A 53,332-nucleotide genomic window follows, 5' to 3' on the forward strand; every position below is an offset into this window, starting at 1 on the left:
AATTGCAGCTGTTAAAGTTGTTTTACCATGGTCAACGTGACCGATTGTGCCCACGTTAACGTGTGGCTTATTACGTTCAAACTTAGCCTTAGCCATGAGATCTTCCTTTTTAAACTACTCATGCAGGATCACTGCATGAGCACTTGGTTTTTAACTATGAATTAGTTTGGGCTTATAGTAATCGAAAGATTACTCGTCGTCACCTTTTTTACCGCCAGACTGGAATTTAGAAATGATGCCTTCAGCCACGTTACGTGGAGTTTCAGCATATTTAGCAAATTCCATAGAGTATGTTGCACGGCCTTGAGACATAGAACGCATTTGAGTCGCGTAACCAAACATCTCAGCAAGTGGAACTTCAGCTTTAATTGCTTTAGTACCGCCAGGCAAGTCATCCATACCCTGAACCATACCACGACGACGGTTTAAGTCCCCCATGATATCGCCCATGTAGTCTTCTGGAGTTTCTACTTCAACTTTCATGATAGGTTCAAGAAGAACAGGATCTGCTTTCATGAAACCGTCACGGAAGGCATAAGAACCAGCCATCTTGAACGATAATTCGTCCGAATCGACATCGTGGTAAGAACCGTCAAACAATGTAGCTTTGATGCCTACAACTGGGTAACCAGCAAGGACACCATTCTTCATACGCTCTTGGATACCTTTATCCACAGCACCGAAGAATTCTTTAGGAACTACACCACCAACAACTTCTTCAGCGAACTCGTAGTCTTTACCAGCATCAGCATCCATTGGCTCTAAACGTACGTATACGTGACCAAATTTACCTTTACCACCAGTTTGACGAACGAATTTACCTTCTTGTTCAACTGACTTTCTGATCGTTTCACGGTAAGAAACCATTGGTTTACCAATGTTTGCTTCAACACCGAATTCACGCTTCATACGGTCAACAATAATGTCAAGGTGAAGTTCACCCATACCAGCGATGATTGTTTGACCTGACTCTTCATCAGTACGAACGCGGAATGATGGATCTTCCTTAGCCAAACGACCTAAAGCAATTGACATTTTTTCTTGGTCAGCTTTAGTTTTTGGTTCAACAGCCAATGCAATTACTGGCTCTGGGAATTCCATACGCTCAAGTGTGATGACATTTTTCTCATCACAAAGTGTATCACCTGTAGTTACGTCTTTAAGACCTACACACGCAGCGATATCACCCGCACGAATTTCTTCAACGTCTTGACGATCGTTCGCGTGCATTTGCACGATACGGCCGATACGTTCACGTTTAGATTTAACTGGGTTATAAACAGTATCACCTTGTTTAAGAACACCAGAGTAAACACGTACGAAAGTTAAGTTACCTACGAATTTGTCGTTCATGATTTTGAACGCAAGTGCAGAGAACGGAGCTTCGTCAGATGCTTCACGAATCGCTTTAGTTTCAGCCTTATCGTCAAGAACACCTTCAATCGCTTTAACTTCTGTAGGCGACGGTAAGAATTCAATTACTGCATCCAACATACGTTGAACACCTTTGTTTTTGAATGCTGTACCACAAAGCATTGGTTGAATTTGACAAGCCAAAGTTTGAACACGTAGACCAGCAACGATTTGTTCTTTAGTCAAATCGCCATTGTTCAGGTATTCATCCATTAACTCTTCAGAAGCTTCAGCAGCAGCTTCAACCATGTTTGTACGCCATTCTTCAGCAGTTTCTTGAAGTTCAGCCGGGATTTCACCGTATTCAAACTTCATACCTTGTGAAGCTTCGTCCCAAATGATCGCTTTCATTTCGATCAAGTCGATTACGCCTTGGAAGTTTTCTTCAGCGCCAACAGGGATTACTACAGGTACTGGAGATGCACCTAAACGTGTTTTCATTTGTTCAACAACACGGAAGAAGTTGGCACCAGTACGGTCCATCTTGTTCACGAATGCTAAACGAGGCACTTGGTATTTGTTCGCTTGACGCCATACAGTTTCAGACTGAGGTTGTACACCACCTACAGCACAGTAAACCATACACGCACCATCAAGAACACGCATAGAACGTTCAACTTCGATGGTGAAGTCAACGTGTCCCGGTGTATCAATTACGTTGATACGGTGTTCAGGGAACTGTTTAGACATACCTGACCAGAATGTAGTCGTAGCAGCAGAAGTAATGGTAATACCACGTTCTTGCTCTTGCTCCATCCAGTCCATTGTTGCTGCACCATCGTGTACTTCACCAATTTTGTGAGATACACCTGTGTAGAACAAAATACGTTCTGTAGTTGTGGTTTTACCCGCATCAATGTGCGCAGAAATACCAATGTTACGATAACGAGAAATTGGGGTTTGACGAGCCATGATTTCTTGCATTCCTAAATTTTGTTGTTTAAAACAGGCGCTTTAAGCTGACGAACAGCTTAAAGCGATTCGATGACAGTTTGGCGTAAACCAAGCTATCACCCTCCTGAATAGGGGCTGTTTTAGTCGCTTAGAAGCGGTAGTGAGAGAATGCTTTGTTAGCTTCAGCCATACGATGCACGTCATCACGTTTTTTAACCGCTGCGCCTTTACCTTCAGCTGCATCAAGCAACTCACCAGCAAGACGTAAAGCCATAGTTTTTTCAGAACGCTTAGCAGCAGCATCTACTAACCAACGCATAGCTAAAGCAGTACGACGGGATGGGCGCACTTCCATAGGTACTTGATAAGTAGCACCACCAACACGGCGTGCTTTTACTTCAACCATAGGACGAACTTTTTCAAGAGTAGTCTCGAAAAATTCAACTGGGTCTACTTTGTTTTTTTCTTGAACGCGGTCTAAAGCACCGTAAACGATACTTTCAGCAATAGATTTTTTACCATCTTGCATTACGTGGTTCATGAATTTAGCGATTGTTTGGCTGCTGAACTTAGGATCCGGAAGGATTTCACGAGCAGCAACTACGCGACGTCTTGGCATTTTAAACTACCTATATATATGACACTTCAGGTTAATCCAGCCGTAGCACAAAGTGTCATGTGCTTTCGCTGGCCTTACTACACGTCGCTTGAATTTCACAAAATTAATGCAGAAATCAGACAAGCGAGACGATAAAGGATTGCAGTTCTAGCGAACTAAGAAGTTAATCTCGAAAGATTATTTCTTAGGACGTTTAGTACCGTATTTAGAACGAGACTGGTTACGATCTTTCACACCAGCACAGTCTAAAGAACCACGAACGGTATGGTAACGTACACCTGGTAAGTCTTTAACACGACCACCACGGATAAGAACAACACTGTGCTCTTGTAGGTTGTGACCTTCACCACCGATGTAGCTAGAAACTTCAAAGCCAGAAGTTAAACGCACACGGCAAACTTTACGCATTGCTGAGTTAGGTTTTTTAGGTGTAGTTGTGTAAACACGTGTACAAACACCACGACGTTGTGGACAAGCCTTCAACGCAGGAACTTTAGATTTTTCAACTAAAGTCGTACGACCCTTACGGATCAACTGATTTGTTGTTGCCATTTGGCAATTCTCCCGTTAATAAAAAACCCAAAAAAAGACGACTTTTTGAGGGCATGCAATTGTATGCTAAGACGTAAAAATGGTCAACATTTCAAACTACATGTAATGTTGACCAAATCAGGGCTTTTACAAATTTCTATCTATTTTAAAGGGTTTATTTTTTACTTGAAGCATTTCGTCTTTTTGTAACCTTTTTTTCAGTCAGCTCTACAGCAGGTTGCGCTGCAACTTTTGAAGCTATGTCAGGTTCATTTTCCGTAAAAGACTCACGATTGTTGTGTGTGGTGTCTTCAACCTCATCCATTGCATATAAGTCTGCAAGATCTTCTTCTATTTGTAGGGCTGGTTGCTGCGGTGTGACAGCATCATGGGGTTCAACCATTTGATCTGCGAGCTGTTCTAGCCCTTGTTGAACACGCTCTTCGGTTGCGACAGGCGCTGTGACTTTGTCGGACTTTTTCTGGATTTTAACCTTAGCAATACTTTGATGACCATTTAACTCCACTTCAGCCCCAAGCTTCAAATCTGAGCTATCGGTATCTGATGTACTGCGCTGTGACAGCAGTCGTGGTGAGGCTTTCACCAAAAGCTCAAGTGAGCGTTCATATGCTGTTAAAGCACTCAGACTGGTATCTTTTTGTTGGATGATATACTGGCGGGCTTGTGAAAAAACCAGTTGTGCTTTTTGGTGTACATCATCAACAAGGCGCAAACTATAAACTGCACTTACCCCTGCACTGGCAATTGGTGTAAGTTTGGCTAACTTATTCAGTAGCGAGAGGTTAGCAATCGACTGTCCCCATTTCAGCTGACCATCGGCATTGGTCAACCATTTCTTTAAGTCTTCAATCTCATTACTTGAACCTAAAAGCTGTTGTAACTGAGAGACATCGTGCGTTTGCAAGGTACTTGAAATGGCTTTTATCGCCATCAACAAAGTTTGTTTTTCTGCAATCAGCCCAAGATCAATCTGTTTAAAAATAAACTGGACGATGTCTTGATCGGATTCTTTACTTAAGTCAAAACCATAAGAACGTCCCACTTGGTAAATCATACGTAACGACATCACCAAGGAAGCAGGGACATCTACGGTTGAGCCCACAAAGCCCGTTGCTCCAGTCAGTGCACCTTGCAAGATAGCAATAATTTTATTTTGTTCGGACAGTGCCTGACTAATCCGTTTTGAACGGTCGACATCTTGGGTCAACATTTCTAAATCACGCACGCCCGCTTCATCTAAAACGGCATCGACCGAGCTCATACTCGAGCTAAATTGATTAATCTGGCTAAAAAAATAATCTGCGGCTTTATCGGAAAGTTGTGGCGACACAAAATGCACGACTCGATTTGCGTTGACATAATGACGCCCTAATAAATGACGTGATACTGTCGGCAGATGGTCTCTTAAGACTTGCTGGGGCTGTTCATAACGCTTATTTTTCGATTTTGTTTTTGTACTCGCACTATCACCAGTTGTAGCTTTGGTCAGTGCTGAGACCGTATCTGGGCTTACTTGGTTTAATATGTTTAAACCTGTATGACTGAGCTTTTTAGCCACTCCGAAGGCATTTGAAAAGAAACCACTGCGCTGTTTATTGTTTGAATCGGCCATTCCGTACTCCGTATTTTATAATCTTTGATTTCTAGCTAAATACTAGGTGTAGTACGCATTTATCTCAATAACAATATGTATCTTTTAGTAAAGTTGAAATGCCCTCCCCCCGATTTTAAGACAAGTCAAATTGGCATAGGATTTGCCATAAGAATTAAAAATTCTTTCTGCTATTATGATCTGCATTGAAAACATAAGAGTTGCAATTGGCTTAGAAATAAATTGTTGATTCAGCTTTAAGCGTAACTCTGCAAAACCACCATATAAGGGATCTTTAAATGAAACGTGTAGTAATCACTGGCATGGGTATCAACTCATGTATCGGTAATACTTTGGAAGAAGTTACTCATGCATTACAAAACGGGATTTCTGGGACACGTTTTAACCCAACCTATGCTGAACTCAATTTTAAAAGCCATATCAGTGCTGCTGCTGAACAAGACTTTGATGGTATCGACCGTAAGCTAAAACGCTTTATGGGTGTTTGTGCCATGTATGCATACAATGCTGCGGTTGCTGCGGTTGAAAATGCAGGCTTAACAGCAGAGCAAATTGGTGGCAATCCACGCTATGGTATCGCGGGCGGTTCAGGTGGTGGTTCAACTGCATCTGTAGTTGAAATGAAAGAATTGTTAGATACCAAAGGCGCACGTAAAGTTGGTCCGTTCTTCGTACCACGTAATATGTCGAATACGATTACGGCAAACGTTGGTGTTGCTTTTAAAATGCAAGGTGTTGCACACACCATTACCAGCGCATGCGCAACGTCTGCTGATGCAATTGGTTATGCCTACAACCTGATTCAATTGGGCAAGCAAGACTTAATGCTTGCAGGTGGCGGTGAAGAAGATCACTGGTCTCAAAGCTTGTTATTTGATGCGATGGGTGCACTGTGCTCAAAATACAACGACACGCCAGAAACAGCATCTCGTCCATACTCTGCTGACCGTGACGGTTTCGTGATTGCTGGCGGTGGCGGTTTCGTAGTGCTTGAGTCTTTAGAGCATGCACAAGCACGTGGTGCCAACATTTTGGCTGAAGTGGTGGGCTATGCGGCAAACTCTGACGGTGCAGACATGGTTGCGCCATCGGGTGAAGGTGCGACACGTTGTGTACTGATGGCACTTGAAGAAGCAAAACAACACGGTGTAGACAAAATTGACTATGTGAATACGCATGGTACGTCGACGCCTGCTGGTGATATCACTGAATTGAAAGCAATGGAACGTGCATTTGGCGAAGGTCAAGTTCCTCCACTGAGCTCAACAAAATCAATGACAGGTCATAGCTTAGGTGCTGCTGGCGTACAAGAAGCAATCTACTCTATTCTAATGATGCAAAATGACTTTATTGCACCCAACATCAACGTGACTGAACTGGATGAAGGCGCAAAACCATTTGATATCGTGCTTGAAAAACGTGACGCAAAATTGAATACTGTGATGAGTAACAGTTTCGGTTTTGGCGGCGTAAATGCATGTCTCATTTTCAAAAAGTGGGAAGGCTAAGCCGCTCATTTTAGGGTGACTTGATGGATGCTCCTTCTGATGCTTTCTTGTGGGTAAAAGCATTACATATTATTGCCGTGGTGTGTTGGTTCGCTGCATTGTTCTACTTACCACGGCTCTATGTTTACCATGCCATGAGTGATGATACCGTCAGTCATCAACGTTTTGAGCTCATGGAACGTAAGTTGTACCGTGGCATTATGTGGCCGTCGATGATTGCAACACTGATCACGGCACATTTCTTGGTCGATTGGGGTGATGCAACGCGCCACTACCATGAAGCCCTGTGGTTCTACCTCAAAGTCGGTTTGGTTGGACTGTTGGTGATTTACCACTTTGTTTGCGGTTATTACCGTAAGAAATTGATTGGTCATGCGCATTACAAGTCACACAAGTTCTGGCGCTTCTTTAATGAAATGCCGACCCTCATTTTATTTGCTGTGGTGATTTTAGTCGTGGTTAAACCGACATTTTAAAATCCCACACTTAAAAAGCCCCGATTGATTCGGGGCTTTTTAATGTCTGTAAAAAATCAACAGTACAACTCAATATCCACGCTACGAGCGTATCCAAGATTGATGAATTTTTAAATTGAGTGGGGTTGAATAATATTTCTCAATCGCCCAACTCAAAATAAACACCGCAATAAAATAAACAGGCAATAACATCAACTTTTCAGCCGCTAAAGTTTCTTTTGGGAAATACACCACTTTCATTAAGCCGAGAACAATCAAATGAAACAGATACATTTCATAGCTACGCTCTCCAATCCAGACCAAACTCCGTGCAATGTATGAGATAGATTTAACTTTCAGGTCTTGGGTAAAACAAAATATGAGTAACGCTGTAAGTAAAGCAAATACGCTGATGCCCCAAGTACTCACCTCTTTGATGGGTGCATAAAAATATAAAGCGGTCATCAGAAACGCTGTTACTGCAACAATCATTTTTTGATTGTCAATTGCACCTTTAAAATGTTGCGCATATACTGCGGTGAGGCAGCCAATGGCAATTCCATCGAAACTAGAAAAATAATGATACAGATAAGCACCACTTTCCTCACCAAAATGGAGGGCGCGAAAATACGGTGCATAAGCGATGACAGCGAGCAGAAAAATAATAAAGCCTTTGCCTCGACCCAGTGCTAAACACAGGACAGGAAATGCTAAATAGAAGACCTCTTCAACCGATAAAGATCACAATACGCCAAGGGCATAGTTCACCCAACCGTATTCAATAATCAGTAGATTCATCCAGAAGCTCAAAGCTGAAAGAACAGTCACAGCATAGGACACCTCTACGCCATTGGGCGACTGATTGATAAAGGCTTGCAATCCTAAACTTCCGAGCACACTGACCATCGTGACCAATAAGACTAGACACGGCATGATTCGAGCAATACAACGGATATAAAATCTTTCAGCTTAATCTGCGCCAAAGACCCACTACGCTGTAAGGTATGTTGGGTAATCAAAAAACCTGAAATGACAAAAAACATGGTCACACCATAGTTGCTGTTTCGTGCAATCAAGGTACTTAAGCTCTCGCCTCCGATTAGGATGCCGAGAAAGGTATCATGTAATTTATACGGAATATTAAAATGGTGAATCAACACCAAAAGGATGGACACGCCACGCAGGATGTCAATTTTATAATTACGCATAAATCATCCAATGATCTAGCACTTAATTAGAACCCATTGATTCAGCTCAAGCAAAAAGAAAGCCCTACTTTTGCAGGGCTTTCTTTCAAATATCACGAGTACAGAATAAATGTTGCTTAGTTGTCCAGTTGCTGCCCTAACAGACGTTTTTTCATACGCGGCTTGTACAGCAGTTGATACGTCACGGCTAAAATAATCACCCAGAGTGGACTGATCATCAATGCGCGAAGCGTATCCGCCTCTAAACTCAAAATAATCAACGTAAAGAACAAGAAGATTAAGACCACATAAGACATCCAAACACCGCCTGGCATTTTAAAGGTCGATTTTGCATGGAGCTCAGGACGCAATTTACGGTAGCGGATATAGCACACCATAATAATGCTCCAGATACTAATGAACAGAATCACACACAATGAGCTGGCTAATGTAAAGGCTTCAACCGTGTTTGGTACAAAGTACTGTAGCGCCGCACCTGCCATGATAAAAGCACATGAGAAGAATAAGCCTTTCGCTGGTACCGAACGTTTTGATAGACGCGCTAGGCTCTGTGGTGCTTGTCCTTCTCTTGCCAAACCAAACAGCATACGTGATGTAGAGAACACACCACTATTCATTGAAGACATCACTGAAGAAAGCACCACCAAGTTCATAATGATGGCTGAAGTTGGAATACCCGCATGTAAAAATAGTGAAACGAACGGGCTTTGATCCGCAGGGATTTGATTCCACGGCGTCACCGACATCACCACAAATAATGACAAGACATAGAACAAAATGATACGGGTTGGAATCGCATTCACTGCTTTCGGTAAGTTCTTTTCAGGATCTTTGGTTTCAGCAGCCATGGTTCCAATTAGCTCTACACCGACAAAGGCAAACAGCGCAATTTGAAAACCGGCCAAGAAGCCATCGGCACCTTTAGGAAACATGCCGCCATGCGACCATACATTGGTAAAGCTGGAAGCCGTGCCATCCGGTGAGTGAAAATGGCTGAATACCATAAAGCCACCTATCACGATCAGCCCTAAAATGGCTAAAATTTTGATTAATGCAAACCAAAATTCAATTTCACCAAAGAGTTTTACTGTCAGCAAATTTAGCCCAAGGACAAACAGCACACAGCCGACACTGATTAAAGCCTGCCCCATCGGAGTAAAGGCCATGTCTGGCGGGAGCCAAAAACCGAGATAGTTAATAATGGCTGCCAAGTCCGCAATACCGACCAAGACCCAACCGAGCCAATAGGACCAACCGATATAGTAACCCGCACCCGGCCCAATCAGATCATGAGCCATGTCGATAAACGACTTATAGTGCAAATTTGACAATAAAATTTCGCCCAATGCACGCATTAGGAAGAAGAACATGGTCCCGATAATCATATAAATGATTAGGATAGAAGGACCAGCAAGAGAGATAGTTTTGCCCGAACCCATGAACAGGCCCGTACCAATCGCGCCACCAATGGCAATCAATTGCAGGTGGCGGTTGGATAATTTCCGTTGTAATTCATGCGATGATGCATTTGCACCGTCAGCTTGTGGTGTGGTCGTCATAATTTAACATCCTGTTAATGTCCTTTTTGCGTATAAACCATGTTCATACAATGCTCGTTTTCCTAACGGGCGGTATTTATACGCTGATCAGCCATTCAGCCTGAGCCAAAGGGCTGATACACACGGGGGAGAGTTTAAAAAATTAGTTTTGTGCAGCCGTTACTGCAATTTCTATCAACCAGTTTGGATTGACCAAATCAGCTTGAATCGTTGCACGTGAAGGCGCCACACAACCGTTCATCCAGTCAATCCAAATTGCATTGACTGTTGAAAAATCAGAGAGATTTTTGATGTAAAGCTGAGCAGATAACAAACGTGATTTATCTGTATTTGCCAAAGCTAAAAGCTCATCAATTGTTGCTAAAATTTCACGGGTCTGACCTGCGACATCATTGTCGGTATTTTTTGGCACTTGCCCTGACAAATACACCACTTGATTAAACACAGTGACTGCACTCATGACTTCGTTGGTGTTGAATTTTTGAATGTCTGAATGTGACATAGGTCTTTCCTTGTATGAAACTGTATAAAAATAAAATTTAATCTTGGATAAAATTGACACGTGCAGTGACAGCACACATCAGCTCATAGCCAATCGTGCCTGAACCTTCTGCGACTTCATCAATGCTGAGTACAGCCCCCTGTTTCGATGTACCCCACAGCACCACTTCACTGCCGACTTGGGCATTTGGAAGGTGAGATAAATCGACTGCTAACATGTCCATGCTGACCCGTCCGACCAAGCTACTGCGTTGTCCATCGACTAAAACAGGTGTGCCTGTTGCGGTAATCCGCTGATAACCATCGGCATAACCACAAGCCACAATACCCACACGCATGTCGCTTTCAGCAATGAACTTTGAGCCATAACCGACGCTATCGCCTGATTTTAATTGTTGAATGGCAATCAACTCGCTACGCAAACTCATGGCAGGTTGCAAATCCCAGTCTTCAATGGAGTGGCTTGGATAATCTGGAGAACTGCCATAAAGCATAATGCCGCTACGGATCACATCCGACTGCAACTGTTCATGACGTAAGATGGCTGCACTGTTACTGACTGAACGTGCACCCGGTAGATCATGGGTAATAGCATCAAATAATTGGCACTGATGCGCAATGCCTTCACGTCCGAAACGCTCACCATCGGCATCCGAAAAATGCATCATATGAGTCAAACGTTGAACTTGAGACAAGCTGGAAAGCTGCTGCCACACTTGACGGTACTGTTCTGGACGGAAACCTAAACGGTTCATGCCGCTGTTCATTTTCAAATAAACATCGAACTGAGCCTCTAAAGGAAAACGCGCTAACCATTCGAGTTGATATTCACTATGAATACTGAAGCTTAGGCCCAACTCATGGCAGTCAAATAGGTCTTGCTCTGAGAAAATACCTTCGAGTAACAGAACTGGACCTGTCCAGCCCAAAGCACGGATACGTTTCGCCTCTGCCAAATCGAGCAACGCAAAACCATCGGCAGATTTGAACGCTTGATAGACGCGTTCAATACCATGACCATAGGCATTGGCTTTGACCACCGCATAGACTTGGCTATTCGGCATTTTAGTGCGAGCAACATTTAAATTATGCTGCAGTGATTGACTATGAATCACTGCAGTAATTGGACGTGGCATTTTCTTCTTCCTTGAATCAATATGGCCTAAAATGAATTAGGCTGCTGAAGGGTAACGTTGAATCGATAGACCTTCGGTACTGATGTCTGGTTGATGATTCATCACCAAGTCACTAATAAGCTTGCCTGAACCACATGCCATGGTCCAACCCAATGTGCCATGTCCTGTATTCAAGAATAAGTTTTTAAAACGAGTTGCACCAATAATCGGCGTAGAATCTGGTGTCATTGGACGTAAACCCGTCCAGAAACTTGCTTCAGCTAAATTTCCACCTGGGAATAAGTCTTGAGTCACCATTTCCAAGGTCGCACGACGGTCTTGGTTTAAACCGTGGTTGAAACCACTCAGTTCAGCCATACCACCCACACGGATACGTTGGTCAAAACGCGTAATGGCAATTTTATAAGTTTCATCAAGAACCGTAGACTGCGGTGCAAATGCAGGATCAACAATTGGGATCGTCAATGAATAGCCTTTGACAGGATACACAGGCAAATTCAAATTCAATGGTTTTAAGAAATCACGTGAATAACTACCAAAAGCAAGCACATAACGGTCTGCTGTAAGCACTTGACCATCAACCACTACACCTTTGATTTCATCCCCTTCAACCACTAGTTTTTCAACATTTTGGTTAAATTTAAATTCTACACCCATGTCTTTTGCAAGATTTGCCAAAGCATTGGTAAATAGGTAACAGTCACCTGTTTCATCATTTGGCAAATGTAAACCACCAACCAGTTTATCTTTAGCATATTCTAAAGCTGGCTCAACTTTCGCTAAGTCATCTTTTAATAATAATTCGTAGTCGACGCCACATTCTTTTAATACTTGGATGTCACGTTGTACTGCATCAAGCTGTGCTTCATTACGGAAAACCTGCAAAGTTCCTTTCGCGCGGTTTTCATAGTGAATGCCTGTTTCTTTACGCAGTTCACGTAAGCAGTCACGACTGTATTCAGCAACACGCGTCATACGCTCTTTGTTAATGGCATAGCTTTGTGGATTGCAGTTTTTCAACATTTGCGCCATCCAGTTCAACTGCCACATGCTACCATCAATGTTAATCGCTAACGGTGCATGGTGTTGGAACATCCACTTTACAGCTTTAAACGGAATACCAGGTGCAGCCCACGGTGTAGAATAACCTGGAGAGATTTGCCCTGCGTTACCAAAGCTAGTTTCTTCAGCAGGGCCAGCTTGACGGTCTAAAACCGTAACGCTTGCGCCTTGTTGTGCAAGGTAATACGCACTTGCAACACCGATGACACCACTACCTAAGACAATTACACGCATGACTGATCCCTTACACACACTAGTTTATTTCACTAGTATATTTTTAGGTTAATAGTTTTTTTCACTGTTTTTAACATTATAATCTAGGTAAATCGCCATTTTTGTCGCGCTAAAACTCTAAACATAGGAAATTTATAATGCGTAAATTAGATCGGATTGATCAGCAGATTTTAGACATTTTGCAGCGCGATGGACGAATTGCGATTAGTGAATTGGCCTCTCGCGTTAACCTCTCAACCACCCCCTGTTCAGAACGTGTCAAACGCTTAGAGCGCGACGGTATTATCATGGGTTACTACGCACGCCTCAATCCACAACTGGTCGATCGAAACTTATTGGTGTTTTTAGAGATTAAGCTGTCAGCCAAATCTGGCGATGTGTTTGATCAAGTGGCACGTGACTTGGTCGAAATTCCCGAGGTTTTAGAATGCCATCTGATTTCAGGTGAATTCGACTATTTGGTCAAAGCCCGTTTAAAAGAAATGAGTGCTTACCGACGCCTATTGGGTGATTTACTGAAAAAACTGCCCTCTTCAGCGTCATCGCACAGTTATATTGTGATGGAAGAAGTCAAAGAAAGTTTTTATTTGGACATTCGCTAACAGCTTATTAAAAATACACATTTTAAAAATGCATTCACTTTAAATGTTTAAAATCTATCGATTCCCTATTGGAAGTTCTGCACCATGTTTAACAAACTCATGTCTAGTCTTGGCTTACAAGGCATTCAAGTGGATACTCGTCTACACACCACCGCGCCACAAGCGGGTCAAGCCATTCAGGGTGAGGTTATTTTTAAAGGTGCCGCGTCTAATAAAATTATCAACGGTATTTATTTAAAGCTCATGACCACAGCTGAAGTTGAGTAAGACGATGCTGAATACAATAGTGCGTTAAGTATTGCCGAATGGCACATTAGCGGGGCTTTTGAGTTACAAGCTCATCAGTCACATGCATTTCCTTTTTCGATTCAACTGCCCTTTGAAACACCAGTTACAGATGTGCCTTGCCGCATCAATAAAACCCGAGTGTGGTTACATACGCATCTCGATGTGGACTGGGGGCTCGATGCAACTGATAAAGACTACTTACAGATTTTACCGACACCGGCTATGCAGGCGTTTATTCAAGCCATGCAGCAATGCGGTTTTCAGTTGATGACCGTCGATGTTGAAAAAGGTCAACTACGTGGCAATGGTTTCCACTCGAGCATTGGTTGTTATCAAGAACTTGAATTTAAACCTACGCAATTGTTCAACACTATCAATGAAGTTGAAGTGTCCTTTGTGGCAGAGCAACATCAAACCCATGTGCTTTTAGAAGTGGATCGTAAATTTCGTGGTGATGGCTTCAACAGCCTTACCATTCCCCATCAGCAGGCCAATCCGGCACTGTTAGTGAATGAAATTAGACGCATGTTGGGACTTTAATTTTTAATCACTGCGCACGACTATTTAAATGTAGAAAAGTCGTGCGCAATCGAAAAAGGCGTTATTTAAACCCTGTCCGAATTAAATTCTGTCTGAGTTAAATCAAGTCCAAGATATCGGCAAAGGTTTTAATTCGCGCTTTAGGTGCGGCTTCCGTCAACTCTTGATCAGAACCATAACCGTATTCCACCGCAATGGTTTCAATGCCGTTGTAACGTGCTCCCAAAATGTCATGCTCACGATCCCCAACCATCAGACATTCTTCTGCTTTTAACTGCTCTTTTTCTAAAATATAAGCAATCAACTCTCCCTTATTGGTGCGCTCACCGTTCAGCTCACTGCCATAAGGATGCACGAAGTATTGCAGTAAATTGAAATGTTCTAAGATTTGACGGGCATAAATTTCAGGCTTTGCTGTCGCCAAATACAAATGATAGCCCTGCTCAGTCAGTTTTTTTAAGGTCGGTTCAACATCGGCAAATAAATGGTTTTCATATAAACCTTTCACCGCAAAACGCTCACGATAGCCCAATAAAGCTTGCTCTGCCAAAACATCGTCCACTGTAACATTTAAGAGTTTTGCCAAAGACGCTTTTAGTGGTGGCCCAATAATCCAGTCAATATTTAGATCTTCAGCAATGGGATGTCCGACTTTTTTTAAACCATAACGCGCACTTGTGGTAATGCCAACTTTCGGATCTGTTAATGTTCCATCTAAATCTAGCAAAATATGTTTAATCACAGCTGATCCTTCTTGGGCTTTAAATAAAATACTATCGAGAGTTCTGCCAAAGTTGCCTATACTATCGCAAATTTTCGCAACAAGGATATTTCTGTGCGCGCAACCGTACTTTGCTTTTCTGGTTTAGACCCTTCAGGTGGTGCTGGTTTACAGGCCGATATCGAAGCGATTGGTCAAAGTGGTGCGCATGCAGCCATTGCGTGTACAGCACTCACTGTTCAAAACTCGCAACAAGTGTTTGGCTTTGAAGCAACGTCAAAAGAATTGCTGTTAGCTCAGGCGAACGCTGTTGTCGGTGATTTACCGATTAAAGCCGTCAAATCTGGCATGTTAGGCACCACTGATAATATTGCAGCACTGGCTGAGTTTCTACGTGAACATCCTGAGTACAAATATGTACTCGACCCTGTTTTAGTGGCGAACAGTGGCGGTTCACTGGGTGATCAAGCCACCTTAGTCAAAGCTTTTGTTGAGCTGATCCCATTGGCAGACATTATTACCCCAAATACAGTTGAACTACGAGCGTTAACAGGTCTCGATGACTTAGCTACCGCAACACAAAAACTGTTTGAAATGGGTGCCAAAGCGGTACTGGTCAAAGGTGGTCATGAAGACACACCAGACTATATTCGTAATGCCCTGTTTGTGAATGGCGAGCTCATTTCTGAAACTCGCTGCCCGCGTTTAGCAGGTGAATATCACGGTTCAGGTTGTTCGTTGGCAAGTTTTATTGCAGGCCGTTTGGCGCAAGGTGACAGTGTTAAAGTCGCAGTACATCATGCCGAAACTTGGCTCTTTGGTGTATTAAAACAGGCAGAAACACCTGTTGAAGGCGGTCAAAAAATTCCAAAGCGTTTTTAAGTTAGAAAAAAACTGCAAAGATAAAAGCCAGTCCATGAAGAAATAGACTGGCTTTTTTTTTATTCTAGATTTTATTTTCGGCACAAAATGAATCAGTCAGCTTTGAAATGGAGTATTTAACCATCTTGATGGCGTTGCTTTAAATGTGCAACATGCTCACGGTTGGTTTTCCATGACTTTTCTAACACTTCTTTTTCAATCCGAAGCTGAATCCTTTTCAGTTTCATCGCTGGAATCACTTCTGTGTCAAAGGTCTTAATATAATCGACCCATGCTTTACCTTTAAATACAGTACTGGGCATCGGAGTTTTAAACTCACATTCAGGCATGAACACCACAGCAGAATGGATATAATCTACATCAACAATATCTTGCAACACACTTTGCAGCACTTTGACATGTTTATAATTTTGATGCAGCGGATTTTGAAATTTAAAACTCTTTTTATAAATTTTCTGCGTCCACATCTTTTGACGTTCACCACCAAAAATCCAGCCCTTATAGTTTTTGGTTTCAATCACAAAAACGCCAAAAGGGCTCAATAGAATATGGTCTATTTGAGTCGTTCCGCCCTGCTCATCAGGCAAAGTCACATCGTTAATTAGAATATAACGCTCATCCAAATATAATTTCACATGCGCTTGAACTGCGAACTCGCCGAATTTTCCTTTCAGATAAGGCTTAAACGCTTTTAAAAGGCCAATCCCGAACAAGATCAGTAGCATCCACCACAGTTCTGAAAACACATTCCCCACAATTTGACTTATCATATTATTCATCGTTATTTGAGTTAGATACACGATTCTTCAAAAGAAGATAGATTAAAACATAAGATTCTGATTTTTAAATTATTAAAATAAAAAAACAAGCTTAAAAACTCCGAAAACGAGCTTAATCCGCAATTTTCTCAAGCTTGAGTAAAATATCTTTATTGTCCAGACCGCCTGCAAAGCCGACCAATTTTCCATTCGCCCCCACAACCCGATGGCACGGCGCAATAATTGAAATCGGATTTTTACCATTGGCTGCGCCCACAGCACGAACGGCTTTTACATTGCCAATCTCTAACGCAATATCTTTATAGCTTCGAGTTTCACCAAACGGAATTTGCAATAAAGCCTGCCAAACTTGCTTCTGGAAATATGTCCCCGCAAAATCCAAAGGCAAATCAAAATTTTGACGCTTTGCCGCAAAATACTCGCTCAACTGTTTCTCTGTTTCCAGCAAAATCGGATGCTGATTGTGTTCGATCAGCTCAGCTAAACGTACCCGTTTTGGGTTTTCATTTTCCCACAATACGGCAACCAAGGCTTGATCATGTGCCACCAGTCTCAATATCCCGACAGGAGATGGCATATATTTAAAAAATAAGCGCATGCTTCACCACAAAAATTGTCTATGTATGCAACATTATGACGATGAAAGTTTCATCAGTACAAGTCCAGAAATGATTAAAACCGCTGCGAGCATCCGCATGGCATTTGCTGGTTCGCCCAAAATCAAAATACCCACCAAAAATGAACCAATCACGCCAATCCCTGTCCAAACCGTATAGGTAGTGCCCAAAGGTAAGGTCTTCATGGCATAAGACAGCAGCGCAAAACTGGCTACCATAAATACGAGGGTTAAAATACTCGGCGTCAGCTTGGTAAAGCCATCCGATACTTTCATCGCATAAGCCCAAACCACTTCGAGCAAACCTGCGACAATTAAAATCACCCACGCCATATAAAACACACGTTTTACATAGAGCAGAAACAACAAAGCTTCAAACGAAGGATCGCTTGAAGCTCTACATATTTGAATGAATTTAGCTTGATGAGAGTTTCATCAAAATCAGGCCTGATACAATCAACACCGCAGCAAACATCCGCATAGCTGTCGCGGGCTCACCTAAAATAAAAATCCCCACCAAGAAAGACCCTATCGCACCAATTCCAGTCCAAATGGTATACGCAGTCCCTAGCGGCAATGTTCGCATTGCATAGGCTAGTAAACCAAAACTTAAAATCATGAACACAATGGTGATGATGCTGGGCGTAAGTTTGCTAAACCCTTCAGACAGCTTCATTGAATATGCCCAAACGATTTCAAACAGACCCGCAAAGATCAGAAAAACCCAAGCCATGCCACTGACTCCTCTTTACTAGAGTCAGGCCGTCCTGACGAATTTTCTCAATATGAGGGAGGTCGTTCCTCCTAAATATGCATCAAATTATAGCAAAGAGTGCACCAAAATGAATGATTTTCACACTTGGAAATCATTAAAGCACAAAAAAGAGTGACCCGAACCAGCAGATCACTCTTTCACCACAAATCCGGTGCAATCTTAGATATTCTCTTTAAACCTAAACGTCTGGGTTAAAATTTAAAGCGAAGACCCATTCCATACTGCCAACCTTTCTCTTCGTCACTTTCAGTCTGCCAAGCCGTCGCTTCATTGCCTTTGCTATATTCATAGGCAATATCCACATAAGGCATGACTTTTTTGCTGATTTCATAACGCGTCTCAAGACCAACGGCTGCACTACTGAGACCCGATTTTTTGGCATATTTAGAGTCATCACTGAAAATAATATTCATATCTAAATAAGGCTTGAAAATCAGCTTTTGGGTCAGTAACAAGTCCCGCTCAGTTTCTAAACTAAACGCAGCATAGTTGTCTGCACCAGCATATACGTAAGCATCAGTTTCAAAGAAATACGGCGCTAAACCATGTAAGCCAAGCACCCCATCCACTTTTTCTTCCGTATCCCATCCCTGCTGTTCATGCTCCACTCTTTCAGCTCGGTAACGTGCACCCGCCTGTACATCCCAAAAGTCTGAAATCATACGGCTATACAGCACTTTGGCATCATACTCAGCCTTATGCGCTTCCTGCTTATCCGCATGTACTTTGATAAACAACTTATTTTCATCTGTCCCGATACGGGTTTCAAACTCAGACTTTAAATCACCATCGCCGTCTTCATTCAGCAACCATTTGTTATCGACAGTAGTGACCGCATAAATTTGCGCACCGTGCTCTTTGCGATGATCATGCGTATGTGCTTTTGAATCATGATTCATCTGCTGTGCATATTGTGACATCACAGACTCAGTTGTCATGGACATATTTGCATTTGCTTCAGCAGGCATATGATGCACTTCATGCGCCATAGCCGTAGCACTCATCAACACCAAAGAACTGCTCACTATGCTTTTAGAAAAAAGATTAATGGTGCGCATGATGATCTCCTTTCTGCACATTTGGCTGCTTGCTTGGTTGATTCTGAGCTTGATTCTCCGATGTAGGCAGACCCACTGCATTTTTCTGTTTCAGCAGCTGAGTATGCTCATCGGCACTATGCTGATGATGCTCATGTGCCATATCTTTGGACTGAACTTGGCTTGTAGATATGGCTTTTTGTGTTTCATGCTCTGCATGAGATTCGGCAGCCATAGCTAACGAACTCACTAATACACTAACAGCTAAAGTAAAACCTGAAAAAAGATTAGTGATGCGCATGTTCATCTCCTTTTGGTTCAATTTGAGCTGCTGTTTTTTGCTCTTGAATTGGTATGGTAGACACTTGACTATCACTCACATTAGCCACAATCAGTTTATTCATCATGCCTGAGCTCATGTGGTAAAGCAGATGACAGTGAATGGCCCATTCACCTAACTCATCTGCGGTCAGTAAAGCAGTCACTGTTTTGCCCGGTGGCACAATCAAAGTGTGCTTATTCGGCATATCAACGGCGGCTTGTCCATTTTCCAGTTGCATAAACATACCGTGCAAATGCATCGGGTGCGCCATCATGCTGTCATTGATAAATTTGATCCGAATACGCTCGCCGTACTTCACTTTTAACGGTTCAGCGTCGCTAAATTTTTTCCCGTTGATAGTCCACAAATAGCGCTCCATAGTTCCACCCAAACGAATCACTAACTCGCTCGTCGCCTCACGGGTATCTTTTTGAGGCTCTAAGGATTTCAGATCGCTATATTGCAATGCCTTGTCGCCTTTAGGGGTAGAGGCATTCGCCCAACCATACACTGGTGTAACAGTTTTCTGTACCGAACTTGCTGTCGTATTCTGTTGCGCATGACCCATCTGTGTATGATCCATCTCAGACATGGTCTCATGATTCATCTTTGAATGATCCATTTCAGGCATCGCTTCATGATTCATCTTTGAGTGATCCATTTCAGGCATTGTTTCATGGTCCATCTGTGAATGATCCATACCTGAATGTTCTGAGCCATGGCCCATGTCTTCCATGGTCAACAATGAGCGTGGACGTGACGCAGGCATATGTATACTCTGTGCCATTGGAGTCAACTCATTGTGTAAAGTTCCAATTGCGTAGCCTGAACGGTCAATCGACTCTGCTTCAATTTGATAATGCCCTGCTTTCGGTTCCACAATCACATCATAAGTTTCAGCAGTTCCAATCCGAAACTCATCCACTGGAACGGGTTTGACGGGTTGACCATCTGCACTGACCACGGTCATTTTTAAATGAGGAATACGGATATCAAAAAAAGACATGGCTGAGGCATTGATAAACCGTAAACGAACTTTTTCATTTGGCTTAAACATACCTGTCCAGTTCTGTTCAGGGGTTTTACCATTAATGAGGAAGGTATAACCCGTGACATCGGACAGATCCGTTTTTAGCATGCGCATTTGGTTCCACATCGAACGGTCTTTCCATGCAGCTTTTAAACCATCACGTTGCACTTGCTTCCAAGTATCACCTAAGGTTTCCCGTTGATTCTGATAATACTCGGCAGAAATTTTCAGATTCTTCTGGATTTGTTCACTGCTCTGTTCATGGAAGTCTGATAGCATCACCACATAATCGCGCTCGGCTTTTTCATGCTGAGCTAAAGGCTTTTTGTCTTTGGGATAAATAACCAATGCGCCATACAACCCGTCCTGTTCTTGTCCCTTCGAGTGTGCGTGGTACCAATAAGTTCCACTCTGGCGAACTTTGAACTTATAGACAAATTCACTTTTCGGCTGAATGCCGTTAAACCCATTAAAACCCGGAACACCATCCATCAACCCAGGCAAAAGCAAACCATGCCAATGGATTGATGAGTCTTGATTTTTTAGGTTATTTTTGACGCGAATGACTGCATCATCACCCTCCTCAAACTCAAGCAAAGGCGCTGGAAACTGCCCATTAACACTAATCCGCTTGAGCGACTTGCCGGTTAAATTGACGGGACTTTCATCAATCACCAATTGGTACTCTTTGACTGCGGCAAAGCTCCAAGATGATGACATCAGACACACCCCAAGGATGAGGCTTTGTTTAAATTGAATAGACATGACTAAATCCTAATAATTTTAAAAATAAAGTTTTAAAAATCAGGATTAGGCTTTAGGAGGACGTAGAATTTCTTGCCAATAGCCCACTAAATGTTGAGCTTGATAACGAAAATGGGGGGATGATTGTACTAAAGCGGATTCAAGCTGAACCACTGCAAGCAGTTCAGCCTCTAAAAGTGTCAGCGTTGTTTGGCAGTGATACTGTGCACACTCCTGACACTGAACTTGCTTATTTTGCAGCATATCCGAAGCATGACAGTTGCTCTTCGCTGTTATGTCGGTCTGAGCCATATGCATTTGATGTCCAGAGACTGGACTCGATGACTTCGTTTGATGACAGTCGGGCATGCTTTGCATACCTGTTGCATGCGCTGAACTTTGCTCACTGGTTGCAGTCTGCATACTGAGTTGCATCATTTGATGCATCGGCGCTGCCGAAGCTTGGGCAATACCACTCCACCCCATTACCAAGGTAATGAGTAAGACAAACCAAGAATGTGTCTTGAGCAATGAACGCACAATCAATCCTATTTAGTCAGTGAAGAATGATATTTCAACGCAACAAAACGCTCTTTGCATGTAAATGCCTGACCTTTTGTTGCTGATCCCAATTCACAGGATAAGCAAACAATGCTTTATACACAAGTTTATAAATTTAAATTCAATTACTGCGACGGTTTAGCCACTACGCACACTTAAACAATAAAGTTATTTTTTAAACAGTACTATTTTTAAGTACAGATGAATAAAGCACCAGTAACAATCAGGCTTTCACAACATAAAAAAGGACTCAAATGAGTCCTTTTTATACATTTAACGTCTAAATACTAAACCATTGCTGTATAAACGTTTAAATATTAATCAAGTTATCCATATCGTTATCAACATAGATATCCACCAGTTTATCCATAAAGTTATCCACAACCTGTATAGCATTTATACCTATGAGCTTAAACCTTTACCGCCCCTACTTTTGCAAGCTCTGCACGCATATCATCAATCACAGCTTTATAATCTGGTTTTCCAAAAATAGCTGAACCAGCAACAAACATATCTGCACCCGCTTCCGCAATCTCTCGAATATTTGCAGGCGACACGCCGCCATCCACTTCTAAACGAATATCACGCCCTGAAGCATCAATAATTTTGCGTGCTTCACGCAGTTTGTCTAAAGTCATCGGAATAAATTTTTGACCGCCAAAACCTGGGTTCACACTCATCAACAAGATTTGATCGACTTTATCGAGCACATAGTCTAAATAATGGAGCGGCGTTGCTGGGTTAAAGACCAAACCTGCTTTTGCACCGCCTGATTTAATCAACTGTAAAGAACGGTCGATATGGTCAGAGGCTTCTGGATGAAAGGTAATAATGTCCGCACCTGCTTCTAGGAAGTCACCAATCATGCGATCGACAGGTTTGACCATCAAATGCACATCAATTGGGGCTTTGATGCCGTAGTTCTTGAGTGCCTTACAAATACCCGCACCAAAAGTCAGGTTTGGCACATAGTGGTTATCCATCACATCGAAATGAACCACGTCTGCACCTGCTGCAAGTACATGTTTAACGTCTTCACCTAAACGGGCAAAGTCAGCAGAGAGAATAGATGGTGCAATTAAATAAGGCTTGGACATGCGTGTACCTGGCTTATACAAAAGGGAATAAAAGCATTATAGCAAATTCAGCTTTTGAACTGGGACTTGTGAAAAAAGAAAGCGTTAAGCTTTCTAAATTTGCAATGTAGCGTTGCAACATTCAACTTTTCATTTGACTTTAAACTGTTATGGTAAGAGATCAATCGACGAGGTAAATATGAAAAGTACTGCGGATATTGTCACGACAGATGCGGCTCGAATTGCAAAACGACTGGTAAATCACTGGAAACATAAGTTTGAAATCGAACAAGAAACCAGTAGTTTTACCATTATCATGCCTGAAGCCCGCGTCCAGTTAGGCCCTCAAGCAGAACATTTACATGTCAGCATTGAGGCGAGTGAAGAGAAACTGAGTCACTTAGAGCACATAATCTTAGACCACCTGATCCGTATGGGACAAACGCCACTCACAGCAACATGGACACAAGTTTAAGTCAGCGGCTGAATGAATTAGTTTGATAAGCGTTGCTGTTGGTTAAATTGGCGAATAGCCGCAATACGCTCTTGAGTCGCAGGGTGACTTTGGAAGAATGAACCAATGCCACCGTCCTCCTCTTCTTCGGACTTCCCTTGGGGTTGCTTTTCTTCCTCTTCGGCACGTGCATCATCTTCCATACGCGCTAAAAAGTTTGCCAAATGTAAGCTTGAAATCTGATTTTTATCGAGCACTTGCATGGCATACAAGTCTGCATCACTTTCAAAATTGCGTGAATAACTGGCACCAACCAAAGCCACGGGCAAAGTTGTAAATAAGGTCGAACTGTCCCCCGTCACCGCAATCAATAGTACACTAAAACCTAAACTGGATAAGGCTTGCTGTAAACTATGTCGCTCGACCAAGTGCCCTTGCTCATGTGCTAAAACGCCAATAATTTCATGATCATCTTTGGCTAAATTAACCAGTTCATCGGTCAGAATAATGGTGTTGTTTGGCAGCGCTAAAGCATTCGTTCCAATTTGTCCGCCTGCACGAAACAGTACTTTAGCAGGTTGTCCATTGGCAACAAGGTCTTGATAGCTTTGTATGATTTGTTTTTGACGTGCAAGAGGAACAGTCGAAGGTGCCGTCAGCTTAAACACTTGTTCTTGCGCTTCATCGCCAAGTTTATAGATGGTATCGGCAGGCAGTTGCATCGCGACATAATGTGCTGTGCTTGGAATGCCCCATCTTAAAATGGCAAAGATAAAAGCGGCAACAAACACCACACTAAATAAGATGAGACTTGGTGAGCGTTCTAATTTCCAAATCGAATGCTGTACATGCTTTTTGTTCAACTCAAACCAGTCAGGCAATGCTTGTGGAAATTCAATCCGTGCATCATCTTTCAACTCAATCACAGGTTGAATCTGCCCCAATGCCCCAATCAACTGCATATCTGCATAGTAATAACGACGCTGCTGCTGGTTATAACAGATCAACACCGTTTCTCGGTCTATCGGTGCAATCGTGGCTGGATAAGGCTTAGAAACCTGCCCATCATAAAAGGTGATGTTTTGTTCCTGCATTTAAGCCTCGTTACAGCGAAATATCGATGTCAAAAATATCACTCAGCTCTTCAGCTATCGCATTTGGGTCATCTTGAGCCAAATTGTACATACGATCTGGATCATTTTTTAGGGTTAAAGTTAATGACTCAATTTGATACTGATATAAACGTACTGCAGCCCATGCCGATAACAAACCGAGCGAAAGGATTTTTAAAATCCAGTTGGTCATCACGATCCATGCATAATGCATCTGACCACAGTCCGTTTGGAAAGGGCTACGCCCCAACGTGGCTTTATTCCATGTGGTAATAAAAATACGCGCCATCATCAGGGGCCAAATCATAAAAGCAGCAATCATATAAATCACCGCCACGATGATCCCAAACTGGGTTGGAGAACTGCTCCCCACTTGAAGAGTGAAGGCAACAAATAATCCTAAAACAAAGACGATTCCAATAAACAAAAACACAGGGACGTACATGGCACGCATATAGTCAGGCCAATCGGCATGTAGCTCAAAACGTAACTGCCCGAGTTGTAAATTATCCAGCGTGTATTTTTTAAAATACCAAAACAGCACTGGGAAAAAAATCCCAAGGGTAAAGATGTAAACCAAAATGCCTTTCAGCGCCAAGATATAGGCTTCTTTGGTCGTGCCTGTAAAATAAAAGCGGCTATTACCAAATTTACTATTTCTGGCACGAAAGCGAATAGTAGACCGTACCAACCACGGAACCAATAAAAAGATGATGAGGAAACCAATTAAAGAAGCTTGCCAAGATACTTGAGCCAAAGCTGAAGCGCCAAAGTACACGCCCAAAGCAATAATTCGACCAATCAGGATACGTGTAGGTACACCCGTAAAATCAAACTTGCGGCGATAAAACACCGTGTTGCCATAAAAATAGCGTAAGCGTCTAACCTTCGCCCAAGGTGCATATAAACTGAAGGTAACAATGGTCAATAAGATATTCACAATCCAAATGCCAAAGTACTCTCGGGCATTACCACGGAATTGGAAACGAAAGGTCTGTCCCAAATAGGCATTTGGCTCATCCGTGGGGACGACTGGCGGAGGTGGCCAACTTGCTTCAAAAGAAGCCTCTACAGGTGGCAAAGATGCCTCTGAATTTTGCATGTATACCCTATCTATTATTTTACTGTTTTATTTTTTAAGAACAAAAAATCAAACACACAACCATGTTAATGCCAGTGCTGGATGATTTCTAGTCAAAAATTAAGAATAAATATGAGAAATCAAGATTTAAGATTCGAGCTGTACGGCATGAAACTGCAGGTGATCATCAATAAAACTTTGAATAAAGTAATAACCATGGTCATAGCCTGCATGTTCGCGCAGCGTCAGTGGCTGGCCCGCAGCCTGACAGGCTTGCTGAAATAATGCAGGATTGAGCTGGCTATAAAACTGATCACTCAAACCCTGATCAATTAAAATATCGGCAAAATGAGCTGTTTTTGTTTGCACCAAAGCGGTTGCATCGTGTTTCAACCACTCAGCTTGATCTGAACCTAAATAGTTTGAAAACGCTTTTTCGCCCCAAGGACATTGGCTTGGTGCGCAAATCGGAGCAAATGCAGACACAGACTTAAATTTCTCAGGATATTTCAAGGCCAAGGTTAAAGCACCATGCCCGCCCATGCTGTGCCCGAAAATACCAATACGCTCTGCTTTTACAGCAAATTGCTGAATCACTAAATCATACAACTCTTCAGCGACATAGCTTTCCATCTGGAAATGCTCAGCCCACGGCGCTTGGATGGCATTAATATAAAAACCTGCACCTTGCCCAATATCCCAATGATCACCTTGCGCAACCTGTTCACCACGAGGTGAAGTATCAGGTGTTACCAAAATCAGACCTAGCTGTGCTGCTAAACGCTGTGCGTGCGCTTTAATGGCAAAGGTTTCTTCGGTACAGGTTAAACCTGCCAAATAAAATAATGTTGGACACGCTTGCCCTGCTAACGCTTGAGCGGGTAAATAAATACCAAACCTGCTCTCGCCTTGAAGGCTGATGGAATTAAATCGATAAATACGCTGTTCACCATCAAAACTACGGTTAGATTGTACTAATTCCATCAGGGTTCCTTTTTAGATCCAAACTAAGGGCTTGTAACAGCTTTAGGTGGAAACAAGCGCTGTTCAAGTTGTGGGAGCATCAGCTCCATATTTTTACCCATCGACCACTGTGGTTCAGACGGTTCAAAACCTTGTGCTGTTTCCCATTGGCTCACGGTTTTTTGTGCTTGGCTAAAAGCAGTTTCTATACTGTTTTGTTCACGCATTGCTTGATCGAAAAACGCCCGACCAAAATAAGTATAATCGGCTTCATTGGTACACCCAAAAGACTGACGGTCTGCCGCTGAAGCAGTAATGATCAAGGTATTATCATTTTGCAGGGCAGGCACAAAACTCCCAGAGAAACACGATGAAATCACAATCACACGCCAGCGAATGCCCGATGCATCTAAGGTTTCGCGTAACCATTTCGGGTCGACCTGAGTTAAGTCTAAAGGTGCATTTTCCATTTCGAGCTGGTTCGGTAAACCATGCGAAGTCATATATAAAAATAACACATCGCTTTCACGGTTCATCTGCTGTCCCATACGACGCAGCGCCATTTCAATACTGTGTTTAGAGGCAATCGGAATTTCTGTTCGTGTAGCAGGGTTATTCACCAACATCATCGAACGGCCCAACGTACCAAAACGCGTGTCGAACTGTTCTTTTATTCGCTCGACTTCCGAACGGAATACATCTTGATAACTCGCTCCTGCCACACCAAGGAAGTACCAATGTGACTGGGCAAATTCGCCATATTGCACAGAGTCTAGTGCTTTATTCAGTAAGCGACTTTGTGCATAGAAGGCATCTTCTGCAAAGGTTGGTGGCGTTTCTTCTACCTTCCAAATCGGCTGACTGGTCACTGACATTTGCCAAACCACAAGGGTAAACAGCGTAGCCAAGACAATCAGAGCACGCTCCCACCAAGGCCATTTCAGTTCACGTGAAAACACCCAAACCACCGCCAAACTCTGCCAAACAAACAGTACCATGAACACATTTGGCAGGTAGTCGTAGAAGAAATACGGCAGGACATCAATCATGCCCAAATATTGAATAAAACTTTGTAATAACGCGATATGCGTATCCAATACCAACCAAAGGAGTGCTGGTACCAACATCAAACGCGGATTATTCACCCGTTGAGACAGAAAAATCCCGACAATCAAGGCAATAAAAGGCCAAAGTGCATAACTGACCAAACCTTGTGGGTTAAAGTCACCGATCTCTCCTGCGCTCAACCAGCTAAATAAAGTATTGGCTGAACCACCTAAAATCCCCCAGAAGATGAGCTGCATAATCGAAGGATGGACAATTTGCAAAGAGCGTCGTGAACCTAGAAACAACCACATCCCCGCAGTTTGGTTGCTTTTAAAATCATGCCAAAAGTTGATGGAGGGTTTGAAGTCGATCATAAGATTCTAATTAAATTGTGACTTGCGTAGGGACACACTAAGTTTATGCTTGATCAGCATTTTATCAATGATGTTTTTAACTATATAACAAATCTTTGCATACTTTTGAAGCAGTCTTCCACTTCAGTCTAAGCGTTCATGCTGAAAATAGGCATCAAAACGGCAGGCATCACCCAACCACTGATGAGTGGTTTCTTGATTTGCCAAAAATACGGCCAAGCGAGGACGTTTGACCACCACCCGTTTTGCCACTTTTTGCGCTAAGCCAAGCAGATTATCGCCCAAATCCATCTCACCATCTTCAGGCAATAACATATGTAAAAGCTGCATTTGCTTTTTCACTTGCGCCTGTTTTTTCACCGCTTGCTGGTTTTGATCACGTTGTGGAAACATCGGATCTAGATAAACCACATCAACCATATTGCCCTGCTCTGCTTGCTGCTGCAAATACTGTGCGGAATCTGAAAAAACCAAGTCAATTCTATTCACTACAGGGTTTAAAAATGCATCTTGCAAAGCATGTTCCTTACTTGACTCTAACAAGGTGAATAAAATGGGATGGCGTTCCACCAAAGTGACATTGGCGCCCAAATGTGCCATGAGCAGTGAATCATGCCCAAGCCCTGCCGTTGCATCAATGAGCTTAGGTTTTTCAGTCAAGTGGCAAGCACGAGCAATCATTTCAGACTTTAACGACGCACGCTTTAAACGTGGAACTTCAGCTTTCCAATCCGGCTGCATTTTCATGCCATTGGCACAAAGCCAAAGCCCATCAGCATCGGCACACAGACCCAGTTCAGGATGAAAACGGAAAAAACGTGCATTTAACTTTTCGGCGACTTCGATGCTGACTTCGACACCACGAGAAAAAAGCACAGCAACATAGTGCTGTGCTTTTTCTAAATGCTCTTGTTCCACATATAAGCGCATTGGGCCTACCATAACTTCCAACCTGTAAAGGCAAACAGTAGAATCACTAAACCTGAAGCGATGCGATACCATGCAAAAATCATAAAATCACGCTTCGCCACATAAGCGACTAAAGCACGAATCAACAGTAAAGCCGAGATAAAAGAAACAATAATGCCTGTTGCCAATACGATCCAATCTTGTTGTCCCTCAAACACATGCGCACTTTGGTACAAATCTAACAGACCCGCACCAATAATTACTGGAATACCCAAGAAGAATGAAAACTCAGTGGCTGCTTTGCGCGATACACCTAAGAACATCGCGCCAATAATGGTTGCCCCCGAACGTGATGTCCCTGGAATTAAAGACAGCACTTGAATCAGACCAATCCAAATCGCATCCTTTACACTCAGGTCTTCAACTTCATGCACGCGCTCTTGTGGTGGATGCTTTTCAATCCAAATAATAATCAAGCCACCCACAATCAAACCAATAGCAATGGCAATATCATTAAATAAAAGCTCTTTCACCGTTTGACCAAATGTCAGACCAATCAGCACAATAGGAATCGACGCTAAAATTAGCCCAATCCCAAGACGGCGACCTTGGGGTTCACCACTAAAAATCCCCGTTGCTGCCCCCCACAAACGTGCCCAATATTCATAAATGACGGCTGCAATTGCCCCCATTTGAATGGCGATCACAAAGACATCACTTTTTTCTTTGGTCCAGAAATTCATGAGTTCTGAAGCTAAAATTAAATGTCCAGTACTCGAAATGGGTAAGAATTCAGTAATACCTTCAACAATACCCATAATTGCCGCTTTGAGCAGCAGTAAAAGATCCATAAAAAAACCCTAATTATGCTTTGCCCTGTTCCGGGATTTTTTTCCAAGCGTTATCACGTAAATAGACTGGAAGTGCAAGTTCAGCACTCACCCAGTGTTGTTGCTGTGCATTCTTGCGCGCAATTGTGGCAATATCTTGCGCAGTTGCACTTAAATCTTTGTATTGTATTTGTGATGGATCAATTAAGGTTGCGCCTGAACCAACTAAAGTAAACGGTGTACATTCAGTAGCCGCGGCATAGCTTAGAAGCTGTTCTTCATCGACGGCTTGCATGATGCCGTCCGTATCTAATTGAAAACTTGCAATATAGACTTCACTCATGCGAGCGTCTAAAACTGCAGTGACTGTGGTTAGACCGTGCACACGATGTGCAGCTTGTGCGAGCGCTTGTAAAGTTGAAACAGGAACCACAGGCAAATCATTCGACCATGCCAAAGCTTGAGTCACGGCGGCATTAATACGAACGCCGCTAAAAGAACCAGGACCACGACTAAAAGCGATACAAGACAAATCTTCTGTCTTTATATCCAACTGTAAAAACCCTTGTTCAATCATTGGCAGAATCGTTTGCGTTTGTGCTTTTGCGCGCGTATCTAATTGGAAAAAAAGTTCTTGATTTTCATCTACAATAGAGACGGAACACTGCTCATTTGCAGATTCCAATGCCAGCACTTTCATGCACAACCTTAATGATTTAATCTATAAAAACGTGGCTATGATACTCCACTCAAAAGCACTAGGCGAGATGTTCTCGAAATAGAGCTAAAAAAGCCTAGAAAAATCTAGGCTGAATGGGAAAAAGTAAGCTTATAACTGTGCCGGCTCTAAATCGATAAATTGTTTAAAGTGTTCTGCATAATGCAGTGCACTCATTTTCAAACGAGCTTCAGCCGTTTCATCCAAAGTTTTGACGACTTTACCCGGTGAGCCCATAACCAGAGAATTATCTGGAATGACTTTACCTTCCGGAATCAGTGCATTTGCGCCAATAATACAATTTTTACCAATCATGGCATTGTTTAAAACTACGGCATTAATCCCAATCAGACTGTTATCCCCCACGGTGCAACCATGCAACATAGCTTGATGCCCAATCGTGACATAATTGCCAATATTCATTTCAATCCCAGCATCGGTATGTAAAACCGCATTTTCCTGAATATTGGTAAAGTCACCTAAACGAATTTTGCAATTGTCTGCACGTATGACTGCTCCAAACCAAATACTGACTTGCTGCCCCAATTCGACTTGACCGATGACTGTGGCATTTTCCGCAACCCAGCCATTCCATGGTTGATGCATCGCTTGTGGGGCATGACCTTTAAATTTGTACAGCATATCTCTTCCTTAAAATATTAAACTTACTTGGACAACCGAAATGTCGGTGAATTGACTAAAAATGGCCACTCTTTATGGTAACCCAAACCATATTGAAATAATGTAACCAACATCCGTGCTGTCAGCCCCCAAACAATTTCATTTTCCACCCGCATACTAGGAAAATAGAGAGATTGATGGGCAAAACGAACTTCATAAGGCACCGCAGGCACTTCCATCAGCTGTTTGAGTGATGCAAAGAAAATACGATCAATTTCTGTCGGCTGGGCAACCAGTTCAACTTCAGGCGGAATCAGCCCGACCACAGGTTTGACCAGCATACCATTACGGGCCTTTTGCATCGGCAAATCACCGAGCAGCTGCACATCAAAAGGATTCAGCGCGGTCTCTTCATAGGCTTCACGTAAGGCAACCACGATATTACTGGTATCTTGCGGATCTCTTTTTCCGCCAGGAAAAGATACTTCACCAGCATGATTAGATAGGTAAACAGAGCGGCGGGTCAGTAAAACTTTGGGATCGTCTTCATTGGTGATCGCGATTAACACAGCTGCATCTGCCGATTTAATTTTGCTTGAAAACCGTAACTGTTGCTGCAGTATGCGTGTTAATGAATGTTCATCCATTGAACGTCGTCCCCATCATTCTTTTTTTCATCATAGCTGAATTTAATACTGAAAAAAGAGAAATGATGCCAAAATTTAATTTTTAAGTTATGCTGAGTCTGAACTTTATCATTGATGATGAATATGGACTTTTGCAGCAATTGCGGACAAAAAACAACAGAACAAATCCCTCTTGGCGACCATCAATTGCGTCGTGTTTGCACCTCTTGTAGTTCTATTCATTATGTGAACCCTAAAGTGATTTGTGGCGCACTCGCACTTTGGGAAAATAAAGTATTATTATGCCGCCGTGCCATTGAACCGCGTTATGGATTATGGACTTTACCAGCAGGTTACATGGAGTTGTTTGAAACTATGGAACAAGGTGCTGCACGAGAAACCCGTGAAGAAGCGGAAGCGGAAGTTGAAATTGAACAGCTATATTGCATGTACAATATTCCACGTATTGGTCAAATTTATGTGCTATTCAAAGCGAATTTAGTGGATGGAAAATTCGGTGCTGGCGAAGAAAGCATCGAATGTCGTTTATTTGAAGAAGATGAAATTCCTTGGTCAGAACTGGCTTTCCCAAGTGTCGAACATACCTTACGTCACTATTTTGCCGACCGTAAAAGTAATCAATTTAATCTTCATCTCGAAACCCTAGGTACACGCTTAGACCATACAGGTTAATGTTTTGCCTAATATCAAAAAAAGCCCATTGATGATGGGCGTTTTTGTGTTTACAACGATATTATTTTGCTAACACCTTATAGCATTCAGCAATTTCAATTGAAACCTCACCCTCACGGAAGTCCGCAGCCGCTCGATTGGCGATGCTATTTTTTTCATAATAGTTATTCAAATACGCTTTATAGATATTGGTCCACTTTACCCCTGCACCAGAAAAATCACTGAGGGAAATATAAGCACTTTCATTAACATTGGCAGACAATAAATTGCCGAGATTAACGCGTGCCCCACCAATCACTGTAGAGGTCTGTTTTCCTTCACTATTCACATCACTTACAATATTGGTATTTGCGCCAATAACTGCGCCATCAATTTTATCAAAGATAGGATTTGCCAAGAGGATACGGAAGGTTACAGCTTTGTTTGAAGTATCTGTCGCACCCAGTGTTCCAATTCGGTACTGTACTTGATTGTTATCTGTAGTTAAGGTTGCACCCGTTGTTAGTAGCGGTGTACATGCTGTGGTTTTATTATTAGCGGACTGCATATCAGTACGAATATCACCCGATTCATCAATTGCAATACCTAAGGCTACGCTATCACTAGAGTTATTTGCCTTAAAAATTAAGTTGGCATACAGTGGAAAAATATACTTCTGCCCAGCCGCCACATTGTTCTTAGACTTAAATACATCATTATCTAAATAGCCAATTGGAAAAATTTTAAAGGCATCAAATGAACCTTTGAAGGTATCTGTGCCATAGTTTTGCTGCCATAAACCATAGGACGATGGGCTAGCATTCGGATCCTTGGTTAATTGTTTATAAAATTTTTCCGTCCCTGCAATCAAATAATCATTAAACAGCTTGCCTTGGGTAATGGTGAAATCATCCGAATTTGGATCTGTCAGATTAAACTTAAACGGTTGCTGAATACTTTTAGTTAAGGGGTTAATCCAAGACGTTTGTGCTAAAGCATTCATTTTAGCAGGTTCAATATTTTTCAGTAAATCGACCGTCACACTGGTTGCTAAATCACTGCCTAATTGTTCTTTTAATGGTCCACGCCACTGTACACCTGAACCAAAGGTATAACCTTGTCGATCCGTTAAAATAATAAAACTTCCAATTAAATGACGAAGATTAGCAGGACTAGTCTTGCAGTCTGAAGCATTACAACCATATAAGCCTTGTGGTAAACCAATCCCTGTCTTGTCCGATAGGACATTTGCAAAAATCGGGAAGTCCGCTTGATAGGTGGCGGAGTTATTCATAAGCACCAATGTTTGGACCACCTTAAAAGCATCCTCATTGCTAATTTGGCTGACATCAATCCATGGTCTGATTTTATCGACATACGCTCCTGATGCATAATCTTCAGCACTAATTGATACCAAGAGAAGTGATAAGTCTGCTTTTTTAGAGGCTAAAATACCAAAAGGTTGTACATCTCCAACCACACCAGCGCCACGCTCTAGACCTAAAGCTTGAAAAATTTTCGCCAAAGCCATCGCAATTTTTACGGTCTTATCGTTTGGACTCAAACTGGTTGCAGCCGTTCCACCATTAAGCCCTTTTGCCATATCTAAAATACTAAGGCGCGGCAGTGACGCTGAAGCCGTACTCACATTGCCAATTTCAGACAAAGGAACTGTACCGAGTTCTACCTGTTTATCTGAACTTCCAGTCAACAAAAAGTGAATTTTGTCTCCTTCAGAGCATCGGCCTGTTGCCGCATTGGTTTTCGGCTCCATCAGAGTCATATACGTATTATCGGGGTCGCTACTACAGACAAAGTTAATTCCATCAACAGGGTAGTCTAAGGCAAACTCAACACAGTTTTTATCTTTCAGCAAACAGCTTCCGTTGACAGAATTCACTTGATTCGGCTCTGGATTCACATTGGCGCTTTCTCCACCACAACCAGCTAAGGCAACAACCAATGTCGACAAGGTAAATGGCCATAAAATTTGTTTTTTCATTTTCATACTCTATTTATTTTTAGCGAATTGCGATTAATTTTAACTGACCGTGATTGGTTAGAACTTTATGTTCGACATCTACAGCGGAAGAGAGTGGTGTTAACAATAAATAATGACTTTGCTCAGGTACATGTAAAATACCTGCGATCATTTCATGCGATAGCATGGAGGGTGAGTTTTCATCATTTTTAAACCCTCCTACTCCTTCAAGCACACAGGCATTTTGGTCTAAGAACACAGCAAAAGGCCAATAAAATGTGGGATCATTTTGTGTAGATGCATACGAATTTAATTGAATATTTTGAATATTGCTGTCCACTTTGATGATTTCAAATTCAAAATTTTCTTTTATCGGCTTTTTCGGCCAAACATTAATATCGTGATTGGCTTGTAAGCTTTTTGCTTTTTTCAGTTTTTTATCCTTAAAACAAGTTTGTCCTAAGCTAGCGATCGTGTCTTGTTGTGACATTCGGTAATAGGTCGATGCTAAGGCAATCGGTGCTAAATTGTCTTTTTGCTTGGGTTTAAACATAGCGTTAAGGACAGATTTACTCACTCCTTTTTCTCGTTCAATGACCTGAAAACGAGTCGCTCCAGTTTTATGATCAATCACTCCTTCAGGCATGGTATAAAAACGACGTTTGCCTTCTAAGTTAAATTCACGGTCTTCTAAATATTCGTTGCGAACGTAATCAGTTCCATCCATTTGATTAAACATGCTTGAGGATGCAGTTGATTTCTCTGCACTTACCGAATCCGTATGAGTTATGCTTTTGGGCGTTGATGCAGGCTTAATGGTTTGAGTACTACCCACTTCGGCTTGTGATATCTGCTGAGTGGTTTCAATCACTTTTTGTTGAACCAGCGCCTTAGTTTTAGTTTTGTTTAATGGACGCTCAGCCTGAATCACTGTAGAAGAAGTGACTTGCTTCTCAGCAGAAAGTTTCTTTTTTGGCGCAGGCTTTGTATCTGGTAAATGTGCCTTCATTTCGGTTACAGGCTGTATCGGCTGTGTTGCAAATTCCTGAGCGGGCATTAGTACTGGTACTCTGACCTCAGAGACTTCACGCGTTCCCTTTTCTTCCTGCTTACGGCCCGGTTTCACTTGCTTTTCTGGGGACTCACTGGCTTTGCCTTGTACCACCATCGGTCTACCATCTGGACCAATAATCGTAAAAAACTCTCCCGCAAAACTTGCATTCGAAATCCAACCCAATAAGCATATTGATGAGGGCAATAAAATCCTTTTTATTGTATTCAATGTGCTTACCACCGTGTTCTATAATTCAACCCTAAAATCGTAATGGTTGTATCTGTTTTTACATTTAAACCTGCATATGGGTTTAATAAAATGTTATTTACCCCAGTTTGGTTCGCTAAGCTACTAGAATTTGCAGGAATTTTATCTCGGCTTTGCAAAAAACCAATCGATAGATCTAAATCAGTATCTGCATCAAAACGATAACCAACACCTAAACCAAACAAGCGTGCATTGTTAATCGGTACCATCGTATTCCGTTTATCATCAGGGATCGCACTGGTGCGTGGCTCATAGCCTGCACGGAGTTTTAACCGATCTGTTGCTGAATATTCAATCCCAATACCGTAGTTCCACGGTGACTCAAAAGCCAAAGGTAAAGCCAAACTACTATCTGAAATATTGGCTGAAAGCAATTTTGCAATTTTGAGCGCAGAAACTTGACGGTCAAATTCAAATTTAAATTTTTCCCATGCTTTATAGTCGGTCCACCCCACATCAACATTGACTTGTAAATCGGGTAAAAGTTTATATTTAATCCCTGCTTGGAAATGTGCCGGATATTCTAAATCCATCGATACTAGCCCCGACTCACTGGCTGGCACAGAACTTGGGAAACCTAAAACAGCAGCCAGAATCTGCCCTGTTGGGGATGACATCAGCCCCTTAATGAGTTCTTGTGGTGCTTTAGCATTGTCTATGTGATATTTACCTTTCATCCGCATTTTGGCAGCACTTTGGTAGACCACACCAAAACTAAAATCTTCTGTCGGCTCCCACAGTACACCTAAGTTATAGCTTGGACTCAGTGACTGTTCTGCTGAAAGTTCGAGCTGACCAAAACGCCCAAAAGGATTCATCCCCTCTTCGGCATTACACATCCCCAGCAAGAGAATATCGGTAATCACATCTGAGTTTTCTTTAAACGGGGTACAAACGACATCATCAATCATACGCAGCATCCCAATTAACTCATTGGGAAAACGTAGATCATTTTTTAATGCTAATGCTTGATAAGACATCCCAATTGAACCGCCAATGGAAAGCTGATCATTGATTTGGTAGGCCATGGACGGTGATAAATAGGTGATCCGCTCTAGCGCAACTTGTTGCCCCATAAAATTGCCAGGATTGCCATCTTCCGCACCGAATCCTGCAATTAATGGCGCATACATAGCTGTTGCAAACGTCATTTTAGAGCCAGGCGGATTATATGCTATACCCGCGGTCGGGGCAGCCACAGGCATACCTTTACCCAAGTCCACCATTTTCTTTAAACCAGGGACATATAAGCTCGGGTATTCAACATCACCGCGGACAGGCCCTTTAAAGTCGGTACAGATATCGGCATCAACTTCAGGCCCATCATTACAAACAATTGGGTCATCTGAATAGCCAAATACGTTATAACCTGCGGGAACTGAGAACTCGCGCTCGATATTAAAATCAGCGAGAATACCCTGCACATCCGTTTGCAAACCTTCAATTTTGGTCAGTGCTGCTGGGTTAAAGTGAATGGCACTGATTCCAGGTGGATCAGCAGTGACTGCATTGCCCATAGCCAAAGAGCGAATATCAACTGATAAGTTTTGCCCTAAAGCAGCAAAGGTGACACTAGAATAGCCCGTTAATAATATGGCAGACACCAAAGGGCTAAGTCGGATATTTTTCATACGACTCCCCCTATTATTTAAGCTTTTTTCCAAAACCAAGAATATCTAGCGGGAAAGACAACCCTAATGAGACATCAGGTGCATCTTCTGTTAAACCAAGGCCAACCGTCCCATTCACAATTGTTTCAGGTGAAACGCGTACACCTAATGAAATCGCAAAAGTTGAACTGGTTTGATCTGCTGGAGAGTAACGTTCCCCTGAGCTGTAGGTAAATTCAGCCCCAGTATTGAAACTTTGTTGGTATGACATTGTCATTGAGACATCATAGTTAAAGGAATAGGCAAAACCGAAGGCAAAACCACCACTAATCCCTGGTTCAAACGCTTCAATCACACGGCTACCACGGCGCTGATCTAAGCCCGATTCTTTGAAACCATAGTTCGCAGAGACCGATGCAAACAGCACCACGGGATCAATATATTTACGCGTACTTGCCCCAACTCCTGCTGAATAATATCCCTTGCCTGTTGCTAAGTCTGAAGTGGCATTAATTTCATAAGGGCTATCGCCAGTTTTGGTAGAAACGTTACCAAATAAAATCAATGGCAAACGGCCAGCTTTGAGTGGAAAAGGTTCCCAACGAGCACCAAAGGAAATGTCCCCAAGACCTGCTGTAGAGGTGTCTTTTAATAAGTCAGTTTTGGCAACCAAAGGCAATGATGCCGTTAACGTTAAGTTATCTCTTAAACCATATTGTGCCGTAAAAGTATTGGTTAAACTGTGCGTTGCATTTTCTTGTACCCGCAGTTGATAGAGCTGACCTTGTGCCATCTCTAAATCAAGTTGAGTATCTCGGTAATAGGTATAATCGATGTCGTAATAAGATGAAATCTCACCTTGTTTAATCAATGAATACTGACGTTCATTTGAGGTAAAAACTTCTTCTAAGTTGGTCTCTTTAGTTGCATCACCCTCTTGCTGTTGCAATGCAGAAGATGCTGCTTGCTCAACACTTCCAGTGTTTACAGCTGCTGGCTTTTCTGGTTGCGCAGGCACAGTAGGTTGATCAGATCCGACTTGTGCTTGTTCTGTCACAGTTTCATCGACTGTTTCATAACCGCCTAAGCTCGGTTCTTCCGCAGCATAGGCCACCCCAAGAATCATCTGCACACTCACTGCGAGCAGTGTTTTATTCATCCATGTCTTCATCATTGTCCCTTATCCACACCATTGTTCTTGTTTTATTTTTTTCACACTTTATTTGTTTTTATAATAAAGCCTGAGAAAATTGTACGTCGGCTGTCCATAGTATTCCGACTCTTTATTTTTATTACGCTCTAGGCGAATTGTAGATGCACGATCGGCTATTTTTTCCATATAGTGTTGCGGATATTGAATATCGACGAGTGCGTAGCGATTGACCGTAGCATCATCTACATGTCGCAGATCGGCTTCCTGTAAAGCCAACATATTTTTACGCATTTCAGTCGGAACATTAATTAAAAACAACGTGTTATTTTCCCAAACATCCTTGAAACGTTGTTCATCAAAACTAATATTTCCTAAGGCAGGATCGGCAACATAGACCCGTCCATCTTTATAGCCCTTATACACCACAAAATGTTTAAAGCCAGCATAGGAGATTGGAACAATGGCAGGTTGACCTTGCTTAACCAAATCTTCAAATTCCCCCTTGTAGCCTCCACTTTCTAAACCAAGTGCAGTCACAAAGCGTTTCATGTCCAATAAAGAAAAACTACGACGCTCAATAATTCGCTCATATTCGCCATAGCGAAGCAAGCCATCCATGGTTTGTTGTTCTGTAAGTTGAGCGCCGACATAGCCATTGATTAAGGTGGTCAGTGCTGCTGAACCACAACTATAGTCATAAGCTTGACGGACAATGCCTCGAAATTGGTCTTCTACAGCAGGGTTAATTAGGACAGGTTCATGATGCATTCTGGTAAAAGATGCATTTCGAGAGTCTAAAACTTCAGTATAGTAAACCGCTTCCGCTGGTTTTTTCTTAATATCAAAGGCTTCGGTGGCAAAGTAATACATCATTGCTGAGCCCAATGCGATCTCTAACATAGCTTTTTACTTTTTTTAATAATATAGGCATCCCGCCCATTTTTTGTTTTTAGAGTTAATGCTCTATATCCATACATTCAAGAAGATACTGTGTTTTATCTAAAAAAAATAGTGTTTTTTGCATTTTTTATGAATATATTTTGGAAAAAAAGCGCGTGAATTCACGCGCTTTCTTGAAGTCTAATTTTAGTGCCCCGAAATGGTAATCACAGCACCTGGCATGTATACACCAGCAGCTGGGCTAAAGTAAGTTTGCATACCTTGAACTTCGACATCACCAATAGATGCAGCATTACGGCTACCCAAATGTACACCTTTAACATAAGTGTCGTGCGCACCACTTGTGCTAATCATACGAATATAGCCCTTATTCGCACCCTCTTCACCAATCACACTAATTTTTTGATTCAGTGTTAAATCTAGAGAATTTGCATCTGCAACTTTAATGCTTTCCACAAAGATTTCGCCTGCAGCACGCGTTCCTGTTTTAGTTGAATTATCTAAGATACCGAGATCTTTAATTTCTAAACCACCAACCATAGTCGCACTTAATTGGATCATTGCGCCTTGCGGTGCAGCACCTAGTTGGATGTTTGCAGACATTGGACCTGTTTTCAGTGATAAACCACTTAAAATCGGATTCACCGTACCTGTACCACCACGACGGATAGAGGTTGCACCAGTTGCAGGCATATCAGCTGAAGCCACGACACCAATTTGACCAATATTAATATCTAGGCCTGAAACTTGAGCTGCAACATTAATAAATGCATTACCACTGTTTGCATCTGTGTCAATTTGCAAGTCAGCTAAGTTACGAGAAGGAAGTAAATATGCCCCAGCTTTATCATAGTTTGCACCAATGACAATACCGTTAACTTTATTTACATGCGCTGTACCATCAGCATTATCTTTCCCATTACCTTGAATCACAATAGCACCAGCCTTAGCAGTACCACCATTTGCAGTAGCTAAACCATCATTATCGTGAATAAAGACTTTACCGATTTCGACCTTAGAAATACCAATCCCAATACTAATGCCATCTTGACCTGTAGCGGCACTAAGCGAAGCGTCATCCATTGCTTGCATTGCCATTGCATTTGCACTGATTGCCATTGAAGAAACTAAAGCAAGTTTAGTAATAATTTTCATCGCGTTCCTCTCCTAAGAGCTTTATTTTTGTGATATCGATCACTCGGTGTTAGTTACTGTTTTTTTATTTTGTCGCAGTATTAACACCTATCCTTGAGTGACTTTATTGCCTGAACTAAGTTATATGCGAGTGATTTTTTGATCAACTACTGTTGGTCGCAATCCATAGCTTACCGATAAACGGTATTTCCTCTATGCGTACACCTACAATGAGGTAAAATAGCCTGAATTTTTTAATCCTATTTGCGTTAGCATGACTCTAAGCCAATCATTTAAAAAGATAATTTGTGATTCAAGCCTCTCTGTATCTCATATACTACAGGCATTGAATGAGCTCACACAGTTAGTCTATTTACAAAATGTCGATGCACCTGTCATTGCTTTTTTACCCGAGCGTTATCAAGTTTTTCAAAAAAACCAGCACTTTTTCTTTCAACGCACACGGGATTTTTGTTATATCCGTGATGATGAAGAAATAGACATTTCCAGTAATATTCAGCCAAGCTCAGAACAAAAAGAAGCATCTTTTAGTGGCGGACTCATTGGATTCGTCAGTTATGATTATGCCGCCCAGCAACACGTTCCGGTTCAAATTAAGTCACAGCCAAGCCTATTTTTAGGTTTATACAGCAGTTATCTACAATGGACTGATGCAGGCTGGCTATTTTGCAGTAGTGATTCACAAGCAGAACGCATTTATCGCAAAATTGAATCGTATTTATTACAGCCATCTGCCTTAACCCATCCACTCCAACTCAAGTCGATCTGCCAAGCACGCTGGACTGAAACCCAATACAAACAAGCCTTTCAGCAAGTACAGGAATACATCAAAGCTGGGGATTGCTATCAAATCAATCTGACACAAGAGTTCACTGCCAAGGCACACGGTCAACTCCTAAGTGCAGTCGAAGCATTTTGGCAATTGACCAATGCACCTTACTCAGGCTATCTCCGTAGCGATGATTTTGAACTCTTAAGTTGTTCGCCCGAGTTGTTTATTGATTTTCAAACCCATCGTAAAATCATCACTAAGCCGATTAAAGGCACCATGCCGCGCTATGCAGATCCAGTCTTAGATGAACAATCTAAACAACGCTTAATGGCTTCGGAAAAAGATCAAGCTGAAAATGTAATGATTGTTGATCTACTGCGTAATGACTTGAGTGTTTATGCAGAAACAGGCTCAGTCAAAACACCTAAACTGTTTAATATTGAAAGCTTTAATCAAGTCCATCATATGGTCAGCGAAGTCGAAGCAACACTGAAAGCAGAAGTTCATCCCTTTCATGTGCTGCTCTCTGCGCTACCTGGCGGGTCTATTACAGGTGCACCTAAAATTCGAGCAATGCAGATTATTGAAGAACTCGAAGGTGCACCACGCGGAGCGTACTGTGGCTCAATGGGTTATTTTAATTTCGATGGTACGGGTTCTTGGAACATTCTGATTCGTTCTATTCAAAAATTCCAAGATGATATTTCGCTTTGGGCTGGCGGTGGAATCACTATTGCATCAGAGTATGAGGCTGAATACCAAGAATGCTTTGACAAGGTCTCAGCACTGCTTAATTTACTCAATACCTTTTTACAAACGGACACTGAATAGCCTCCAAAATAAAAAAGTGAACCTTCATATTAATGAACGTTCACTTTTCAAAGATCACAACTGTTGAAAGTTTATTTTAAAATATCATTTTTCAATGTATCGACTAAACGTTGATTTTGTTCATCAGTTCCAACCGTGATACGTAAAAACTGGTTAATACGCGGTTTATTGAAATAACGCACAATAATGCCTTGTTCACGTAATTCAGCCGCTAATTCACCCGCATCTTTGCTAGGCAATGATGCAAAGATAAAGTTGGCACTTGATGGTAAAACGTTAAAGCCCAGTGCGGTCAATTGTTCAACCAAATGTTCACGGCTTTGAATCACTTTTTGATTTTGTGCTTCGAAATAAGCTTGATCTTCAAATGAAGCGACTGCAGCAGCTATCGCAAAACGGTCCATCGGATAAGAGTTAAAACTATTCTTCACCGCTTCAAGTGCCGCAATCAAATGCGGTTGAGCAATCGCAAAACCAACCCGTAAACCCGCCAGTGAGCGAGACTTAGACGTGGTTTGGCACACCACCAAGTTCTCATATTTTTCCACCAAACTGACTGCCGATTCAGCACCAAAGTCTACATAAGCCTCATCTATCACCACCACTGAATTTGGATTGGCCTGAAGCACTTCCTCAATTGCTGCCAAACCAATATCTATACTGGTTGGCGCATTTGGATTGGTGATAATTATGCCGCCATTAGCTTGTTTATAGTCATCCACCACAATTTCAAAGTCATCATTGAGTGGCAAAATTTTGGTTTTGACCCCAAAGAATTGGCTATAAACAGGATAGAAGCTATAGGTAATATCGGGGTAAAGTATAGGCAGCTCTTGCACAAAAAATGCTTTAAAAATATGTGCTAAGACTTCATCTGAACCATTGCCAACAAAGACATTTTCAACCACAACATTTTGTTGTTTCGCAATCGCCTGCTTTAATGCAGCAGCGTCTGGATCTGGATATAAACGCAGTACATCTGCTGAGTTTACCAAGACTGCTTGAACAGCCTCCACCACTTTTGGTGAGGGTGGATATGGATTTTCATTGGTATTGAGCTTCAATAAATTTTGAATTTTCGGTTGTTCGCCTGGTACATACGGTTCTAATTCACGTACTTCAGGACTCCAAAAACGCATTTGTTCTGTAGTAATGTTAAACATTGTCTATCTCATTTATGCACTCAACTTACTTTTATATAAGCCCTCTCCTTCTAGGAGAGGGTTTGGGAGAGGTTTATGATGTCCCAAACTGAATTAAAATATTTTCCCCTCTCCTAACCCCTCCCATAGGGAGAGGAACGTTCATTACTGAAAAAATGAGGGATCTAAATTTATATTATTGATAACGATAACGTGCCGAACGCGCATGTGCATCTAAGTTTTCTTGTTGCGCTAATATATCTGCGGTTTTCGCCAAAGTTTTCACACCTTGCTCAGAGCACATAATCAAACTTGAACGCTTTTGGAAATCGTATACACCCAGCGGCGAAGAAAAGCGTGCCGTACCCGAGGTAGGTAACACGTGGTTCGGGCCTGCACAATAATCACCAATCGCTTCAGGGGTATATCTCCCCATAAAAATCGCACCGGCATGGCGAATATCTTCGGCCATTTCCTGCGCTTCGTCTAGGCACAGTTCTAAATGCTCAGGCGCAACCTGATTAATCAGCTCAACTGCTTCAGCGCGGTCTTTCACAAGTACTAAGGCGCCACGATTGGCAATTGAAGTACGCGCAATCTCCGCTTTAGGTAAAGCTTGTAAATGCGCTTCAATAGCTAGTTCTACTTCATTTAACAGCTGTTCATCCGGTGTGATAAACACTGCTTGTGCCACAGTATCGTGTTCAGCTTGGGACAATAAATCCATCGCCAGCCATTGTGCGTTATTTACGCCTTCGGCATAGACTAAAATTTCAGACGGCCCTGCAATCATGTCGATACCGACTTGTCCGAATACTGCACGTTTCGCAGCCGCGACAAAACGGTTGCCCGGCCCCGTAATCTTATCCACCGCTGGAATTGTTTCTGTACCATAAGCTAAAGCCGCAACCGCTTGTGCCCCACCAATGGTAAAGACACGGCTGACGCCAGCCAAATAAGCAGCTGCTAACACCAAAGGATTCAACTCACCATTCGGTGCAGGGACGACCATAATAATTTCAGGTACACCCGCCACATGAGCAGGTACAGCATTCATCAGTACAGAAGACGGATAAGATGCCAAACCACCAGGTACATAAATACCAACGCGATCTAAAGGCGTTACTTTTTGCCCAAGTGTGTTCCCTAAGGCATCCACATAGGTCCAGCCTTCTTGTTTTTGCGCTTGGTGAAACTCACGAATGCGGTTTGCAGCAAGCTCTAACGCCTCGCGGACTTCGGTACTCAAACCCTCAAAAGCGGTTTTTAATTGTTCTTGGGTCAGTTCTAAATCTGAGAATTGATGCGCGGGATGTCGATCGAACTGTTGAGTGAGTTTAAGAACATGAGCATTACCATGCTGACGAACATCAGCGATGATTTGATCTACGGTTTTTAAAAGTTCTGGGTCACTCACGGTTTCAAAAGCCAACAAATCAGCAAAGACTTGTTTAAAGTTTTGATCTTGAGTCGATAAACGTCGCATCAATTTATCCACAATGAAAATAAAGGGAAGCTTTAGTTTACCTTGTTTCCTGTATTTTGTGGGCAACAATCCTCCAGCTAAACACGGAGTGTAATGAAAAATTACTTTTAACTTCATCGGGAAATGAATGTGATTATGATTTTTAAACTAGAATTATTAAACTTGACTAAAAAACAGGCAAAACGAGATGACCCTCACGGACATAGCCACCCACTTTTCAACGCGGCAATTTAGCCGAATCCAACAGCATTTTTCACAAACCATTACATGGGAAATTGTGGGTGAACAACGGCTTTCAGGTTTTGATCAAGTGCTGAAGCATTGCCAGTCTATCGAGCATTATTTTACGACGGCCGCGCATGAGTTCCATATTCAAGCAATTCATCAAACGGGTCATCATGTGATTGTTCAAGGTGAAGCGCAATTTCATGACGCCAAGCAGACATCCCGAATTTCTGCTTGTGATGTCTATACTTTTAATACTTTAATTCAACTGGCTCAGATTCAATCCAATAAAAATATTAAAAAATAAGCAGGTACAAAAAACCGCCATCATCGATAGCGGTTTCTTTAAACAAAAAAGATTAACTTATTTGTTTTTTAACGCTTCACGTTCAGCGACTGCTGTTTCTAACTGTGCAAGAATGGGATTTAACAATGCTTGCTTACGTTTGAAACTTGCCTTGTTCACGATCAAACGCGAAGACACTTTACAAATTTCTTCCAAAGGCTCTAAACCATTGGCACGTAAAGTATTCCCAGTATCGACCACGTCAACAATGTAATCACCTAAACCCACCAACGGTGCAAGTTCCATTGAACCATACAACTTAATCACATCGACTTGCTCACCTAAGCTTGCATAGTACTGACGGGTTAAGTTTACGTATTTAGTGGCAATTTTTAAACGCCCTTTGGGACGCTCCATGCCAACTTTGCCCGCGGTCATCAGTTTACATACTGCGATTTTTAGATCGAGCGGTTCATAAACGTTTTGCGCTCCATGTTCCATAAGCACGTCTTTACCCGCAACACCAATATCAGCCGCACCATTCTCCACATAGGTGGGTACGTCAGAAGCACGTAAAATTAAAATACGGACTTGTTTATGGGTGGTTGGGAAAATTAACTTACGTGACTTATCAGGATCTTCCAGTAAGTTAATTCCAGCCGTTTCAAGTAAAGGCAGGGTTTCTTTTAAAATACGACCTTTACTCAATGCCAATGTTAAACCATGATCAAAATTGCCCATTACGTCAAAATTTGGATCATCGTTTCTCATATCGCTCATGAACTTACTCGCTTAATTTGGGCGCCTATACCTTGTAATTTCGCTTCGACATCTTCATAACCGCGGTCAATATGATAGATACGATCAATCAGCGTCTCACCATCCGCAGCTAGCGCAGCTAATACTAGAGAAAAAGAAGCGCGTAAATCTGTTGCCATCACAGGTGCTGCAGAAAGTTTCTCTACACCAGTCACGACAGCATCATTACCTTCGACCTGAATATTGGCACCCATACGTGACAATTCAGGTACGTGCATAAAACGGTTTTCAAAAATCGTTTCAGAAATAGTGGCAAAACCACGACCAATGGCATTAACTGCCATAATCTGTGCTTGCATATCAGTTGGGAAGTCTGGATGTGGAAGCGTTTGGAAACTCACTGCTTTCGGGCGTTTACCCATCATATCAAGTTCGATCCAATCATCACCACGGGTCACTTCCGCGCCCATTTCTTCAAACTTTTCCAAGACCGATTCCATCAAAGTTGGATCCGTATGTGTGGTTTTTACACGACCACCGGTAATGGCCGCAGCAGCCAAATACGAACCTGTTTCAATACGGTCAGCAACTACAGCGTATTCACAGCCATGTAGTTTTTCAACACCTGTGACCACTAAGGTATCAGTATCTAAACCTTCAACTTTTGCACCCATCGCGATCAACATTTTCGCAAGGTCCGTAATTTCAGGTTCACGTGCCGCATTACGAATCGTAGTCACACCTTCTGCCAATGCCGCAGCCATTAAGATATTTTCGGTACCACCCACGGTCACCATATCAAAAACGACTTCACCACCTTTCAGACGGCCGTCGACTTTAGCGTGTACATAACCCGCTTCAACTTCAATCTCTGCACCTAAAGCTTCTAAAGCTTTTAAATGTTGATCGACTGGGCGCGAGCCAATCGCACATCCACCCGGCAAAGACACTTTTGCACTACCATAGCGCGCCACCAATGGGCCCAGCACTAAAATAGATGCACGCATGGTTTTCACCAACTCATAAGGTGCAAACTGATTGTCCAGTGTTGAGGTATCTGCAGTAACCGTGTCGCCTTCGTAGGTCATGGTAATGCCTAGACCACCAATTAACTGCACCAAAGTATTAACATCTTTTAAATGCGGCACGTTGGTAAGCTTGGTTGGGGTTTCAGGCAAAATCATTGCTGCAAGCAACGGCAAGGCAGCATTTTTAGCCCCCGAAATACGGACTTCACCTTCGAGTTTAGTGCCACCTTGAATTAAAAATTTATCCATCTAATTTTAAGCTCCGAATAAGCTTGCTTTACGCCATTCTTCTTTAGTCATTGCACGAATAGTCACCGCATGCACTTCGCCACTTGCGATATAAGAATTTAATGGTGCATAAACAGCTTGCTGACGTGCAACAGGACGTTTGCCTTCGAATTGGTCGTCGACAATACGTAAGTCAAACTTTCCGCCTTGCCCACTAACTGCAACTTCAGCTTCAGGAAAAGCAGCTTTTAAAATTTCAGTGAGCTGTTCACTATTCATCACAAAGACCTCTTATAGGACCAACGGTGTAAAAACCTGCCATTTTACTATAAATCTGAAAAATAAATCATAAACCCGCACACTTTATATATAAAAAAAGAGGTTTTAAAAAACCTCTTTTTGCATAAAAATCAAACTAAATGGCAATCGGTTGGTAAACCTGCTGCATTTTACGGTGCTTATCGAGCTGTCTTTTTAGTTTTTCTGATAATTTTTTAATCGACGTATACATATCATCTGCTGAAGCCTGAGCAAAAAACTCAATGCCTGGTAAACGAATAATTGCTTCTGCAATATGATTGCTACTGCCTTTTTTAGTATGTTTATCGACCTGATGATCCTTGGTTAATTTCACCTGCATACTGTTCACCTGATCAATATGCTTGGTCATTTCTGCAAATTTGCAGCGAATGGTATCTTCAATAGCAGGGGTAATGCTCAAATGATGTCCACGAATTGTTATTTGCATATATCTATCCCTCACCTTCATTAGGATTAATGAGGAAAAGCCAAGACGATTTAATGACTGCAAAATAACCAGCGTGCATAGAAACATCAAATCATTTTAGCCATTCCTTAAAGAAAAAAGAGGTTCATTATGTTGTCATAATGAACCTCTAGAATATTCAGATTTTAAATTTTAGATCAAGACTTTTCGTTCAGAAGATGACGGAATATGTAACGATTCGCGATACTTTGCTACTGTCCGACGCGCTACATCAATTCCATCGTCTTTTAAAAGATTAGCAATTGCGTTATCAGACAAAGGTTTACGTGCATTCTCTTCAGCAATCAATTTTTTAATCTTGGCGCGAATTGCAGTTGAAGATGCTTCACCGCCTGAAGTAGTCCCCACATGGCTAGAAAAGAAATATTTCAACTCGAACAAGCCGCGTGGCGTCAGCATATATTTGTTGGTGGTCACCCGAGATACGGTCGACTCATGCAATTCAACTTCTTCTGCAATATCCCGAAGTACCAAAGGCTTCATCCCTTCAGCACCAATTTCTAAAAATGCACGCTGATGTTCAATGATACAAGTCGCCACTTTCAGTAAAGTTTTATGGCGTTCATCGACACTTTTAATAAAGTTTTTCGCATCCAACATTTGATTACGTAAGTATTGATTATCTTCACTTTGATCAGCACGCTTAATCATATTGGCATAAAACGAGTTTACACGAAGTTTCGGCATCACATCAGGATTTAAAGCCACTTGCCATTGTTCATTTTTCTTCATTACGACGACATCAGGAATTTGATAATCCGAGTCTTTATCTTCAAACTCAAGCCCTGGATGAGCTTTTAGCGTTTTCAATAAATCAACCGCACACTTGAGCTGCTCTTGATTTAAACCTGTTTGTTTGATTAGTTTTGCCAGTTCATTGCTGATCAATAGTTCATAGTTTTTCAGCAGGTTCATGGCATCATTTCGACAAGGAGTCTGCATTGGTAAGGCTTCCAACTGCACCATTAAACACTCTGCAAGATTCCGCGCCCCAACTCCGAGTGGGTCTAAACGCTGAATATGCTTGAGCACCACAACCACTTCGTCATCTTCAACTTCATCGTCATAGTCCATGCTTGTTAAAAGATGTTGAACTGAAGTCGTTATTTCTGAAATATCACTGTCTAAAAAACCTTTATCGTCCAAAGAATCAATAATGCAATAAGCAATCAACTGATCTACTTGCGAAAAATGTAATAGATTGATTTGTTCAAGCATATGCTCTTTTAAGCCCAAGTGACCTTGGCGATTATCTTCTCGCTCTTCAAATTCTGCTGCGCCCAAACTGGTCGGTTGATGTGTATAGACATCATCCCAGTCGGTATCGACCGGTAAATCATCGGGTAAATGGTCGGCGTTGAGTTCGTTGGTCAAATCTTTCTTATCCTGTTCTTGCTCTTGCACACTAGATAAGCTTTCGATAGATGACTGTTCTTCTACTTTTTCTAAGAGTGGATTGCTGTCGAGTTGAATCTGAATTTCCTGTTCAAGTTCAAGGCTCGATAATTGAAGCAATCGAATGGCTTGTTGTAATTGGGGGGTTAGCGACAAAGAGTTCGAAACTTTCAATCCAACCGATAACTTCATAAAACCCTACTCATCAATACAACTATTTTTAAAGCACGCTTTATAAGCAATTTTTGTGCCGTTTTATTTTTTATAGCATAGAAAATTCAAAAAACCTACATTTTTTGAGCAGATTGTTTTTCATTTCCTATCCAGTTTCGAACTTTATAAATGTCTTAATGCATATCAATTATTTAAAAGGATCATTAATACCTTCACACAGTCCAGAATTACACGAAACACTGCATCGGCTACTTTCACTTACTTACAAGAGTCCGTTAAATCAAAACATCAGGATTATTCTGCTTTGTTAAGCTAAAAGCATAGACATTTTTTTAGGTGGTTTACATGACTCAAAAAGTATTGTTCATAACCTCAAATATAGGCGTAGAGCATGATGAGCTAATTCAGCCTCTCCATTTTCTACAGTCCAAAGGCATAGAATGTATTCATGCTGCGATTGAAGCTAGTGAAGTTCGAACTGTTAAAATGGACTCAGAATCGGCAGCAAGTTATCCTCCAGACGTCGATTTGGATCATGTTCATTATGACGACTACGATTTGCTAATTATCCCCGGCGGTGCAGTTAATGCTGATTTATTACGCCACTATTCCAAAGCGCTCGAAATTATTCAAAGTTTTAGCAACCAAGCCAAACCAATAGCTGTGATTTGTCATGCTCCTTGGGTTTTGATTAATGCTGAGCGGGTTCAAGCTAAACATCTGACTTCGCATAAAAATATACGACTCGATCTGGAAAATGCAGGTGCTATATGGGTCGATGAAGCCGTTCACACATGTAATGCAGGTGGTTGGACACTCATCAGTTCACGTAATCCAGAAGATCTTCCTGCTTTTAATCAAGTGATATTGAAAGAACTTGAATCCAATTCGTCCGTTTAAGACTCCATAAAAACAAAAGAGCCTGATATTGAGCAGGCTCTTTTATTCATTATAAAAGTTACAGACTTTTTAAATATTCAATAATTTCCACTTGTTCTGCCATTTCAGCCAGTTGAAGCGCTGTGTACTCACCTTTGTAGTGGACATTCGCACCTTTTTCAACCAGTAGTTTCACCACATCTAGATAGCCATTTTCAGCCGCCGCTTGGAGGGCGCTATAACCTTCATCATCAGTAGAGTTCACATCTACACCATTGACGAGACTTTTTTCTACTTCAGCGAGTTCACCTAAAGACGCCCAATACACCAATTCAGGTAAATGCAGTTCATCATCGTTTTCAGGAATTGGAGAGAATGAGTTGAGTTTCATAATAAGTTACCTAATTAAATCGAATTTCAGACAAAAGTGTAATCCTGATAACTGTTCAGATAACTCTTTTAGAACCTCATGAATCTCACTTAACACTTCATTATCGCTTACGTATGATTCGATGATTTCATCGTTCCCATTATGGACAAGTAAGAAAATCTTAGATTTTGATTCACTTTTCGACTTTTTTGGAGTTTTTCCTTTAACAAGATTACATTTTTTAAAAGTAGATTTTTGATAATCTAAATTTTTATCCATACTAATAGGATATCTAAAAATAGTTGAATTACTATCATATTCTTCTAATTTATTAATTAATATAGGTATTTCTTCAGGAATATCAAACCAGTTATATCTTATTCTACTATCTATAGAATCACGGTTATTTTTTAAAATAATTAAAAAATTTTCAAATAAAGTTTTAATTGAATGGACATTAAATATTTTTTTCTCTTTACCATTTTCAACTAATTTTGGGAAATCATCATTTCCAGTTTTTGATTTTTTAAAACTGATCTTATATATGAGAGTAATTGCTGATTTTAGATATAGTTCAATCGAATGCCTATAAAGATATAGAATTGGTAATTTACCTCCACCGATACCAAAACCATATTTTGTATCTTGATTATCATCTAGTGCCTGTGCCGCATAATAGAAAGAATCCGCTGTTGCCCCCCAATCCTAAATCTGTCTGCAAAGCTAAAGGTTTAAAATAATCCTCGATCATAACTTCAATAATACTTAATATTTATAATCAATAATATACATCTACTAGATAAAAAAAAGCCTCCTTTCGGAGGTTTTTCTTTTTAAGGAATCACAACTTATGCTTTAGCTATAGACGCGTCTTTAAGATCAATCTTATCGCTGTCACTATCATGCATAATCCGTGCAACCGCAATAGCAGTAATCAACACAGGTAAACCCATTGCAATAAAGTTAAAGTGTGCAGGCAAATTCATTCCCAACAAACTACCAATTAAAATTGGTCCAATGATTGCACCCATACGGCCAATCGCAGACGACCACCCAATCCCAGTTGAACGAACAGCAAGCAGATAGTACTGAGCGACATAGCTATAAAGCAGCATTTGCGAACCAATGGATGCAGCACCCGCCAAGAATACTAAAATATATAAAAGGAATTGATTCGATTGGAAGCCCATCAAGCTCCTTACAACAGCACCCATCATGCCCAAGCACATCAGCACAGGTTTCAAATGGAAGCGACCGGCTAAAACCCCTCCCCCCACAATACCAATCACAGCACCAATATTCATCACCATCATAAACATCAAGCTATTGTCCATTGAGTAGCCTGCTGCCATCATTAACTTCGGCAACCAACTGCTTAAAGCATACATCGTCAGTAAGCAAGAGAAGAACGCCACCCAAAACAACAAGGTATTTACCGCACGCCCACGTTTAAATAAGCTCACAACATTTGCAGACTATGGCACATCGAGCTGATGCAACTCAAAAGTTGTATCTTCTTTTACCGTTACTGTTGGTGCTAAACGACGAACAATTTTACGTGCTTCCGCCTGACGGTTTTGTTGCACAATAAGAGTCAAAGACTCGGGAAAAAACTTCCAAATAATAGGTAATAACAACAAAGGAATACCCGCAATAAAGAACATAATTTGCCAACCAAAACTTGGAGTAAACCACGCATCTAGCAATGTAGCCATTACACCACCTACAGCATAACCACTAAACATTGTGGTTACTAAGGTACTATACATTTTTTGTGGTGCATATTCAGATGTCAGCGCGACAAGGTTTGGCATTACTTCACCAATTCCAAGTCCTGCAAGGAAACGTAAAATCGCACATTCCGTTGGATTTGATGCAAAACCACCTGCACAGGTAAGCTCGCTAAAAAGCACAATACAGATCATAATGACTTTTTTTACGGCCAATTTTATCCGCCAAAGAACCAAATATCATTGACCAAACATCATGCCTGCTAAGGCAGTACTGGCAAGCATACCTGCCTGTACAGCACTTAAGCCCCAATCCTCCATTAATAATGGCAATACCACACCATTAATTGCCAAGTCATAACCATCAAATAAAATAATTAGTAAAGACCAAGCAACAACTTGAAAATGGAAACCCGAAAATTTTTCACGATCAATAATATCATTCACATTAACTGCTTTAGCTGACATTATTCACCTCCTATGAGCTATTGTTTCATTGCACTTTAACTAGCGCCCTTCAGTTTTTATAATGTGCTAATTCAGCCCAAATAGAAGTCATTCACCAAAGTAATTTGGTGTTATATCCACACAATTTATAGTGATATAAAAATTCAAAATCAGTCTAAATAATTGATTTAATTCGCATTAAAAATAAATAAAACCAACCATTAACACTTACCTTCCTGATATGAAATAAAATAATAAAGGTCTAAATTTAAATTAGATAAAAATATAGTATTTAGTTGATAGTAAAAATTAACTCATAGTAAAAAAGAAAAATAAGTATAGAAAGATTCATTTAAATAATAATTACGACTATTTAGTTTTTTTATTTAATTACAATATATCTCAATTAGCTGATTCATTCGTATATTACTTAATCTTTTCATCATAAAAAAATCCCCCTCAGCGATTAGCGGAGGGGGATTTAGAATTAATGAGCTGGCGATGACTTACTCTCACATGGATAACTCCACACTACCATCA

51 protein-coding genes and 3 pseudogenes are annotated in these 53,332 nt (G+C 41.6%); 10 read left to right on the plus strand and 44 right to left on the minus strand.

Annotation, left to right across the window (positions count from 1 at the left end):
• The 5 genes from ACG9ZB_RS12590 to ACG9ZB_RS12610 all read right to left on the minus strand — a co-directional run.
• On the minus strand, positions 1 to 96 hold a 96-nt coding region (locus ACG9ZB_RS12590; protein ID WP_079393000.1), incomplete at its 3' end, for a GTP-binding protein.
• Positions 97 to 189: 93 nt separating this feature from the next.
• The gene (gene fusA / locus ACG9ZB_RS12595; protein ID WP_419326087.1) at positions 190 to 2,325 is read right to left on the minus strand and encodes an elongation factor G; all 2,136 of its coding nucleotides are present in this window, start codon (positions 2,323 to 2,325) and stop codon (positions 190 to 192) included.
• A 130-nt stretch (positions 2,326 to 2,455) separates the two neighbouring features.
• Positions 2,456 to 2,926: a 30S ribosomal protein S7 gene (rpsG, locus tag ACG9ZB_RS12600; protein WP_004694929.1), complete on the minus strand. Its 471-nt coding sequence runs from the start codon at positions 2,924 to 2,926 to the stop codon at positions 2,456 to 2,458.
• 177 nt (positions 2,927 to 3,103) lie between these two features.
• The gene (gene rpsL, locus ACG9ZB_RS12605; RefSeq protein ID WP_002050319.1) at positions 3,104 to 3,478 is read right to left on the minus strand and encodes a 30S ribosomal protein S12; all 375 of its coding nucleotides are present in this window, start codon (positions 3,476 to 3,478) and stop codon (positions 3,104 to 3,106) included.
• Between the two features lie 154 nt (positions 3,479 to 3,632).
• Positions 3,633 to 5,090, minus strand: a complete 1,458-nt coding sequence (locus tag ACG9ZB_RS12610) for an EcsC family protein (RefSeq protein WP_419326088.1) — start codon at positions 5,088 to 5,090, stop codon at positions 3,633 to 3,635.
• Positions 5,091 to 5,368: 278 nt separating this feature from the next.
• On the opposite strand from ACG9ZB_RS12610, the gene ACG9ZB_RS12615 reads away from it, so the two are divergent.
• Together ACG9ZB_RS12615 and ACG9ZB_RS12620 are read left to right on the plus strand one after the other, a co-directional pair.
• Positions 5,369 to 6,598: a beta-ketoacyl synthase N-terminal-like domain-containing protein gene (locus ACG9ZB_RS12615; RefSeq protein WP_419326089.1), complete on the plus strand. Its 1,230-nt coding sequence runs from the start codon at positions 5,369 to 5,371 to the stop codon at positions 6,596 to 6,598.
• A gap of 23 nt (positions 6,599 to 6,621) precedes the next feature.
• Positions 6,622 to 7,074 carry a CopD family protein gene (locus tag ACG9ZB_RS12620; protein ID WP_419326091.1) on the plus strand — a complete coding sequence of 151 codons (453 nt, stop codon included), beginning with the start codon at positions 6,622 to 6,624 and terminating at the stop codon, positions 7,072 to 7,074.
• An 81-nt stretch (positions 7,075 to 7,155) separates the two neighbouring features.
• Here ACG9ZB_RS12620 and ACG9ZB_RS12625 read toward each other — a convergent pair.
• The 5 genes and pseudogenes from ACG9ZB_RS12625 to ACG9ZB_RS12645 form a co-directional block, all read right to left on the minus strand.
• Positions 7,156 to 8,261: pseudogene (locus ACG9ZB_RS12625) on the minus strand (acyltransferase family protein).
• Between the two features lie 116 nt (positions 8,262 to 8,377).
• Positions 8,378 to 9,820 carry an amino acid permease gene (locus ACG9ZB_RS12630; RefSeq protein ID WP_419326092.1) on the minus strand — a complete coding sequence of 481 codons (1,443 nt, stop codon included), beginning with the start codon at positions 9,818 to 9,820 and terminating at the stop codon, positions 8,378 to 8,380.
• A 142-nt stretch (positions 9,821 to 9,962) separates the two neighbouring features.
• A complete protein-coding gene (locus tag ACG9ZB_RS12635) occupies positions 9,963 to 10,322 on the minus strand; it encodes a RidA family protein (RefSeq protein ID WP_004694941.1) in 360 nt (119 codons plus the stop codon).
• 37 nt (positions 10,323 to 10,359) lie between these two features.
• On the minus strand, positions 10,360 to 11,457 hold the full coding sequence (gene alr, locus ACG9ZB_RS12640; RefSeq protein WP_419326094.1) for an alanine racemase: 1,098 nt from the start codon (positions 11,455 to 11,457) through the stop codon (positions 10,360 to 10,362).
• Between the two features lie 36 nt (positions 11,458 to 11,493).
• On the minus strand, positions 11,494 to 12,753 hold the full coding sequence (locus ACG9ZB_RS12645; RefSeq protein WP_086210758.1) for a D-amino acid dehydrogenase: 1,260 nt from the start codon (positions 12,751 to 12,753) through the stop codon (positions 11,494 to 11,496).
• Between the two features lie 137 nt (positions 12,754 to 12,890).
• Here ACG9ZB_RS12645 and ACG9ZB_RS12650 point away from each other — a divergent pair, with 137 nt between their 5' ends.
• On the plus strand, positions 12,891 to 13,355 hold the full coding sequence (locus ACG9ZB_RS12650) for an Lrp/AsnC ligand binding domain-containing protein (protein ID WP_004694947.1): 465 nt from the start codon (positions 12,891 to 12,893) through the stop codon (positions 13,353 to 13,355).
• An 84-nt stretch (positions 13,356 to 13,439) separates the two neighbouring features.
• A pseudogene (locus ACG9ZB_RS12655) lies at positions 13,440 to 14,183 on the plus strand (sporulation protein).
• Between the two features lie 97 nt (positions 14,184 to 14,280).
• On the opposite strand, the gene ACG9ZB_RS12660 reads toward ACG9ZB_RS12655, so the two are convergent.
• Entirely contained in the window at positions 14,281 to 14,925 is a 645-nt protein-coding gene (locus ACG9ZB_RS12660; RefSeq protein WP_419326096.1) for an HAD-IA family hydrolase, read from the minus strand.
• 93 nt (positions 14,926 to 15,018) lie between these two features.
• On the opposite strand from ACG9ZB_RS12660, the gene ACG9ZB_RS12665 reads away from it, so the two are divergent.
• A complete protein-coding gene (locus tag ACG9ZB_RS12665; protein ID WP_183174418.1) occupies positions 15,019 to 15,786 on the plus strand; it encodes a hydroxymethylpyrimidine/phosphomethylpyrimidine kinase in 768 nt (255 codons plus the stop codon).
• Between the two features lie 116 nt (positions 15,787 to 15,902).
• Here ACG9ZB_RS12665 and ACG9ZB_RS12670 read toward each other — a convergent pair whose 3' ends face one another.
• From ACG9ZB_RS12670 to rpe, 9 genes are all read right to left on the minus strand, one after another.
• A complete protein-coding gene (locus ACG9ZB_RS12670; protein ID WP_419326097.1) occupies positions 15,903 to 16,556 on the minus strand; it encodes a nuclease-related domain-containing protein in 654 nt (217 codons plus the stop codon).
• 121 nt (positions 16,557 to 16,677) lie between these two features.
• Entirely contained in the window at positions 16,678 to 17,163 is a 486-nt protein-coding gene (locus ACG9ZB_RS12675) for a methylated-DNA--[protein]-cysteine S-methyltransferase (protein ID WP_419326099.1), read from the minus strand.
• Between the two features lie 33 nt (positions 17,164 to 17,196).
• Positions 17,197 to 17,514 (minus strand): quaternary ammonium compound efflux SMR transporter SugE, encoded by a 318-nt coding sequence (gene sugE / locus ACG9ZB_RS12680; RefSeq protein ID WP_419326100.1) that lies wholly within the window; start codon positions 17,512 to 17,514, stop codon positions 17,197 to 17,199.
• 82 nt (positions 17,515 to 17,596) lie between these two features.
• Complete coding sequence (sugE, locus tag ACG9ZB_RS12685; RefSeq protein ID WP_005400191.1) at positions 17,597 to 17,914, minus strand: quaternary ammonium compound efflux SMR transporter SugE; 318 nt, start codon at positions 17,912 to 17,914, stop codon at positions 17,597 to 17,599.
• A 233-nt stretch (positions 17,915 to 18,147) separates the two neighbouring features.
• The gene (locus ACG9ZB_RS12690) at positions 18,148 to 19,014 is read right to left on the minus strand and encodes a copper resistance protein B (RefSeq protein WP_419326102.1); all 867 of its coding nucleotides are present in this window, start codon (positions 19,012 to 19,014) and stop codon (positions 18,148 to 18,150) included.
• A complete protein-coding gene (locus ACG9ZB_RS12695) occupies positions 19,001 to 19,294 on the minus strand; it encodes a hypothetical protein (RefSeq protein WP_419326103.1) in 294 nt (97 codons plus the stop codon). Before ACG9ZB_RS12695 ends, ACG9ZB_RS12690 begins: the two co-directional genes overlap by 14 nt.
• Positions 19,281 to 21,110, minus strand: coding sequence for a copper resistance system multicopper oxidase (locus tag ACG9ZB_RS12700; protein ID WP_419326104.1), 1,830 nt, complete (start codon positions 21,108 to 21,110; stop codon positions 19,281 to 19,283). The genes ACG9ZB_RS12695 and ACG9ZB_RS12700 overlap by 14 nt, the downstream gene beginning before the upstream one ends.
• A 45-nt stretch (positions 21,111 to 21,155) precedes the next feature.
• A complete protein-coding gene (locus ACG9ZB_RS12705; RefSeq protein WP_419326105.1) occupies positions 21,156 to 21,629 on the minus strand; it encodes a hypothetical protein in 474 nt (157 codons plus the stop codon).
• A gap of 431 nt (positions 21,630 to 22,060) precedes the next feature.
• Positions 22,061 to 22,747: a ribulose-phosphate 3-epimerase gene (gene rpe / locus ACG9ZB_RS12710; protein WP_419326106.1), complete on the minus strand. Its 687-nt coding sequence runs from the start codon at positions 22,745 to 22,747 to the stop codon at positions 22,061 to 22,063.
• Positions 22,748 to 22,925: 178 nt separating this feature from the next.
• On the opposite strand from rpe, the gene ACG9ZB_RS12715 reads away from it, so the two are divergent.
• Positions 22,926 to 23,201 (plus strand): DUF2218 domain-containing protein, encoded by a 276-nt coding sequence (locus tag ACG9ZB_RS12715; RefSeq protein WP_419326107.1) that lies wholly within the window; start codon positions 22,926 to 22,928, stop codon positions 23,199 to 23,201.
• A 17-nt stretch (positions 23,202 to 23,218) separates the two neighbouring features.
• Here the strand turns inward: ACG9ZB_RS12715 and ACG9ZB_RS12720 are convergent, their stop codons facing one another.
• The 9 genes from ACG9ZB_RS12720 to ACG9ZB_RS12760 all read right to left on the minus strand — a co-directional run bounded on the left by ACG9ZB_RS12720 (position 23,219) and on the right by ACG9ZB_RS12760 (position 31,482).
• The gene (locus tag ACG9ZB_RS12720; protein WP_419326108.1) at positions 23,219 to 24,274 is read right to left on the minus strand and encodes a M48 family metallopeptidase; all 1,056 of its coding nucleotides are present in this window, start codon (positions 24,272 to 24,274) and stop codon (positions 23,219 to 23,221) included.
• Positions 24,275 to 24,284: 10 nt separating this feature from the next.
• Positions 24,285 to 25,394: a YjgN family protein gene (locus ACG9ZB_RS12725; protein WP_419326109.1), complete on the minus strand. Its 1,110-nt coding sequence runs from the start codon at positions 25,392 to 25,394 to the stop codon at positions 24,285 to 24,287.
• Between the two features lie 126 nt (positions 25,395 to 25,520).
• Positions 25,521 to 26,357: an S-formylglutathione hydrolase gene (fghA, locus tag ACG9ZB_RS12730; protein ID WP_419326111.1), complete on the minus strand. Its 837-nt coding sequence runs from the start codon at positions 26,355 to 26,357 to the stop codon at positions 25,521 to 25,523.
• Positions 26,358 to 26,380: 23 nt separating this feature from the next.
• Entirely contained in the window at positions 26,381 to 27,757 is a 1,377-nt protein-coding gene (locus tag ACG9ZB_RS12735) for a C13 family peptidase (protein WP_419326112.1), read from the minus strand.
• A gap of 123 nt (positions 27,758 to 27,880) precedes the next feature.
• The gene (locus ACG9ZB_RS12740; RefSeq protein ID WP_419326113.1) at positions 27,881 to 28,687 is read right to left on the minus strand and encodes a class I SAM-dependent methyltransferase; all 807 of its coding nucleotides are present in this window, start codon (positions 28,685 to 28,687) and stop codon (positions 27,881 to 27,883) included.
• A 5-nt stretch (positions 28,688 to 28,692) separates the two neighbouring features.
• Positions 28,693 to 29,517: an undecaprenyl-diphosphate phosphatase gene (locus tag ACG9ZB_RS12745; RefSeq protein WP_205667088.1), complete on the minus strand. Its 825-nt coding sequence runs from the start codon at positions 29,515 to 29,517 to the stop codon at positions 28,693 to 28,695.
• A gap of 13 nt (positions 29,518 to 29,530) precedes the next feature.
• Entirely contained in the window at positions 29,531 to 30,196 is a 666-nt protein-coding gene (gene tsaB / locus ACG9ZB_RS12750) for a tRNA (adenosine(37)-N6)-threonylcarbamoyltransferase complex dimerization subunit type 1 TsaB (protein ID WP_010325977.1), read from the minus strand.
• Positions 30,197 to 30,325: 129 nt separating this feature from the next.
• Positions 30,326 to 30,856, minus strand: coding sequence for a gamma carbonic anhydrase family protein (locus ACG9ZB_RS12755; RefSeq protein WP_419326115.1), 531 nt, complete (start codon positions 30,854 to 30,856; stop codon positions 30,326 to 30,328).
• 23 nt (positions 30,857 to 30,879) lie between these two features.
• Entirely contained in the window at positions 30,880 to 31,482 is a 603-nt protein-coding gene (locus tag ACG9ZB_RS12760) for an NUDIX hydrolase (protein WP_419326117.1), read from the minus strand.
• Positions 31,483 to 31,605: 123 nt separating this feature from the next.
• On the opposite strand from ACG9ZB_RS12760, the gene ACG9ZB_RS12765 reads away from it, so the two are divergent.
• The gene (locus tag ACG9ZB_RS12765; protein WP_010325974.1) at positions 31,606 to 32,154 is read left to right on the plus strand and encodes an NUDIX hydrolase; all 549 of its coding nucleotides are present in this window, start codon (positions 31,606 to 31,608) and stop codon (positions 32,152 to 32,154) included.
• 61 nt (positions 32,155 to 32,215) lie between these two features.
• On the opposite strand, the gene ACG9ZB_RS12770 is transcribed toward ACG9ZB_RS12765, so the two are convergent.
• From ACG9ZB_RS12770 to ACG9ZB_RS12795, 6 genes are all read right to left on the minus strand, one after another.
• Complete coding sequence (locus ACG9ZB_RS12770; protein WP_419326118.1) at positions 32,216 to 34,135, minus strand: flagellar protein FilF; 1,920 nt, start codon at positions 34,133 to 34,135, stop codon at positions 32,216 to 32,218.
• A 19-nt stretch (positions 34,136 to 34,154) separates the two neighbouring features.
• Positions 34,155 to 35,372: a putative pilus assembly protein FilE gene (gene filE, locus ACG9ZB_RS12775; RefSeq protein WP_419326119.1), complete on the minus strand. Its 1,218-nt coding sequence runs from the start codon at positions 35,370 to 35,372 to the stop codon at positions 34,155 to 34,157.
• 29 nt (positions 35,373 to 35,401) lie between these two features.
• Positions 35,402 to 37,066 (minus strand): OmpP1/FadL family transporter, encoded by a 1,665-nt coding sequence (locus ACG9ZB_RS12780; protein WP_419326120.1) that lies wholly within the window; start codon positions 37,064 to 37,066, stop codon positions 35,402 to 35,404.
• A gap of 13 nt (positions 37,067 to 37,079) precedes the next feature.
• Entirely contained in the window at positions 37,080 to 38,219 is a 1,140-nt protein-coding gene (locus ACG9ZB_RS12785; protein ID WP_419326121.1) for a hypothetical protein, read from the minus strand.
• Positions 38,220 to 38,264: 45 nt separating this feature from the next.
• The gene (locus tag ACG9ZB_RS12790) at positions 38,265 to 39,098 is read right to left on the minus strand and encodes a C39 family peptidase (RefSeq protein WP_004695004.1); all 834 of its coding nucleotides are present in this window, start codon (positions 39,096 to 39,098) and stop codon (positions 38,265 to 38,267) included.
• A 186-nt stretch (positions 39,099 to 39,284) separates the two neighbouring features.
• Entirely contained in the window at positions 39,285 to 40,253 is a 969-nt protein-coding gene (locus ACG9ZB_RS12795; protein WP_010325970.1) for a DUF6160 family protein, read from the minus strand.
• Positions 40,254 to 40,506: 253 nt separating this feature from the next.
• Here ACG9ZB_RS12795 and pabB point away from each other — a divergent pair, with 253 nt between their 5' ends.
• Positions 40,507 to 41,856, plus strand: a complete 1,350-nt coding sequence (pabB, locus tag ACG9ZB_RS12800) for an aminodeoxychorismate synthase component I (RefSeq protein ID WP_419326122.1) — start codon at positions 40,507 to 40,509, stop codon at positions 41,854 to 41,856.
• Positions 41,857 to 41,927: 71 nt separating this feature from the next.
• On the opposite strand, the gene hisC is transcribed toward pabB, so the two are convergent.
• Positions 41,928 to 43,019, minus strand: coding sequence for a histidinol-phosphate transaminase (gene hisC, locus ACG9ZB_RS12805; RefSeq protein WP_419326123.1), 1,092 nt, complete (start codon positions 43,017 to 43,019; stop codon positions 41,928 to 41,930).
• A gap of 175 nt (positions 43,020 to 43,194) precedes the next feature.
• Positions 43,195 to 44,496 (minus strand): histidinol dehydrogenase, encoded by a 1,302-nt coding sequence (gene hisD / locus ACG9ZB_RS12810; RefSeq protein WP_171304241.1) that lies wholly within the window; start codon positions 44,494 to 44,496, stop codon positions 43,195 to 43,197.
• 175 nt (positions 44,497 to 44,671) lie between these two features.
• Here hisD and ACG9ZB_RS12815 point away from each other — a divergent pair, with 175 nt between their 5' ends.
• Positions 44,672 to 45,016: a nuclear transport factor 2 family protein gene (locus ACG9ZB_RS12815; RefSeq protein WP_419326125.1), complete on the plus strand. Its 345-nt coding sequence runs from the start codon at positions 44,672 to 44,674 to the stop codon at positions 45,014 to 45,016.
• A gap of 57 nt (positions 45,017 to 45,073) precedes the next feature.
• Here ACG9ZB_RS12815 and hisG read toward each other — a convergent pair whose 3' ends face one another.
• The 5 genes from hisG to ACG9ZB_RS12840 all read right to left on the minus strand — a co-directional run bounded on the left by hisG (position 45,074) and on the right by ACG9ZB_RS12840 (position 49,384).
• Positions 45,074 to 45,775, minus strand: a complete 702-nt coding sequence (gene hisG, locus ACG9ZB_RS12820) for an ATP phosphoribosyltransferase (RefSeq protein ID WP_004984172.1) — start codon at positions 45,773 to 45,775, stop codon at positions 45,074 to 45,076.
• Positions 45,772 to 47,031, minus strand: a complete 1,260-nt coding sequence (gene murA / locus ACG9ZB_RS12825; RefSeq protein ID WP_419326126.1) for a UDP-N-acetylglucosamine 1-carboxyvinyltransferase — start codon at positions 47,029 to 47,031, stop codon at positions 45,772 to 45,774. The genes hisG and murA overlap by 4 nt, the downstream gene beginning before the upstream one ends.
• 6 nt (positions 47,032 to 47,037) lie before the next feature.
• On the minus strand, positions 47,038 to 47,289 hold the full coding sequence (gene ibaG, locus ACG9ZB_RS12830) for a BolA family iron metabolism protein IbaG (protein ID WP_004695019.1): 252 nt from the start codon (positions 47,287 to 47,289) through the stop codon (positions 47,038 to 47,040).
• 136 nt (positions 47,290 to 47,425) lie between these two features.
• On the minus strand, positions 47,426 to 47,758 hold the full coding sequence (gene hpf / locus ACG9ZB_RS12835; protein ID WP_004695021.1) for a ribosome hibernation-promoting factor, HPF/YfiA family: 333 nt from the start codon (positions 47,756 to 47,758) through the stop codon (positions 47,426 to 47,428).
• 171 nt (positions 47,759 to 47,929) lie between these two features.
• Complete coding sequence (locus tag ACG9ZB_RS12840) at positions 47,930 to 49,384, minus strand: RNA polymerase factor sigma-54 (protein WP_419326127.1); 1,455 nt, start codon at positions 49,382 to 49,384, stop codon at positions 47,930 to 47,932.
• Positions 49,385 to 49,711: 327 nt separating this feature from the next.
• On the opposite strand from ACG9ZB_RS12840, the gene ACG9ZB_RS12845 reads away from it, so the two are divergent.
• Complete coding sequence (locus ACG9ZB_RS12845; RefSeq protein WP_419326128.1) at positions 49,712 to 50,266, plus strand: DJ-1/PfpI family protein; 555 nt, start codon at positions 49,712 to 49,714, stop codon at positions 50,264 to 50,266.
• 58 nt (positions 50,267 to 50,324) lie between these two features.
• Here the strand turns inward: ACG9ZB_RS12845 and ACG9ZB_RS12850 are convergent, their stop codons facing one another.
• Together ACG9ZB_RS12850 and ACG9ZB_RS12855 are read right to left on the minus strand one after the other, a co-directional pair.
• Positions 50,325 to 50,636 (minus strand): ankyrin repeat domain-containing protein, encoded by a 312-nt coding sequence (locus ACG9ZB_RS12850; RefSeq protein ID WP_242760044.1) that lies wholly within the window; start codon positions 50,634 to 50,636, stop codon positions 50,325 to 50,327.
• A gap of 827 nt (positions 50,637 to 51,463) precedes the next feature.
• Positions 51,464 to 52,813 (minus strand): annotated as a pseudogene (locus tag ACG9ZB_RS12855) (MFS transporter).
• Positions 52,814 to 53,332: the final 519 nt, after the last annotated feature.

Origin of the sequence: Acinetobacter johnsonii (genome assembly GCF_048551975.1) — a bacterium.
Taxonomy (GTDB): domain Bacteria; phylum Pseudomonadota; class Gammaproteobacteria; order Pseudomonadales; family Moraxellaceae; genus Acinetobacter; species Acinetobacter johnsonii_A.

What these genes read in the sequence shown, in the direction of transcription:
- ACG9ZB_RS12845 (WP_419326128.1), top strand. Translation starts at nt 49,712, where the DNA reads ATGACTCAAAAAGTATTGTTCATAACCTCAAATATAGGCGTAGAGCAT.
- ACG9ZB_RS12675 (WP_419326099.1), bottom strand. Translation starts at nt 17,163, where the DNA reads ATGCGCTTATTTTTTAAATATATGCCATCTCCTGTCGGGATATTGAGA.
- ACG9ZB_RS12795 (WP_010325970.1), bottom strand. Translation starts at nt 40,253, where the DNA reads ATGAAAATTATTACTAAACTTGCTTTAGTTTCTTCAATGGCAATCAGT.
- ACG9ZB_RS12790 (WP_004695004.1), bottom strand. Translation starts at nt 39,098, where the DNA reads ATGTTAGAGATCGCATTGGGCTCAGCAATGATGTATTACTTTGCCACC.
- tsaB (WP_010325977.1), bottom strand. Translation starts at nt 30,196, where the DNA reads ATGAAAGTGCTGGCATTGGAATCTGCAAATGAGCAGTGTTCCGTCTCT.
- ACG9ZB_RS12690 (WP_419326102.1), bottom strand. Translation starts at nt 19,014, where the DNA reads ATGCGCACCATTAATCTTTTTTCTAAAAGCATAGTGAGCAGTTCTTTG.
- ACG9ZB_RS12610 (WP_419326088.1), bottom strand. Translation starts at nt 5,090, where the DNA reads ATGGCCGATTCAAACAATAAACAGCGCAGTGGTTTCTTTTCAAATGCC.
- ACG9ZB_RS12760 (WP_419326117.1), bottom strand. Translation starts at nt 31,482, where the DNA reads ATGGATGAACATTCATTAACACGCATACTGCAGCAACAGTTACGGTTT.
- sugE (WP_419326100.1), bottom strand. Translation starts at nt 17,514, where the DNA reads ATGGCGTGGGTGATTTTAATTGTCGCAGGTTTGCTCGAAGTGGTTTGG.
- ACG9ZB_RS12815 (WP_419326125.1), top strand. Translation starts at nt 44,672, where the DNA reads ATGACCCTCACGGACATAGCCACCCACTTTTCAACGCGGCAATTTAGC.
- ACG9ZB_RS12715 (WP_419326107.1), top strand. Translation starts at nt 22,926, where the DNA reads ATGAAAAGTACTGCGGATATTGTCACGACAGATGCGGCTCGAATTGCA.
- ACG9ZB_RS12700 (WP_419326104.1), bottom strand. Translation starts at nt 21,110, where the DNA reads ATGTCTATTCAATTTAAACAAAGCCTCATCCTTGGGGTGTGTCTGATG.
- sugE (WP_005400191.1), bottom strand. Translation starts at nt 17,914, where the DNA reads ATGGCTTGGGTTTTTCTGATCTTTGCGGGTCTGTTTGAAATCGTTTGG.
- ACG9ZB_RS12840 (WP_419326127.1), bottom strand. Translation starts at nt 49,384, where the DNA reads ATGAAGTTATCGGTTGGATTGAAAGTTTCGAACTCTTTGTCGCTAACC.
- ACG9ZB_RS12725 (WP_419326109.1), bottom strand. Translation starts at nt 25,394, where the DNA reads ATGCAAAATTCAGAGGCATCTTTGCCACCTGTAGAGGCTTCTTTTGAA.
- ACG9ZB_RS12850 (WP_242760044.1), bottom strand. Translation starts at nt 50,636, where the DNA reads ATGAAACTCAACTCATTCTCTCCAATTCCTGAAAACGATGATGAACTG.
- ACG9ZB_RS12740 (WP_419326113.1), bottom strand. Translation starts at nt 28,687, where the DNA reads ATGCGCTTATATGTGGAACAAGAGCATTTAGAAAAAGCACAGCACTAT.
- ACG9ZB_RS12720 (WP_419326108.1), bottom strand. Translation starts at nt 24,274, where the DNA reads ATGCAGGAACAAAACATCACCTTTTATGATGGGCAGGTTTCTAAGCCT.
- ACG9ZB_RS12745 (WP_205667088.1), bottom strand. Translation starts at nt 29,517, where the DNA reads ATGGATCTTTTACTGCTGCTCAAAGCGGCAATTATGGGTATTGTTGAA.
- murA (WP_419326126.1), bottom strand. Translation starts at nt 47,031, where the DNA reads ATGGATAAATTTTTAATTCAAGGTGGCACTAAACTCGAAGGTGAAGTC.
- ACG9ZB_RS12785 (WP_419326121.1), bottom strand. Translation starts at nt 38,219, where the DNA reads ATGATGAAGACATGGATGAATAAAACACTGCTCGCAGTGAGTGTGCAG.
- ACG9ZB_RS12630 (WP_419326092.1), bottom strand. Translation starts at nt 9,820, where the DNA reads ATGACGACCACACCACAAGCTGACGGTGCAAATGCATCATCGCATGAA.
- ACG9ZB_RS12770 (WP_419326118.1), bottom strand. Translation starts at nt 34,135, where the DNA reads ATGAAAAAACAAATTTTATGGCCATTTACCTTGTCGACATTGGTTGTT.
- ACG9ZB_RS12620 (WP_419326091.1), top strand. Translation starts at nt 6,622, where the DNA reads ATGGATGCTCCTTCTGATGCTTTCTTGTGGGTAAAAGCATTACATATT.
- ACG9ZB_RS12645 (WP_086210758.1), bottom strand. Translation starts at nt 12,753, where the DNA reads ATGCGTGTAATTGTCTTAGGTAGTGGTGTCATCGGTGTTGCAAGTGCG.
- ACG9ZB_RS12650 (WP_004694947.1), top strand. Translation starts at nt 12,891, where the DNA reads ATGCGTAAATTAGATCGGATTGATCAGCAGATTTTAGACATTTTGCAG.
- ibaG (WP_004695019.1), bottom strand. Translation starts at nt 47,289, where the DNA reads ATGAATAGTGAACAGCTCACTGAAATTTTAAAAGCTGCTTTTCCTGAA.
- ACG9ZB_RS12765 (WP_010325974.1), top strand. Translation starts at nt 31,606, where the DNA reads ATGGACTTTTGCAGCAATTGCGGACAAAAAACAACAGAACAAATCCCT.
- hisG (WP_004984172.1), bottom strand. Translation starts at nt 45,775, where the DNA reads ATGAGCGATATGAGAAACGATGATCCAAATTTTGACGTAATGGGCAAT.
- hpf (WP_004695021.1), bottom strand. Translation starts at nt 47,758, where the DNA reads ATGCAAATAACAATTCGTGGACATCATTTGAGCATTACCCCTGCTATT.
- rpsL (WP_002050319.1), bottom strand. Translation starts at nt 3,478, where the DNA reads ATGGCAACAACAAATCAGTTGATCCGTAAGGGTCGTACGACTTTAGTT.
- fusA (WP_419326087.1), bottom strand. Translation starts at nt 2,325, where the DNA reads ATGGCTCGTCAAACCCCAATTTCTCGTTATCGTAACATTGGTATTTCT.
- ACG9ZB_RS12670 (WP_419326097.1), bottom strand. Translation starts at nt 16,556, where the DNA reads ATGATAAGTCAAATTGTGGGGAATGTGTTTTCAGAACTGTGGTGGATG.
- pabB (WP_419326122.1), top strand. Translation starts at nt 40,507, where the DNA reads ATGACTCTAAGCCAATCATTTAAAAAGATAATTTGTGATTCAAGCCTC.
- rpsG (WP_004694929.1), bottom strand. Translation starts at nt 2,926, where the DNA reads ATGCCAAGACGTCGCGTAGTTGCTGCTCGTGAAATCCTTCCGGATCCT.
- alr (WP_419326094.1), bottom strand. Translation starts at nt 11,457, where the DNA reads ATGCCACGTCCAATTACTGCAGTGATTCATAGTCAATCACTGCAGCAT.
- ACG9ZB_RS12635 (WP_004694941.1), bottom strand. Translation starts at nt 10,322, where the DNA reads ATGTCACATTCAGACATTCAAAAATTCAACACCAACGAAGTCATGAGT.
- fghA (WP_419326111.1), bottom strand. Translation starts at nt 26,357, where the DNA reads ATGGAATTAGTACAATCTAACCGTAGTTTTGATGGTGAACAGCGTATT.
- ACG9ZB_RS12615 (WP_419326089.1), top strand. Translation starts at nt 5,369, where the DNA reads ATGAAACGTGTAGTAATCACTGGCATGGGTATCAACTCATGTATCGGT.
- ACG9ZB_RS12695 (WP_419326103.1), bottom strand. Translation starts at nt 19,294, where the DNA reads ATGCGCATCACTAATCTTTTTTCAGGTTTTACTTTAGCTGTTAGTGTA.
- ACG9ZB_RS12780 (WP_419326120.1), bottom strand. Translation starts at nt 37,066, where the DNA reads ATGAAAAATATCCGACTTAGCCCTTTGGTGTCTGCCATATTATTAACG.
- ACG9ZB_RS12735 (WP_419326112.1), bottom strand. Translation starts at nt 27,757, where the DNA reads ATGATCGACTTCAAACCCTCCATCAACTTTTGGCATGATTTTAAAAGC.
- rpe (WP_419326106.1), bottom strand. Translation starts at nt 22,747, where the DNA reads ATGTCCAAGCCTTATTTAATTGCACCATCTATTCTCTCTGCTGACTTT.
- ACG9ZB_RS12755 (WP_419326115.1), bottom strand. Translation starts at nt 30,856, where the DNA reads ATGCTGTACAAATTTAAAGGTCATGCCCCACAAGCGATGCATCAACCA.
- hisC (WP_419326123.1), bottom strand. Translation starts at nt 43,019, where the DNA reads ATGTTTAACATTACTACAGAACAAATGCGTTTTTGGAGTCCTGAAGTA.